Origin of the sequence: Tumidithrix helvetica PCC 7403 (assembly GCF_965232925.1) — a bacterium.
Lineage (GTDB): Bacteria > Cyanobacteriota > Cyanobacteriia > Pseudanabaenales > Pseudanabaenaceae > Tumidithrix > Tumidithrix helvetica.
The window spans coordinates 115,344-159,427 of the sequence record NZ_CBDDRA010000012.1 but is presented as its reverse complement, the minus strand read 5'-3'; the positions used below and the strand labels follow the sequence as shown (position 1 = coordinate 159,427).

Genomic DNA, 44,084 nt, shown 5'->3' with positions numbered 1-44,084 from the left:
CGAAGAAATGGAATTCTCGATATTGGATGGATTGGTACTGCCTAAATTAGTTCTTGATATATGTTCAAAAAAAGAGGTTTATTTTCCTTGTTGACTTCCGTCCACCTCAGGGACTATGTTACCGTCAGCCTTGGTGTTGCTAGCATGGTTCCGATTCTAGACGAAGCACCGACAATTCTAGTTACGATCGCCGATCAGGCACTCTATCAAGCTAAAAATGACGGACGCGATCGGATCTACACAATTGGATAAGGAATAAATCGCAGAATTTTGCCAAATTGAGAGAAAATAGCCGATCGTCATCGGTCAAAATGCTTGAATTGGTCGTACAACTCTCCACCCAGTTGGCAATCTCTATTCAACAGACAGAACTGTTTCAATTGCTCCAAGTTCTCAACAAATCTCTAACCAAGAAAGCCAAGGAACAGGCAAGAGCGCACAAGTTTAGTGAAAATCTCTTTCGTCCCATTTTTGATAAGACTGGGCAGGTCGAGTTCCTAATTCCCTAAGGACGGGATCTGACTGAGGCAAAACGGCTAGCACTGAGCCACAATTAATTTTTACCTCTTCCTCACGATCTCTTTATTTTTATAGAAGAGAATACATCGTACTACCGAGATATCTTGAAGGTACAAGGCTGGAGCAACTGACGTGAAGATTTTATTGGTAGAGGACGACCCCTATGCGGCTTCAGCGTTAGCAGTTGCTTTGACTGGGCATTACTACACGATCGATGCCGTGGATACGGCTAAGGCTGCCTGGGCGCAGATCGAATCCTATGCCTACGATCTGATCGTTTTAGATGTGATGCTCCCCGATGGCAATGGGATCGGTCTATGTGGCAAATTACGGGCTGCGGGTTACAAACTGCCAATATTGCTGTTGACGGCTAAAAACAGCACGAGCGATCGCGTCAGGGGTTTAGAGGCAGGTGCAGATGATTATGTGGTCAAACCCTACGAACTTCAAGAATTGATTGCCCGTATTCGCGCCCTCTTACGCCGCAGTCAAGCTAATCCCGATCTATCGCGATCGGAAATATTTACTTGGGAGCAACTTCATCTCGATCTGAGATCGGGAACGGCAAGCTATGACGACAAACCCTTACGCTTAACCCAAAAAGAATATGGACTGTTAGAGGTTTTGCTCAGACACCCCAAGCAACTGTTTAGCCGCAGTGCTTTGCTCGATCTGGTGTGGACAGCGGGTGAGTTTCCGGGCGAAGAGTCGGTCACGACGCACATTAAAGGATTGCGGCAAAAACTCAAATCTGTGGGAATGGCTCAGGATCCGATTGAGACGGTTTACGGTTTGGGATATCGATTGCGCGACCTCTCCGAAGGAACACCCGCAGCTTTAGAAACTGAATCTTTAGAAATAGAATCTTTAGAAAGTAAAGCTGCCGAGCCGATCGCGGCAGTGCCATCTGTCAGTGCAGCGGAGGCAAAGGTTCAAACCGCGATCGCCCAGATTCGCCAAAAAGTGCTGGCTAGCCTGCCAGAGCAGATCGATCTGTTCGATCGCGTGGCAACTGCACTAACAAATGAGAACCTAGACCCAGATTTACGAGATCGAGCATACCTGCAAGCCCATCGCCTGATTGGTTCGCTGGGTTCCTTGGGGTTTCCCACAGGCTCGGCGATCGCACGCCAGATCGAGCAACTTTTAAAAAGCGACGCGCCTCTCGCACCTTTAGATGCGGTGCCCCTAAAGCAACTGATCGCCGATTTACAGACGAGTACTGGCGATTCTCCTGCGATCGCGGTTTCGCCCTCAGTACCCAATTTCCAGCCCCATATGCCCAAAGCCCCTCTATTACTGATTGTGGACGATGACGATGTGGTTGTCCAAGATATTCAAGAAGAGGCAGAAACCGTAGGAATGCGCGTGCAAACGGCTTACGATCTGACAACTGCCAGAGTCAAGATTGCCCAAGAACCACCCGATGTAATTTTGCTGGATCTTGTCTTTCCCGAACCTACTGAAACAGGACTGACCTTTTTAAACGAGCTGGCACAAAGGGAGCTAAAAATTCCGACAGTGATGATGACATCTTCTAGTGGGCTGAGCGATCGCGTCATGGCAGCACGGGGCGGTGGATGCGCGTTTATCGAAAAGCCTGCCTTGGCAGAGGAAATTCTCAATACGATCGCGCAGGTACTGCACCAACATCATCGAGATCGCCGTAAGGTCATGGTGGTTGATGACGATCCCAATATTCTCCAGCTTATGCAAACCTTTCTAGAGCGTTGGGGGCTAGAGGTGACAACCTTGCAAGATCCGCATCAGTTTTGGCAAGTCCTCGAAGCCACCTCGCCCGATCTGCTGATTCTCGATCTGATCATGCCCGACTATAGCGGCATCGATCTGTGTCAGGCAGTACGCACGGCGAGTCTGTGGCACGATTTGCCGATCGTGTTTTTGTCTGCCCACTGCGATCGCGCCACGATTCGACAATTGTTTGCCGCAGGAGCCGACGACTATCTCAGCAAACCGATCGGCGAAGAAGATTTACATACGCGCATTCTCAGTCGGTTAGAACGCAGTCGCCTATCGCGACATACAGCCGATTTTGATGGACTCACGGGGGTATATACCCATCGTCGGGGCATCCAAAATCTCACACAGCTTTTGCGGCTGGCAACGCGCAACCATCAGACCCTCTGTCTGGCAATTTTAGATCTAGATTTGTTTAAACAGGTGAACGATCGCTATGGGCATAGCATGGGCGATACAGTGCTCAAGCAATTTGGCAGTCTTTTACAACAGCACTTTCGCAGTGAGGATGTGACGATGCGTTGGGGCGGTGAAGAGTTTGTCGTCGGACTCTATGGCGCCGATCGCCAGCAGAGCGTAGAACGCCTGACGAAATTACTGGAAACATGGCGACAGCAAAAATTTTTAACGGATGGGGCAGAAATCTTTTACGTTACATTTAGTGCAGGTGTGGCTGAATACCCCTCAGATGGTAATAATCTAGAGACTTTATATCGCAATATGGACGCTGCACTATATCGAGCCAAAGCGGCTGGCAGAAATCGGATTGTTGCAGTTAGAGAGGTTGAAAGAATATAGCCACAATCTTTGCCCCCTAAATCCCCCAATGCTGGGGGACTTTAAGAGATCTTGCTCCCCCAGCATTAGGGGCGGGGGGCTTATCTGAAGTACAGCGAAGTATAAGGGAATATCAGCCAAGATGGATCCAAGCTCTAATATCAGTTTCCCAGATTCAGGAAGTGCCAGCTTTCCCGATCGCCAGCCATCGTCAATGACTGTTTTGATCGTGGATGATTCTCATAGCGATCGCGCTACCTACATTCGCTATCTCCAGTCAGAGCCAGAGCGGTCTTATCGCATCATCGAAGCCGAGACGTTAGAGGAAAGTTTAGAAGCATGGCGATCGCAGCACCCAGACATTCTATTGGTGGATGTATATTTGCCCGATGGGAATGGTTTGGAATTGCTGGAAACCATCAGTGCAGACTACCCCGATGGCAAGTTACCTGCGATCGTCCTGACAGGATATGGAGACGAACGAATAGCCGTGCGATCGATGAAATTAGGAGCGGCAGACTACATCGTCAAGGGGGATATCACAGCGGTTTCCCTCGCGCTCTGTGTCAGTCAGGTGAGCGATCGCATCATGCTTACCCGTCAACTCCAGCGATCGCAGCGGCAGGAAAGTTTAATTGCCGAAATAGCGCTTCGCATTCGACAATCTCTGCATGTAGAAGAGGTTTTGAACGCCACTGTCAGAGAAGTTCGAGCGTTTTTACATGCCGATCGCACGGTCGTTTATCAGTTCAATCCCGATCTGAGTGGGGCGGTTGTTGCCGAGTCGGTCTTACCACCTTGGGAAGCCTGTTTTCACAGGCAACTGAGCGATGCTCACTTCCCTGAAACCATGGGAGGAGCATACAGAGAAGGAAGAATTTTTGCCGCATCGGATGTTTATACGGCAAATCTCAGCCCCTGCCATCTGGAGTTGCTAGAAAGCTTTCCCACAAGGGCAAGTCTAATCGTGCCAATTTTACGCCCAAACGACGAAACTAACCCACTATGGGGCTTGCTCTGTACCTATCAATGTTTTGTGCCGCGTCAATGGGAAGAAACCGATATTCGCTTGCTTCAGCAGTTATCAGTACAGTTGGCGATCGCGATTCAACAGGCAGAACTTTATGAAGCACTTCGGATCTCAAAGGAACGCTATCAATATCTCTTGAATTCTAGTCCCGCCACGACCTATAGCTGTAGATCTGCTGGCAACTACGAAGCGACCTTCATTAGTGAGAATGTTCGAGTCAGCCTAGGCTATAAGCCAGAGGAGTTTTTAGCAAACCTCAACTTTTGGGCAGACCACATTCACCCAGACGATGCTGCCAGAGTTTTTGCCGAATTATCCACCCTATTTGAACGGGGTATCCATCTCCTTGAATATCGATTTTTGCATCGGGAAGGTCGCTATATTTGGGTCAAGGATGAGATGTATCTCGTGCGCGACAGTCGCGGCAACCCCATCGAGATTATTGGCTATTTTGTCGATATTAGCGATCGCAAACAAGCAGAGATCGAACTTCAGCAAGCCAAAGCCGAACTCGAACTTCGCGTTGCCGAGCGTACCGCCGAGCTTTACAAACGCCAGCAGGAATTTATTGCCCTTGTCGAAAATTCGCCGAACGTAATCGCAAGAATCGATCGCCAAATGCGTTACCTCTATGCCAACCCTGCCTCCGAGAAAAGGTCGGGACTCCCCCCCACTGAGTTAATTGGCAAAACAGCTTGTTCGATGGGCTTCCCTCAAAACAATATCGAGCTGGCGCAAGCTGCTGTCAAAAAGCTGTTGGAAACAGGCGAAGAACAACAGTATGAAGTTTCACAAGTCTTACCCAAGGAAGGGGGAATGGGATATTACCGAGCGCATATCATTCCCGAATACGATCCGAATGGTGAGATTGAAACCATGCTCATGGTTTTCTACGATATTACATCCAACAAGCTGAACGAAATTGCTCTCACTGAAGCAAACCGTCGTTGGCAGTCTTTGCTCGATAACGTGCGTCTGATTGTCGTCGGTCTAAACCATGAAGGAAAGGTGGAATATATCAATCCATTTTTTCTCACTACCACAGGCTACGAACTAAATGAAGTTCTAGGCAAAGACTGGTTTTCTAACTTTCTACCCCAGCAGGAACAAGAGCAAGTCAACCGTGTTTTCTTGGACATTCTGCAAGAAGACTTCTATCCGCACTATCAAAACGCCATTTTGACCAAGACAGGTAAGGAAAGAGTCATCGCTTGGAATAACACATTATTACGCAACCAAGCGGGTGAGATTATTGGCGTAATTGGCATTGGCGAAGACATTACCGATAAATTAAAAATTGAGCGGGTAAAAAGCGAATTTATCTCGATCGTCAGTCACGAACTGCGAACGCCCTTAGCTTCTATTCGCGGGGCGCTGGGACTGCTTGCCTCTGGCGTGTTATCGCAAAAGCGTGACACCGCCCAGCATATGCTAGACATTGCCGTCTTTGATACAGAAAGGCTCGTGCGCCTCGTCAATGACATTCTCGACTTAGAGCGACTGGAGTCGCACAACGTCTCTCTAAATCGACAATGGTGCGATGCTGCCGAGTTATGCCAGCAGGCCCTAGAAACCATGCAGGCGATCGCTACCGAAAATCAGATTGAACTGTCCTTTGAGACGCAATCTATCCAAATCTGGGTAGATCGCGATCGCATCGTGCAAACCCTAGTCAACCTGCTCAGTAATGCCGTGAAATTCTCATCGCCCCAGAGCAAAGTGCAGCTTGCCGTAGCATCGCAAACCGATGGCGTTGTTTTTCATGTCAGCGATCGCGGTCGGGGCATTCCAGCCGATCTGTTAGAGAGCGTCTTTGAGCGATTCCATCAGGTCGATGCCTCTGACTCTCGCCAAAAAGGCGGAACGGGTTTGGGCTTAGCCATCTGCCGCAGCATCGTGCAACAGCATGGTGGCAAGATTTGGGTAGAAAGTGTATTGGAGCAAGGCAGTACCTTCTCATTTACAATTCCCCATCGGGTCAGTTAGCAAATGTTTTTATATATAGGAGGTTCCACTCGTGTCTGCTAAATCTATTCTACTGATTGATGATGAACCAAACCTCTCTGAGGTAATTGCGGTTTGCCTACAGAGCTTTAAAGGCTGGACTGTACGCTTGGCAAATTCTGGGCGAGAAGGATTTAGACTTTTGGAAACCGTGCAGCCAGATGCTATTCTGTTGGATGTGATGATGCCTGAGATGGATGGCATTACCGTTTATCGCAACCTACAAGAAAATCCAGACACCCAAAATATTCCCGTGATTCTCTTAACTGCAAAAGTACAAGCCAGCGATCGCGAAAGGTTTTCTCAATTAGGGGTAGTAGGGACGATCGCCAAGCCCTTCAATCCAGTCACCCTTGCCGACCAAGTTGCTCAATTGTTGGGCTGGTAGGTATTTCTCCTCAGATTGTTCTCATTTTTGTATTTTATATTGGGGCTAACCGAGATCGCGAATAATTTCTGACCGAAAGCATGAATACGACCAACACCGATAAAAAGCTTTTATTTATTGATGATGAAGAGAACATTCGCCAAATTGTGGGGGCTTGTCTAGAATATTTTAGCGATTGGAAACCCACGATTGCCGCCTCAGGGAAGGATGGATTAGAAGCGATCGCAGAATCTAAGCCCGATGCGATTTTGCTAGATGTCATGATGCCCGATATGGATGGATTTACCTTTCTAAAAGAACTGCAATCCGATCCAGCCCTTGCAAGTATTCCCGTCGTCTTGCTCACATCTCGCACCGATCTCACCGAACCCCACAAGTTCTCTCAACTCGGCGTTAAGGGAGCGATCGCCAAGCCCTTCAGTTCCGTTAAGCTGGTTTTGCAAATCGCCAAGATCTTAGGTTGGTAGTTGCGAATTCCCTAATTTTTGATTATAGGTTTTATCGGTGAAAAAAGAAACCTCCTCGTTATCCTTTTGTGGCGATAAACCTTCTAGATCTTCAGCCATATCTAATAATTTTTCGTAAAGTTCTTGAGTTCTTGTCTTTGAGCAATGAGATGGCGCATCTAGCGGAAATCGCTTTAAAACCTCATAGATTATCTTTGCTTTGCGATCGGGAGGAGCAACGAACAAAACCGCCATAAATCTTTGATACACATTTTTTCCTGTGTATTGAAAAAACAACGAATCGTCATCAACATCACAAGATTCCTGAAAAAACTCTTCGAGCGTGAGATCGGTAAAATCCCCCAGAGAGACATATTCATCCGAACCAATATATTCATCTATAAATCTTAGGAGACTTCCTATCTTAAAAACCACTATATCCCCTCGAATTATGTTTAATCGACGCTTGAAGTTTTAAGCACAGAGCATTTCAGGCGTTTAAATAACCCTTGCTACTTCATAGCGACTGAAGTTCCCAAGAATAAACATAATCGTAAAAAATGAGGAAATTCTGTGGTGACAGGCAACGCGGCAAAATTTTAGCCAAGACTAATTTAACGAGGTGATGAACCTTCTAATCTCTCAGCAATGCTCAATAGTTCATCGTAAAGCTCTTTGGTTCTCGTTTTTGGTTGAGATGGCGCATCTGGTGGAAATCTCTTTAAAACCCCACGAATTATCTTGGCTTTGCGAGCAGATGGGGAAATCAGCAAAATAGAAAAAAATCGTTCGTGTGAAGTTTTTCCGATCTCTTCAATCAACCAGGGATTCAGCGCGATATCGCATTCCTCTTGATAAAAGTTAGTAAGCATTTGATTGCTGAAGTTATTCAGAGAGCAACTTTCAAATACCCCAATATACTTGTCAAGTAATCCTAAGAGCCTCTCTATAATGAAACCCACAACTCCCCCCTGAAATTTAAGTCAATACAGTTTAAGCTTGCAGTAAAAAATGAGGAGATTCTGTGCCTTGGGTGACAAGCAAAGGGTAATTTTTTAGCTAAGACCCAATCTAAGGGGTCGATGAACCTTCTATTCTCTCAGCAATGCTCAATAAATCGGCGTAAAGCTCTTTGGTTCTCGTCTTTGGGCGAGATGGCGCATCTAGCGGAAATCTCTTTAAAACCCCACGAATTATCTTGGCTTTGCGATCGGCAGGTGACCTCAGCAAAATCGTAATGAACCTTCTATACACATTGTCTTCGATGTATAGGCTTCCCTTGTATCGATAGAAAAAATGCTCTAACTCAAAACCACAATATTCTGGATAAAACTCAATAAGCGTTTGAGGGGTAAAATCCCCAAGCGAAAAATCTTCAGATAAACCAATGTATTGATGAAGCAAGCTCAAGACTTCTTGTGCTTTCAAAGTAAATCAAACCCCCTTGTTATGCTAGTTGGAGTGATAAACATTCCAGATATTCAGCGACACCTAATAATTCTGCATAGAGATCTTGGGTTCTCGACTTTGGGCAATAAGATGGCGCATTTAGCGGAAACTTCTTTAAAACTCCACGGATGATGTCTGCCTGTTGATCGGGTGGTACAGAGAAAAAAATCGCAATAAATTTTTCATGCACATTTCTTCCGATGTATTGAAATACATGCGGATCTAACTCAAAACCACAATATTCTGGATAAAACTCAGCAAGGGTTTTGTCGTTGAAATTCCCAACAGAGAAACTTCCAAATCCTCCTATGTATTCATCCAGCAATTTCAGAATTTCTAATGTTTTCAAAACTATCACCCCTAGTTTAGTTAGTACAATTCAACCTAACGGCAAAAAATGAGGGAATTCTGTGGTGCGGGGAATTTTTTAGTTGGCGCGATATTTTTAGTAAACCTTCGCCTAAAACTAACGTCAGTTCGGGATAAGAAAACCTGAAACGCTATACATCCCAAGGATCCCCCCCAGCCCCCCTTGAAAAAAGGGGGGAGAACACACTTCCCTTTTGCAAGGGGGATGCCCTATCGGGCAGGGGGATCAAACCCCTTGGTTCCAGCAAGTCAGATTGCTTTGTTCCGAAATCCTTGACCCAAATTCACGTTAAATAGTTCGTTCCAATCAAGCGAAAAACAGTGTTAAGCAGGCGATCGCCAAGCTTTTCGAGCGAGCGATCGCACGTATTCCACAAATTCCCGAGATTTTTGACTTATTTATATCTTTTTTGCAAAAGTTTTTTGGCTTCCTCAGAATTTCCTCATTTTTTACTGTTAAAATTATTTGTTAGGAGCTATGAAATATATACGAAAAATAAAAAGATGGTTTTTACGGTTTAGTAGGTCATTTTTACGATCGTTACTTAGGAATAAGTATGTCTAGCTCCACAAAGATTCAATATTTAGAAAACGATCTCTGCGAAACAAACTCCTGCTTTTTGCGTTTGTTAGAAGGTGTACCCGTATGCATGTTCTTCACCAACCTACCAGGGCATAATATTTTCGTTAACGATCGCTATTTGGCAACTGCTGAGCTGACAGTAGAAGAGATGATTGGCAATGATTGGAGTCAAGTTATTCATCCCGAAGATCTCGATCGCGTGTTATCAGAATGGGAGCAAACTATTCATGTAGGCTTACCGTGGGAGTCCGAACATCGGCTTTTAGATAAAGATGGTCGAGTTACGTGGGTAAATTCCAAAGCAGTTCTCAATCGCAACACATCCGAACAACTTATAGGTGCTGTTGGCATGATGTTTGATATCAGCCAGCATAAAACTGCAGCAATAATTCAAAATCGACAAATCGAGCGAGAATCTGCATTTAGGAGAATTATTCAAAAGATTCACAAATCACTCGATTTAGAGAATATTCTCACCACGGCAGTTAACGAAATCCAGCATCTGGTAAATGCAGATCGGGTAATCATCTTGCGACCCAATGCTGAGGGTGACAGGTTAAATGTCATAGCCACAAATGCAGAAGATCCGCTCGTTGCCACAAGCCTTCGCAGCAATTTTTGTTTCTCTAGTGCATGCTATAACCAATATATGCATGGAGTCCGCGAGATTATTCCTAAGGATGCCTCAGACTGCGAACAGCATTGTCTGTACGATCTGCTGTATGCATTCAGGTCAAAATCATCAGTAATTGCACCCATTGTGCTTCCATTCAATGGTAGAGCTGCTAGTCTTTGGGGATTCGCTGTCGCCACTACCCATAACGAGCAGCATCGATGGAATCCCATAGAAGCCGAATTCTTGCAGGATCTTGGTATCCAATTGGCGATTGCGATCGAGAAAGCCGAACTCTATGAGAAAGTCCAGAAGGAACTCACAGCGCACAAGCAAACAGAAGAGCAATTACAACTTACCAATGCCGAACTCATCCATGCCACCCACCTCAAGGACGAATTTCTCGCCAACATGAGTCACGAACTTCGCACTCCTCTCAACGCCGTTTTAGGAATGACTGAAGGGCTACAGGACGGCATTTTTGGCGCGATCGAAGAGAGACAACTTAATGCGCTAAAAACTATCGAGCGCAGTGGCTACCATTTATTAGAGCTAATTACCGACATTCTCGACGTTGCCAAAATAGAATCAGGTAAGATGGAACTCGATTACGCCCCCGTCCCTGTAGTGCCTCTCTGCCAATCGAGTCTGGCATTTATCAAGCAACAAGCCTTCAAAAAAGGCATCCAGATTGCGACAAACTTCCCACCTGACCTGCCCGATCTATATGTGGATGAACGACGCATCCGCCAAGTCTTGATCAACCTGCTCAACAATGCTGTCAAATTTACGCCAGAGGGAGGACGTATCACCTTAGAAGTCACGCACAAACAGCAACAGAAAGAGAACTCCCCTCTCCTTGAGGCAGAGGGGATGGGGGAGAGGTCTTTCCTGCGAATTGCCATCGTTGATACAGGTATTGGTATTGCTCCAGAAGATATCAGTAAACTGTTTCGACCCTTCATTCAAATTGATAGCAACCTCAATCGTAAATATACTGGGACGGGTTTAGGTCTAGTTCTAGTGAAACAAATCGTCGAACTTCACGGAGGTCATGTGGGGTTAACCAGTGAGGTGGGGGTAGGCAGTTGTTTTGCGATCGATCTTCCCTGTACTGATTTTGTGCCATCTTCCACTAACAAAACTCAACCACAATCCAGTAAAGATACCAAGCAAGCTGAGAAAGCGTCATCTAACCTCATCTTGTTGGCAGAAAACAACGAAGCCAAAATCCTTACAGTTTCAAACTACCTTTCAGCTATAGGCTATAGCTTACTCTTAGCGAGAACCGGACAAATAGCCATTGATTTGGCTCGATCTGAACACCCCAATCTGATTTTGATGGATATTCAACTGCCAGGGGTGGATGGGTTTGAAGCAATCCGACAGATCCGCTACGATCCATACTTAGTCGATGTGCCGATCTTGGCACTTACTGCCCTAGACACGCCTGCCGAGCGCGATCGCTGTTTACAAGCAGGAGCCAATGATTACCTGACCAAACCCGTTAGGCTGCAACAATTGGCAGCTACGATTCAACAACTCCTAGCGACTTAGGAGATTTCTAACCATAAAAGACCAAAGTAGAAACTACTAACAACCTGAATTATCAATTTTTCCATCAGGCATTGTGGTATTACAGAGCGTTGCTGCAATTAGAATAGTTCCAAACAGGTTTGCTCCGATCAGGTTCGCTCCCGAAAGATTCGCTCCCGTGAGATTTGCTCCATCCAGATAAGCTCCAATGAAACTACTCCCTTTGAGGTTTACACCAACCAGATTGGCTCCTTCAAGGTAGGCTCCTGTGAGATTGGCAAAACTAAGGTTAGCCGCTTCGAGGTTGGCTCGACTGAGGTAAGCTTCTCTGAGTTTAGATTTGCAAAGATTCGCTTCAATCAAATTTGCTTCAACGAGATTCGCTTCAATCAAATTTGCACTTTCTAGGTTAGTTCCTGTGAGATTCGCAAAACTAAGGTTAGCCCCTTTAAGGTTAGCGCCACTCAGGTTGGCTTCTGTAAGGTTGGCTTCAAAGAGATTCGCAAAACCAAGGTTGGCATCACTAAGGTTAGCTCCAGCAAGATTGGCAAAACTAAAGTCAGCTCCTTTGAGGTTAGCGCCAAACAGATCCGATCCGCTGAGGTCAGCTTTACTCGCTTTAAACCTCTCGCCCTCTCCACCATCCGTTCTCAACCAGGCTTTATGCTGTTCTAGCTTTTCTTGAATGTTCATTAGTTAAGTACTTCACTTCGCACTAGATCTATTTTTTACCCTCCCTGTAAACGCGCTCAGTTTTTCATCACGAGCAACCTAAACAACAATTAAATATATACTCCGTATAAACTCTAGATAAATAATTGCACATTTTAAGCAGATAACTAAGATAAAAACAACGCACTCCCAACATAAACACGATCGTTTATCTTTTCATCGCTACAAAATGCGATCGCGGCAGGTTTCTTACAGATTATTCAAATTGAATTGGCTTGGCATTCACAAAATATTCTGTTTTGTAAATTCAAAACAAGTAAAGATAAACCTAAAGGTAACATGAGGATGTAGGAATGTTCTCAACAGCTTTTATAAGAGTTCTATCTAGCAGCGATCGCGAGAATAGACAGGAATAATGGAAAGGGCTCTAATTTGCAACTAGGATTTTTGGGGATTGGGAATATCCATAGGATGACCGAGAAAAATGACTGAGAAAAATGACTGAGAAAAATATCAACACATATTCGAATTGAATAGGTATTTTCCCTAACCTAGTAAAGCACAAGAGAGAAAAAGCTTCTCAATTGCAAAAGCAATCTGTCAGTAGGGATAATTTTGCTTTGTAAAAATTGTAAGATGTCTTTGAGTTTTAAATAACCATTTCTCTAGACTTAGCCTGATATGTCCAGAATCAACAATTGCTATGAATATTAAGACCATACCGACAACACCATTTACAGATCAAAAGCCCGGTACCTCTGGACTGCGTAAAAAAGTTACCGTCTTCCAGACCTCTCATTATCTAGAAAATTTTGTGCAATCGATCTTTGACAGCCTAGAAGGCTTTCAAGGTCAAACTTTGGTTGTAGGTGGAGATGGTCGCTATTACAACCGTCAGGCGATCCAAATCATTTTAAAAATGGCAGCCGCGAACGGGTTTGGTCGAGTCCTCGTCGGTGCTAGTGGAATTTTATCGACGCCTGCTGCCTCCTGTGTAATTCGGAAATACCAAGCATTTGGGGGCATTATTCTCTCTGCTAGCCATAACCCAGGTGGTATAGACGGCGACTTTGGCATTAAATACAATACGGGCAATGGCGGTCCTGCACCCGAAAAAGTTACGGATGCAATTTACGATCGCACCAAAACCATCAGCCAATACAAAATTTTAGAAGCAAGCGACATCGATCTCGATCGGCAGGGAGACTTTCAACTTGGCTCCATGGTTGTCAAAGTGATTGATGCCGTTGCGGACTATGCCGAGCTAATGGAATCTCTGTTTGATTTCGATCGCATTCAGTTACTGTTAACCAAACTGCCTTTCCGTTTGTGCGTGGACTCCATGCATGCAGTGACGGGACCTTACGCCCATGCTTTGATTGAAGGTCGTCTCGGTGCAAAAGCTGGCTCGGTAATCAACGGCATTCCGTTAGAAGATTTTGGTGGCGGACATCCCGATCCTAATTTAGTCTATGCTCACGAACTGGTAGAGATTCTATTTGGTGAGAATGCCCCTGACTTTGGTGCAGCTTCTGATGGCGATGGCGATCGCAACATGATTTTAGGGCGTAAGTTCTTTGTCACGCCAAGCGATAGCTTGGCGATTCTTGCTGCAAATGCCCATCTCGTACCTGCTTATAAGTCTGGCTTAGCAGGCATCGCCCGTTCGATGCCTACCAGTCAAGCCGCCGATCGCGTTGCCGCTCGCTTAGGCATAGAAGCCTATGAAACTCCTACAGGCTGGAAATTCTTTGGCAATTTGTTAGATGCTGGCAAAGCTACGCTCTGCGGTGAAGAGAGCTTTGGTACGGGGTCTAATCACGTTCGCGAAAAAGATGGCTTGTGGGCAGTTCTATTCTGGTTGAATGTCTTGGCAGCACGCCAGCAGTCTGTAGAGCAGATTGTCACTGAACACTGGCAGATGTACGGACGCAACTTCTATTCGCGCCACGATTATGAAGGTGTGAATGCCGATCGCGCCAATACCCTAGTGGATCTGCTGAGAGCTAAAGGTTCTAGCCTCAAAGGCAAGCAGTTTGGGCAATACGAAGTTCTATTTAGCGATGACTTCAGCTACACCGATCCTGTGGATGGAAGTACGAGCAACAAGCAGGGCATTCGCATTGGCTTTACAGATGGTTCTCGCATTGTCTTCCGTTTATCAGGCACAGGTACAGAAGGCGCTACATTAAGACTGTATGTAGAGTCCTACGAACCCAATGTGGCTAAGCACCATCAAGATCCGCAAGTCGCCTTAGCATCCTTAATCTCAGTTGCTGAGGAAGTCGCTCAGATTCGCGAATTTACGGGACGCGATCGCCCCACGGTGATTACTTAATAACTCCTTACCCCTAGCTCTCTGCTTTTTTGAAAGGAGTAGCAAGCTTCTCAAGGTGATATAGCAATATTCGATCCACAAGAGATTCTTTTCTTAACCTAGAATTATAGGGGTGAATATAAAGGCAATACCTTTATATTCACCCCTATATCTCAGTGGTTCTTCAATAAGTTGCAACCGTTTTACTAAATCACATGGAGTAAGGGTTTGGGCCAAAATTGCGATACTGCAACCTCAATGGTCATTTTTTCGGATCGATCTTAATCTCAATGGGACGAATGTTGGTAGGTGGAGCTGCATCTTCGCTCAATGTTGCCTTGAGAATGTAGTTGGTTTGGGTTACGTCTGGACTCGTCTTGATTTGAATCATATAAACTCCAGTCGTTGGTAGACTTCCTTCAAAGGAAGTCACTCCCGCAGCATTACTCAGTGGTGAATTATTGGCATCCATTACCGTCATCACCACACCTGCACCTGATAATGCAGCCTTGAGCTTTTGACCGGCTTTGACGCTGACGAGATAGCTGTTCGTCGAAGTTGCTTTGAGCGTACCGTTGGCGATCGCTTCTTTCCCAACCTCCAGATTTAATGCCTGACTGCTCGGGTCGGGATTGCCACTCACGGTCGTTGCCACGGGTGAGGGTTTTCCAGAGGGATCGGTCGTGCTAGGTGAAGGATTGGGGGTGGTTTCTACAACCACTGTAGGAACAGGCGTTGGCACTGTTGCAGGCTTTTGTTGCGATCGCATAAAAATTGGGATCGACATCCCTGTAATCGCTACCATTGCCAGTAACCCAACAACCAGAAATCCAGAACCAGAATTAGACTGCGAGTTAGATTTCGATACGGTTTTTGTGGAGGTTGATGCATGGGGACGTGCAGGAGTCTCGTTATAGTTCGTTAAACTGCTCGATGATTTTCCTGTCGTGGGTACAAGCGCTGTGGGTGTCTTGCTTACTGTGTCTTCAGAAATACTAAAAGCCGTCAGTCCTTGCAGCACTTCCTTTGCCGATTGATACCTCTGCGTATACTGGTAGCGAACCATCCGCGTTAGCACCATTGCCAAACCATTGTTTACTCTCGCTTGATTGCGCCAAACCAGTTCACCTGTGGCAGGATCGGTGGGCAGATCGGTGGGGCTTAAACCTGTCAGGGCTTTAATCGCTACCATTCCTAGCGCATAGAGATCGCTACTATAGTTCGGTCTACCCGCACATTGTTCGTTGGGCATATATCCTGGCGTACCGATGGTGACAGTAAATCGCGATTCACCATTACTCGTTTCTATTGGGCCCCCTTCCTGTAAGGCTTTGACTGCACCAAAATCAATCAGAACCATCTTTCCATCTTTTTTGCGACGAATTAAGTTGTCAGGCTTAATATCTCGATGGATCACGCCTTCGGAATGAACGAACGCTAAAATATCTAGGACATCTTTGAGAATGGCAACAACCTCTGACTCAGACAGCAGCTTGCTTCTGGGCGGTTCGTTGGATTCCAATATCCTAATCAGCGACTCAGGATCGTTATCATCATCAGATGCTTCTTCGGCAATTTTTGGGTTAATTTCATCGTAAAGGGACTTACCTTCAATAAACTCTTGCACCAAATAGAATTGCTGATCCTCTTCAAAATATGCCAAAAGCTGGGGAATTTGATCGTGCTTACCTAGCTTCTCAAGGGTTTCAGCCTCTGTATTAAACAATCGTCTAGCTTCTCGAATGAAGTTAGGGTCATCACTGGCAGGTTTGAGTTGTTTAACCACACAGGGAGGGGTGCCAGGGCGACGCATATCGCGGGCAATAAATGTTTGCCCAAATCCCCCTACTCCCAATGTTTTGATCAGTTTGTACCGTCCGTCAAGTACTTTTGCTGCCATGGCGATCGCACCCAGATAAGGTTAGGTTACTCTGATTGTAGAGAAAAATAGCGAAGAAAACTGCGATCTTTGCTATTCGTAAACCTATCTATACCCATTTTCTCAAATTTTCCGATCGCGATCCCTTAGAAATTCATGGTTCCCTGAGTCTAAAAGCCTGAGAGAGTTCCTTGGGAATTGATACTGGTTTGCGGCTAGATAAATTGATAAAACAACCGATCTGTTCTGCTGTGGCAACTAATTTCTCACCGACGTGAATCTCTGCACTGACTGTCCATCTCAAATATTTCATCTTACTCATCCACATGCGACCAATGGGAAGGTCAAACAGGACAACGGGTTGCTTGTACTGAATGGAGGTTTCTAAAAGAATAGGAGCAATATCCTGTTCCACCATGGTTGATAGAGAGAAACAAGCTGAAACCAGAGCAATACGAAGATCCTCAAGCCAGCGAATGTAGACGATATTGCTGACAACTCCTGCAAAGTCGATGTCATAGGGCTGTACGGGGAGTTTCAATTCCACGTTTATCAATTGTTTCGGTTCTACGAGTTGTATCATGATTCCATTATCTCCTATCCGATAAATCTTGGTAAATCACAGACCGATCGGTCTTTTCCCTCAAAAATTTTTTGACCCTTACAAGGCTAGTTTAAGCTGCTTTCCAGATATGCATCTAGATGTTTAATCGCTCTCTGCATATGAAGGGAATCCCCATATAGCTTGGTCATCATCACGGCTCCCTCTAGAGTGGAAATCATAATGGTGGCGATCGCATCGGCTTCAATGTTTTGAGGAATTTCGCCCTTCTTGATGCCTTTATCGATAATGCGGCAGATCAGCGATCGCCAAGTATCCATGGCTGCTTGGGCGCGGTGGCGTAAAACTGGGTGCGCGTCATCACTTTCGATCGCCGTATTGAGAATGGGACATCCACCCATTACTGGCGGCGATTCGGTAATTGTGGCAAATTCGGCGGCGATCGCTTTGAGTTGGTCTAGCGATTGGCGTTTGCCTCGAATGGCTGAAAGGAAGCGTTTCCCAAGACATGCCGCCGCATAATCAAAGGCAAGCAATGCCAATTCTTCTTTGCTTTTAAAGTGGTTGTAAATCCCTCCTTTTTGTAAGCCTGTAACCCTCATGATATCTGACATAGAGGAACCTGCATACCCATATTGGTTAAACAAGTCCGCTGCTTGCTTGAGAATTCTCTCTCTAGTTTCCTGAGCTTTATTCATGCGTATTTATAGGCAAAAGACCAATCGGTCTGTTTTAGATTAGCATAAAACTACGCTACATCAAAATCTAGAAACCTATGGCATACTCAGTTTTGGGCAATGTTTGTTGTCCGCCGCCTTACAATTTCTAATGTATTTTATGGTTACGCCAAAGCTACCTGCAAACTTGACGGATCTGCCTGAATATCAACTTAGAGTCAGCCCCAAGGCAAAGCACATGCGGTTATCTGTCTCTGTGGATAAAGGCTTGGAGGTCGTCGTGCCTGAAAACTTCGATCGTAGACGCATTCTAGAGTTTTTGGTGCAAAAGCGGACTTGGATCGACAAAGCCCTCCAACAGGTCAATCGAAAACGAGAATATCTGGCAGCTCAGTCTCCCGATCTCCTGCCTGAGACGATCTATCTCGGTGCGATCGCGGAAACATGGCAGGTGGAATATTCACCAGCTAGCTCAAAATTTATTACTGCCAAAGAACAGAAAGGGCAAAAACTAATTGTTACAGGCAATGTAGAGAATATTGAAGCGGGTAAAGCCTTACTTCGACAATGGCTCAACCGCAAAGCCCAAAAAGAACTGATCCCTTGGCTGCGCAAAGTCAGCGTTGCCGCACGGTTACCCTATCGCCAAACTTCGGTGCGGGGGCAAAAGACGCTTTGGGCAAGTTGTTCGAGTTCTAAAAATATTAGCCTCAACTTTAAACTCTTGTTTTTAGAGCCTGATGCCGTGAACTACGTGTTTATTCACGAGCTTTGTCACACAGTCCACATGAACCACTCTGCCAAGTTTTGGGCTTTGGTGAGCAAGTACGAACCCAATTACCTGAAGCTCGATCGCTCGCTCAATCAGGCATGGCAGGTAATTCCTGCTTGGGTCTAATCGAGTTTTCCACGCTGTTTCTGCTAGTTACAAGCTGAGCCATGGGGTGTAGGATCCTACATGTTACACAGGAATCAGAATTTAGCGCATGGCAGTTGACTACGATCTAGCTATCGTCGGGAATGGGGCAAATGCCTTGGAGTTGGCTCATCGAGCCGCAAAGCTTAAAGCAAGAGTAGCATTGGTGACTGAGCCAGATGCCTTAAGTCAGTCTCGCTTGCAGCAGATCGCCATCCAGATGCGTAAAAGTAGCGCAGGTTGGAAAAAAGATGTGATCGCAGGAGAGGTTTCATTTGCCGCATTTTTACGTCAAGTACTTGCCATTCTTGCGCCCCAATCAGAATTGGAAGCCCTACGGGCTTTGGGGGTCGATGCGATCGTTGGCAGTGGGCAGTTTGTGAATGCGCGTACTTACGCTGTGGGTAAAAGACAACTGCGATCGCGTACCTATGCGATCGTGACCGATCCCCCTGTGGCAACGCGCAAAATTATCGGGCTAGAACAGAGTAACTATTTAACCTACGAGACCCTGTTTCAATTGGATCGTCTACCTGAGTCGCTCGCGATCGTGGGTGGAGATCTATATAGCTGCACGATCGCCCAAATCTTAAGCCATCTGGGTGTCACGGTAACGCTACTCTGCGACAGCAGCCATATTTTGCCCGATGTCGATGTGGAGGCAGTCAGGTTGCTGCAAGCCAAACTAGAGGTGGACGGCATTGAAATTTACACTTCCACCCGTGTTACGGCGATTTCTCCCTTAGAAATGACGAGCGAACAAAACGGGCAGGGAACTTCTCGCCAGAGAGTCTGGGTAGGGGAACGCACTTTTGAATGCGATCGCGTTTTGATGCCTTTCTTCTCAGATCCTTTACGACTCAACCTTGAAGCCGCCAAGGTGAAATTGCAGGGAGAAGCGATCGCGGTCAACGCCAAAGCTCAAACCAGTAATTCCCGTATCTATGCCTGTTATACCAGTGCTGACATTGCCAAAATTCTCAGGCACAGCCTGTTCTGGACGCTTACGCCGACTGCCCAACCTGCATTCGCGCCGATTTTATCAAAAACGCTTCCACAGCTTGCCCATCTGGGTATGACCGAGGTGGATGCAAGGCTGCGGTATGGCAAAAATCTTTATGTGCTGCGGCATCACTATGACGATCTAGGCTTTTGTAAGTTGCTTTGCCGCCAGAATGGCGAGATTGTCGGAGCTAGCCTTGTCGGTGACTGTGCTGGAGAATTAATCGAAACCGTCGCGATCGCCATACACACCAAGCTCAAAATCCATCAACTTGCCCAACTAGCCGATATTTCCTCTGGGATCGTAAGCACCACCGCCGCCAAATTTGCAGAACAGAAATCTGCCAGCGATAAAGGGAAGCAATTCCTGTTAGCAAAATGGTTTACCTTTCGCCGTGACTTTAACCTCTGATCGCTCTCTAGCTAAAATAGTAGAGACGAATCAAAGGTAGCACTATGCCCCGATACACAGGAATTTCTAGCGAAGCATTTAGACATCCATTAGATCGTCAAGCAGAACAGGCATTACGCAGCGTGCCAGGGTTCGATCTACTTGCTAGTAAATTTGTAGAGTTTCTCTACGAACGTCCCCAACTGATTTACAACACAGGCAACTGTATCCAAGTTGGACCCCGTCAATATGCCACCATCCACCGTTTATTTAGAGAAAGCGTCAGCGACCTAGATGTTTATCCCGAACCAGCGCTATTTGTGTCGCAAAATCCCAGTGCTAACAGCTACGCCCTGGGAAAAGATAACCCTTACATCGTAGTCAACTCGGGATTATTAGACCTACTCAGCGAAGCTGAAATTCGCGCTGTGCTTGCCCATGAGTTGGGGCATATCAAATGCGGACATACAACGCTAATTCAAATGGCAATGTGGGCGATGAGTGTCGTCTCAGCCATTAGCGAAATGACCTTTGGCCTAGGGGGCATTGTGAGTTCTGGATTAATCTATGCTTTCTTTGAGTGGCGACGCAAAGCCGAACTCTCCTCAGATCGAGCGGCATTATTGGTTACAGATGATGTCGATACCGTACTTCAGACCATGATGAAATTGTCTGGCGGAAGTCATGCCTTTGCCCATGAGATGAGCTTGCCAGAGTTTATTCGTCAGTCCGAAGATTACCAGGAGTTGGATAAAGATAACCTCAACCAAATTTACAAATTTTTGCTCTATAACGGGTACGGCTCTGGCTCTATGCTCAGCCATCCCTTCCCCGTCGAACGCGTGCATTACATTCGCGACTGGGCTGGCTCTGAGGAATATCGCCAGATTCGACTGGGTAACTACAAGCGTTCTGGCGCAACGGGTGCGGTCGATGTCACGCCTGAGGAACCCAAGGGCAAGCAAGAACCTAAAGCCGATACCAAGCAAGACCCAAAAACAAAGGACGAAGCCGAGGCACTGCGTCGCCAAATTGAAGAACTCCAAGACCAAATCAATCGCCTCAAGCGACAATAGATCCTTAAAAAAGTTATCTTCTATACGGATTAACGCTGAAGTTCTGCAAGATTTCGTCAAGTTTGGATTTATGATGATGTCAGTTTAGCGACCATTGCGTTCAACTATTGAGCCATGACGACAAATCAAGTGTCTTACACGCAAACTCAAATCTCTGCTTGGCTGAGAGGCCTAATCAGCATTGCTATGGCTGATAATGATTACAGCGAGCAAGAGCGTAGTCTATTCGATGAGATCAGTCATAGTCCCGACTTAGGACTAACGACAGAGCAAGGCATTTTTGAACCCATTAGCCCCGAAGAATTAGCAACGGCTTTGGGCGAAGATGTTCAAATCGCACAAAATTTTCTACGCACCGCTGTAATGATGGCTCTTGCGGATGGGCATTATACGGATACAGAAGATGCAACCATTCAGCAATTTTGTGTAGCTCTCAAACAGGAGATTAAACCTCTGTTAGAACTAAGGGGGAAATTAGAAGCTTCGTCTCATCACGAAGAACAGCATCCAGACTTACTCGAACCGATTAAAGAGTGGCTCGATCGCATGGAAGTCCACGATAACAGTTTAGCGAGATTTATCTGTAAGGTTATTCCTGCTCAATGTCCTTTCGAGCGAGATGTGTCCCTATTTGGTCGTAAAATCATGCATATTCCCGCGATGTGCAAGATTAACCCGCTTTATGATCAACTGGTTGGACTGCGTTTTCGATCGCTTAGTTACCTTGCCGATAAAGGTGAAGATATCTCTAGTTTCTATTAACCCTTTATGACGAAAGATCTAAAAGGGTCAGTAGATAACGACTCGCCATCACCCAATGTTTTAAAAGTGATCCTTGCCTTTCGGACTTGGGGCTGGGTGGGCTTTTGGTCGCAGGTGGTTTTGGGCGTAATTGCCGCCATCGTCCTATTGGTATTTGTCGGTACGCGTGCCATTAGTGGTGCTGTCAACACCCCAGCCCCTACAAATGTTAACCCAGGTACGCTGCCGGGCTTGGGCTTTGCTTGGGTAGGGCTTGCCATTGTTGGCATCAGCATCTATTGGAATTTTCGTTACACGCAACTATCTAAAAAGTTGCGATCGCCCGATCGCCCCAATCGAGTCCAGACCATTCGCCTGCTCAAGATTGGGATCGTAATTAGCCTTGTGGGTATGCTGATCACCCTAATTGGGGCATTTACGATCGTGGGATGGCTCACAGCTAAATCACAGCAGCAACAGCCAGGTGTGGGTGTGTTGATGGTTGTTCCCGTGCAATCGATCGATCTGCTCGTAGTACAGGCAAATACGAATATTATCTTGGCGCACTTTGCGGGTTTGGTCACTTCGTTGTGGCTGCTCAATCGGGTTACGGGTAAATCGAGCCGCGAATAATACCATTTTCAAAAAATGATACGTTGCCTCACTTTTTGAAAAGATCGCGCTCTGCGTGGAAACCAAAACCCGCGTTGTCTCAAATTCAAGAGAAATTGGTATAAGGAGCTTTGTTGTGCGTCTGGGCAAACTGTTGGATGTATTTTTGCAGTCCAACTGCCCTCTATGCGGGCGTTCTTCCGCCTCGATTATTTGTGTTGATTGCGATCGCCAAATTACGGCCTGTCGCTTTAAAGATTCCCTGCAACTGCCTCCCGATCGCAATCTTTCTGTGCCGCTATTTAGTTGGGGCGTATATGATGGCGCATTAAAACGGGCGATCGCTGCTTGCAAATACGAGCATCATCCTGAAATTGCGGAAGTTTTGGGCGAAAAGATCGGGGAAGCGTGGCTAAAAAGCTCAAATACTCGGGGAACTAAGCCTACAGTGATCCCCATTCCCATGCATGCTGAAAAGTTGAAAACGAGAGGCTTTAATCAGGCGGAAATTTTAGCCCGTAGTTTTTGTCAAGTCACCAAACTGCCCTGTATGCCACAACTTCTGCAACGGGTGAAATCAACCAAGCCCCAGATCGAAACCAAAAGCAAACAAGAACGCTTAGAAAATTTAGCGAAAGCCTTTGCGGTTCCTGACTCGGTTCGACTCAAACAGGCTGTGATTTTGCTAGACGATATTTACACGTCGGGTACGACGATTCGAGAAGCGATCGCCACCCTAGCTAGAGCCAAGATCGAAGTGAATAGCGCGATCGTCCTAGCTAGACCAAAGTTATACCTAGGAAAAGATTAAGGAAAAAGATTAAGGCTTTTCCAGTTCAGCCTTCATGCGTTCAAGGGTCACGTTCATCTGATCGAACATTTGCTGGGGTGTAACACCAAAATTACCCAACTGGGTTTGTAGTTGTTTCATCGTCATCTGTGCCATAAAGTCATCAGATAACTCAAACCGCTTCATAAAAATACGGTAGCGATCCATCATCTCTTCCATTTTTTCAATGAAGAGTTTTTTCCCCTCGCGATCGAACTTGCCATAGTCACCTCCAAGTTCCATCAGAGACTGATAGTCTTGAAACAGGTTACGGGCTTCATGTTGCACTATTTCCGAGTCAAAAAATCCCATGTTTATTGCTTGGCTATCTTACTTGCATCATTTTACCGCCCCAATCAGGTAACTGCCTCTCTCTGATGAGTGGTGATATCCCTACTAAAGTTTTACTAAAGTTTTGCCCTAAGCTTTTCCCAAGATCGCTTTTTGAAAAGCGGGACGTTCAGATAGGCGTTGCACGTAAGCCGCTACCACAGGATAGTCGTTGAAGGTAATGTTTAGCATCATCGGTGCATAGGCAAGCACCGCACCCACCGCTATATCTGCTACGGTTAATGCATCGCCACCTAAAAAGGGTTTCTCCGCCAAGATTTGACTCAAGGCTCCTAGCAAGCGGGGCATTTCTTTTTCTCTTACGGCTTCAGTAAAGAGCCCCGTACTCAAGGTGGAGTTGGCAAACATCACCCACTGCGTCGCGATCGCCCGTTGCTCTAAGGAATCGGTAAGATGCCCGTATTTTTCTGCCAAGTAGAGCAAAATTGCGCCAGATTCCCATAAGTTAAAGCTTTCATCTGCGATCGCAGGAACTTTCCCCATGGGGTTAATTACCAAAAACTCTGGCTTAAGATGATCTCCAGCCTGCATATCTAGCATCTCGAAATCGTAGGGAACTTGAATTTCTTCTAAGTACCACTGCACAATCGAAGCACGGCTCCGCTTACCACCGAAGAGTTTTAGCATATTTTCCTCATGTAATCTAGAACTTGCGATCGTCAAACACAGCGATCAAGCACCTGTATGCTCTGAAGATGCTGTCTTGGCAGATTCTTTTGCCCCTGTAACCACGTCCATCAAATAAGTTAGTTGTACGTTTGGTGCCAATGTAATTGTGTCACCATCACAAAGTTCGTAAGACGAAACCTTTGTATGGTTATTAATAATCACACCATTCACACTAGGTTTACCAGACAAGTCTCCATCAACAATACGATAGAGATAGCGCCCGTGCTCAGTCCCAGGTACTCTCAGTAATATTGCATGCTGACGGGAAACAAACCGAGAGTACAACTGAATGTTGTTGTTAACATCCCGTCCAATCGTGTACTTTAACCCGTCTAGTAATAGCTTTCTGCTACCCCTAGCATCTGAAATTAACAGAGCATGACTAACGTTTGTCTCACTCATTAGACCATCGAGAAAAGATTGATTTTGACGAACAGGCTTCCATAATCAATCATGCCACTTTACCTTAACTATGGTGAGGTCAATTTAATCATGAATAGCAAACCAGACATCGCATTAGTTTTCATAGTGCAAATGTCTTAACTTAACAAAGGCAAAATATCAAGCCTATATTATCCCAACTAAAAGCAATTCTAATCAAACTGTTAGACATTACCTGTGGAATTTATCTTCATTAAGTCTCGCATTACTTTACCCTACAAACGCAACTTAACCCCATGTTTTACAACAAACTTCTAAATTTCTCTGCTTGAGTCAAGATATTTAAGCAATTTGTGTGAGTATGTCTGCGAATTTTCATGAAGGTAATGTCAGTCGAGCCTTTCTTTAATCCTAGAGACTAGAATCGATCGCAAAAGTTGCCAAAATATCTGAGATCGAGAACCCTTCCTTAGTGTAAGTTCTATAAGTAGAAGATCGGGAAAGTATAGGAATCTGTCAAATGGACATTACTGAAATAAAACGTCAACTGCAAATTTTGTCGCAACGCCTGGGTAAAGCCCAGGACTATCTTTGACCTGCCTGCTTTAACTGCCAAGATCGATGACCTAGAGCAAACAGCGGCTCAGCCTGAATTTTGGAACGATGCTGCCCATGCCCAAACCAAGATGCAGGAGCTTGACGCGCTCAAGTCAAATCTAGAGAAAATTCATAGCTGGAAAGCTACGGTCGAAAATTTAGCCGCGATCGCGGAATTGCTTGAACTAGAAACCGATCCCGCGCTCCTTACAGAAGCTAGCCAAGATATTGCAAAACTGACCGATGAACTGGATCGCTGGGATATCGAGCAACTTTTGTCAGGAACCTACGACCAAAAAGATGCCGTATTAACCATCAATGCTGGGGCAGGTGGTACTGATGCTCAAGACTGGACAGAGATGTTGCTGCGCATGTACACGCGTTTTTGTGAGTCTAGGGGTTACCAAGTCGAGATTTCTGACATATCAGAGGGTGAAGAAGCAGGGATAAAATCTGTAACCTTACTCGTCCACGGGCGATATGCGTATGGCTATCTGATCGCTGAAAAAGGCACGCATCGACTGGTAAGAATTTCGCCATTTAACGCGAATGATAAGCGTCAGACCAGTTTTGCAGGTGTGGAGGTAATGCCTTTACTCGATGAAGATGTCCAACTTGATATCGATCCCAAAGAGTTAGAAATTACGACGACGCGTTCGGGCGGTAAGGGCGGGCAAAATGTCAACAAGGTAGAAACAGCGGTGCGCATTACCCACCTGCCTACAGGGATTTCTGTGCGTTGTACTCAAGAGCGATCGCAGTTGCAAAACAAAGAAAAAGCGATGCAAATTCTGAAAGCGAAGTTGTCGATTATTGCGCAAGAGCAACACGCTCAAAAGATTGCGGATATTCGCGGGGATATGGTCGAGGCTGCTTGGGGCAATCAAATTCGTAACTATGTGTTTCATCCCTACCAAATGGTGAAGGATTTGCGCACGGGTGTAGAAACGACCAGCATTCAAGATGTGATGAATGGCGAACTCGATCCATTTATTCAATCTTACTTACGGCAACAAAATCAACCTGTTTAAAGTCTATAGGGAAGTTGTAGTACGTCCATTGTTTTGATATTCTCCGAAACCAAATTATGACTAACTGGCACTTACCCCAAGATTTAAACCATCAAGATTCGAACGATAAGCTCACCAATTTGGCTCGTCTCTCGCTAGGGCAAAATCGCCTAGCGTGTCTATTAGGCAGATCCATCTTGAGTTCTCTACTGATTTTAGGAATGGGTGTGATGGCAGAGTCGGTATTGCGCTTAGATCTCTCCTCAGCATTTGCTCAGGTAGAATCTCAAACTCTGCTAGCACAGACTCAATTTACCGAAGAGCAAATTAATCGATATTCGGAGGCGGTTAATAAGATCGAAAAGAAACGTGAAGAAATCCTACGCCGAGCTAAAAACTCTCCAGGGTGGTCAACGATCGCACAAACCGCTAATAGGAAAGGTGTAGACGTTTGTAGCCTCAACCAATCTGAGCAACCCGCAGACATTCAAAGCCTGTGTCAGGAGTTAATTGATTTTTCTGAACAAGAAATCCGTAGGCATGGATTTAGCAACAACCGCGAGTTTAATCAACTGACCGTGACCCAACAGCAAGATCCCTCCCTGCAAGGACGCATTCAGGCGCGAATATTGCAATTAAGGGGCTATCGGTAATATTTAATCCATAAAGAATTACAACGAAGAATTGCAAGGAATCGCTTGAAACTCTCACCTAAATCTCGGTGGTTAATTTATGATTGATTAGATAGATCGTTATCATCATGAGGTTTAACAATGTCCGATCAGTATGCCTATCTGCGTGGGGAGTTTGTATCCCTAGACGATGCCACCATTAATATCCGAACTCACGGTTTTTTGTATGGCACAGCAGTATTTGAGGGCATTAAAGCCTATTGGCTTCCTGAAACTGGTCAGATGTCAGTGTTTCGCATGGTGGAGCATTACAAGCGGTTATTGCAAAGCTGTCGAATTTTGCGGTTGCGATCGCCGATTGACGCTGAAACAATGGGCAATTTGACCATTGACTTAATTCGTCGTAACCAATGCCAAGGTCCAACCTATATTCGTCCAATTGTTTATAAAGCCGACCTGCGTATTGGGCCGATTCTCACCGTTGAAAATACGAAGGATGACTTTTGCTTGTTTTCCGTGCCGATGGATGGCTATCTAGACACCAGTAAAGGACTCAAGGTGGGGGTTTCTTCTTGGCGCAGACTGGATGATAATGCCATTCCTGCAAGAGCTAAGGTAAATGGGGCTTATGTCAATACAGCTCTGGCAAAGACGGATGGATACTTGTCAGGGTTTGACGATGTTGTTGTGCTCACCAACGAAGGTCATGTCGCTGAGGGCAGTGCCATGAATTTGTTTTTAGTGCGAGATAATCAACTAATTACTAGCTCAATTACCGAAAATATTCTCGAAGGCATTACTCGCGACACAATTATTCAGCTAGCCCAACAAGAACTTGGATTGTCAATTGTTTCGCGCCCGATCGATCGCACCGAGCTTTATGTTGCCGATGAGGCATTTTTTGTCGGAACCGCAACGGAACTTGCACCCATTACTAGCTTTGATAATCGACCTGTGGGCGATGGTGAGGTTGGCACAATTTCTACCAAACTGCGAGACCTTTATAGCAAGGCAATTCATGGACTGTTGCCCCAGTATAGTCATTGGTTGACCAAGGTATAAGAGATCTTGGGGGGACTAAATTGCGGAAGCACCAAGAGGTAGAATAGCTTTTAGTAAACAAAGCCAAACAGACATGGAAATCAATGCCTACGCCCCTGACTTTGAGTTACCTAGTACAACAGGCGACGTCGTTCATTTGGGGCGCTGTTTAGAAACCTATTCTGCGATCGTGGTTGTTTTCATGTGCAACCATTGTCCCTATGTCAAAGCTTATCTAGAGCGGCTAATTGCCGTGCAAAATGACTATCAAGCTAAGGGAGTTACGCTCATTGGCGTCAATGCCAACGACGAACAAAAATATCCCGAAGATAGTTTTGACAAAATGAAAATCTACGCTCAGGACTGGGGACTAAATTTCCCCTATCTACGCGATCGCACCCAAGATGTTGCCCAAGCCTTTGGTGCAATCTGTACGCCTGAACCCTTTGTGCTCGATCGGCAAGGTATTCTGCGCTATCGAGGACAAATCGATGATAATTATCGTGATGCCAGTGCTGTAACTCGGCAAGATTTACGAGAAGCGATCGACCTTGTACTTCAAAGCAAGCCTTACGCCAAAGAGATGGAGCCAGCTCTCGGTTGTTCCGTCAAGTGGATATCCTAAGGCAGTCAAGGCGATCGATAGCAGGGAATTCTAACTTGCGGAATGCTTGCTATACAACCGATAACAGATAACCGATAACTGATAACCTCATATGCCAATCAAGTCAACCACACGCCATATTCAAATCTACGCTGCCACCGTCGAAAACAATGAGTTAATCGACAGCGAAAATACCCTAACCCTAGACATTGACCCTGAAAATGAGTTGAACTGGACAGATGGGGCAATTAAAAAGGTAAATAGTAAGTTTGATGCCTTGGTTGAAAACTATAAAGGCGCAGATCTCACCGAATATAATCTGCGTCGCATTGGCTCCGATCTAGAGCATTTTGTCCGATCGCTTTTGCAAAATGGCGAACTTACCTATAACCTCAATCACCGCGCCCTCAATTACAGCATGGGCTTGCCGCAAATTATTTCCACCGAAGCAGAGGGATAATAACTTCCTCAGCATTCAGACTCGGAATTTAGAATTCGGAACTTGGAATATAGTTTAGCCACCTCAGCGGTAAACTCTTTACCTCAGTCTTCAACGCATCAATTCAAAACCCACAATCCCATCATTTTTTCTATGTCAGAAGAAGCTACCCCAAAAGTGCCAGCGCAGCCTCCTGCGAAAGCTCCTGCAAAAGCTAAGGTTGAAAAGGTCAAAGAGCCAACCGTTGAAGAATTGCCCTTCGAGCAGTTCATTAACGAGCACTATCTACCTGCCTTAGCCAAGTCCTTTCAGAAGGCAGGAATTGCGGATTTACAGCTCAAGTTTGAAAATTCGCAAGTGCAAGGACGGTGGAACCAAAACTATCGCCAATTTACGGTTTATTTTTCTAAGCAAGATATCAGCGCTCAAAAAGCTTTTTCCTGTGCCGATGGTGGCCTATCACCGAGCACGATTGAGCCATTTCTGATTGATGAGCGTAAGGCAACGCTAGATTTACTGGTCTTTGGTGTCATGCAAAGATTAAATGCCCAAAAGTGGCTAGCACCCAATTAGGAATATAGCCACTAGGAATGAAGAGTATAAGAGCGTAGGCTTCGACTCATTTCGACTTCGCTCCCCGATCTTCGCTCTCTGACCTCCGCTCAACCTACGGGTGCTGAGCGGAGCAGAACTCAAAAGCATGGATTTGTCATCAATTCCTAGATTGTGCAGGACGATGGGTCTGATACGAACAAGCGAGAATCAAAGCAGATGCCTCTGCCGAGTCTGGAGACACCTGCGTTACGAGCTTATTGGGTGGAAAAGAGCGATTAATAATTTCCTTGCGGTTGTAATCGTAAGCAACAACTCCTTGCGTGCTTACTTCGCCTGTTTCACAGTTTCCGACTAAATGGGCTTTCACCAAGGCTAGACCTTGAACTTCGTTGGTATTAAATCGGGTATAGACTGCATAGGTTGTGGTTTCCCCTTGGATTTTAATCGAGGCAACATCAACATACTGATCGATCCCTGCTTTGGTTTGCGTTACCAAAACTAGTTGGGGCACTGAGGTTGGTGACTGCTTATGGCTGGGATTAGGAGTCAACTCCTCAGCGATCGCTACCGATGGTACAACCAATCCCAACAGCACCATTCCAAAGCAATGCAATGCTTTCATTACTACCTCTCCTCGCAAAGAATTTGCAGGTAAATATGGCAGTGGATTGTAGCAGCAGAAAGTGATAAACCTGAAGACTTGTGAAAAGTTGCCCCAACTTAGATAACCTGAGTGTTATCATACGCTGAACGCTAGGAGTGTCTGGGTAATCACCAGGCTGAGAAAACATCCTTAGAACCTGATTCGGCTCACACCGGCGTAGGAAAGCAAACAATTAAGGAAATTCTAAATTTTATGACTGGATCAAGCAATCATTCTGCTCCAACTCGTCGTGGGGCATATCGTGGCACTCAAATGCACTGTGCTCGTCAAGGAGACATCACAGAAGAAATGTACTATGTGGCTTGGCGAGAAAATTTGCCCGTTGAACTGATACGTTCAGAGGTCGCCAGAGGTCGGGCGATTATTCCAGCCAATAAAAACCATACCAACTTAGAGCCGATGACGATCGGGATTGCTTCTAAGTGCAAAGTCAATGCCAATATCGGGGCATCGCCCAATGTCTCAGACTTAAGTGAAGAAGTCGCAAAGCTAAATCTAGCCGTGAAGTATGGTGCGGACACCGTGATGGACTTGTCCACAGGTGGCGGCAATCTTGACGAAATTCGTACTGCAATCATCAATGCTTCGCCCGTGCCCATCGGTACAGTACCCATCTACCAAGCTTTAGAAAGCGTCCACGGCAATATCGAGAATCTTGCTCCAGAGGATTTCTTGCACATCATTGAAAAGCAAGCACAGCAAGGGGTTGACTATCAGACTATCCATGCTGGCATTTTGATCGAGCATTTGCCTCTCGTCAGAAATCGGCTTACAGGCATTGTTTCCCGTGGTGGCGGTATTCTGGCGCGATGGATGTTGCATCACCACAAGCAAAATCCTCTCTACACCCACTTTGGTGACATTATCGAAATCTTTAAGCGCTATGATGTGTCGTTCAGCTTAGGAGATTCTCTGCGTCCTGGCTGCACGCACGATGCCTCGGATGAGGCGCAGTTAGCCGAACTCAAAACCCTCGGTAAGCTGACTCGTCGCGCGTGGGAACATGATATTCAAGTCATGGTTGAAGGTCCCGGTCACGTACCGATGGATCAGATTGAATTTAACGTGCGCAAGCAAATGGAAGAATGCTCTGAAGCTCCTTTTTACGTGCTAGGACCTCTGGTTACAGACATTGCTCCAGGCTACGATCACATCACCAGTGCGATCGGGGCAGCGATGGCAGGTTGGTATGGTACGGCAATGCTTTGCTACGTCACACCTAAAGAACATTTAGGACTTCCCAATGCTGAAGATGTGCGTAACGGCTTGATTGCTTATAAAATTGCCGCCCATGCTGCGGATATTGCCCGTCATCGCCCTGGCGCACGCGATCGCGATGACGAACTTTCCCGCGCTCGTTATAACTTTGACTGGAATCGTCAGTTTGAGCTATCTCTCGATCCAGAACGGGCGAAGGAATATCACGACGAATCCCTGCCTGCCGACATTTACAAAACCGCTGAGTTTTGTTCTATGTGTGGGCCTAAATTCTGTCCAATGCAGACCAAGGTAGATGCGGATGCTCTCACGGAGCTAGAGAAGTTCCTTGCTAGGGAACCTGTCGCGCAAGCATAATTCATTCTTTCCCGTTTGAGATCGGTCTATCGTCTTAATAAAGCCCCTCTTCTTACTTTGGAAGAGGGGCTTTATATTTGGGATAAAATTGATTCAGAGTTCGCTCAAAGTTCTGAATTAAGCCTATACATCTTTCCATGTTCTACAAGGATTAAGATTTGAAAAGTATTTGGACAAAGTATACAGTCATGACTATTCACACATTTACTGTTACACGATTTCAATCATAGGCATGTCATTCTCTAAAGTTACAAACACTTTGAGATTTTAGAAATCATCTCAAAACCACAAGAATGTTTGGATAACATTTACAGGGATAACCACTATGACTTTTCCAGACTTACTTTTGAGAAAAAGTTCTCTTGCTTCACGTCGTACTTTGATGAAGTGGGGACTTGTTAGTTTGGGCACAGCAATGCTGACAGGAGTTCCTCAAGCATTAATGGCTCAACCCGGAAGCAGTATGAAGATGCTGACTTTTAACGCGGATGATTTTGGCATTCTCAACTTTGCTCTGTTATTAGAGGAACTGGAGGCAGCATTTTATCCAGCCGTAATTAAGAGTAACCAAATCACTGATGCCAAAGAACTCGATTATTTGAGTGCATTGGGCAACCATGAAGCCGCCCATGTTAAGTTCCTACGCGGTGTCTTAGGAAATAATGCCACGTTTCAAACTAGCGATCTGAGTTTCAACCGTCAGGGACTAAGTATGCTACTCAGCGATCGCAACAAAATCTTAAATACAGCAGTTACGTTAGAAGACTTGGGCATCCATGCCTATAACGGTGCAGGACCAAGCTTGACCAACCCAACCTATATTCTGGCAGCAGGTTCTATTGTTTCTGTCGAAGCTCGTCATGCCGCAGGAATGAGAGCCCTTTTGGGACGACCCACTACCGAATCAGACAACGAACGTCCGATCAGAAATGCTGACCTGCAAACAAATCTGAATCCATTTAAAGGTCGTGCTTACGACGAGTTGTACACGCCGAAGCAGATCGTCTCTGTGGTTAGCTCATTCGGAATATTGAACAACTCGATTAACGGTTCGTTAGTCGCTTAACCAAGGAGATCTTGAACTATGAAACTCTTTTTTAACGCGATCGCGCAACCAACAGGAATAACTTTCTTGCCTTATCACCACTTCTTTAGCAATCTACTCAGCCGATTGAGCCAAACTTTTCACAGTATCCTAGCTTCTGCGAAATATGCCGTGTTAATTTTTCTGCTCTCCTTAGCCTTTGCTCCAACTGTTTCTGCCTACGCTCAAAGTACAACTCAGAGCGATATCCTCACACCCCAGCAGGTAGTGGAATATGCCCTGACCTTAGAAAAGCTGGAAGCTGATTTTTATCGTCACGCCATTACCGCGACGCAAAGTGGTTCTCTAACAGGAGTTCCTGATGTCGCAAAAGCATTGCTGGCTTCCTATGGTGAGGATGAAATGCAACATGTTACTGACCTCTCATCTGTGTTGCGCTCACTAGGAGGTAACCCTGATGAGATCGCCATTCCAGCCAATCCAAATTACAGTGCTATTTTAAATCGCGACCCCTTTGCCAATCCTGCTGACCTCCTGCTTGCAGGACAATATGTTGAGGATCTAGGAGTCGCTGCTTACAAAGGACAGGTACAAAATTTACTGATGGCAGGTGAATCAGGTAAAACGGTGCTGGCTGCAGCCTTAGAGATTCATTCGGTGGAAGCTCGCCATGCCGCAGGTATCCGCTTCTTGAGACAAACGTTACTGGGTAACGATGTGCGTCCTTGGATTAGAGATGCCAGTGAGGTAATTTACAACGAAAATCGTGGTGATTCCCCTATTCCCTTCAGTTCTGAGGCATTTGACGGATATGCAACCAAAGAGGAAGTCATGGCATTGGTTAATCCAATTTTAACCACGCAACCATCGTCAACGGTTCCCAGTCCATCGGAGACTCCAAGCGGTCAACCTGCACCTGTTCAGGGGCTATGGTAAATCCTGTTGGGATTCAATCAAGGGATGTGTTACAAAAAACGAAAGTAGCACATTCCTCTCCTAGGATACATTCGCACCAGTGCGAATGTATCCTAGACCCGAGCTAATTCATACTCCACAAAAAATTTGGATATACAAACCATGTCTGAACCAATTGGACAAAAAATCAATACCAACCTTGAACAGGCAAAGGGAAAGGGGAAACTGAGAGTTGACAACATTCGAGAAATTGTCAGAGATGCAGTTTCTCAAACGATCTCGGAATTAAAAGAAGGTACAGGGGAGATTGGTCTGATTGTCAAAGATGCAGTTTCTGCCATGATTGCCGATTTGAAAGGAAGAGGACAGCATGACACTGAAGAAATAACAGCCTCTATTCAAGGAGCGATCGAGGGAGGTATTCATCAAAGACAGCAAGAAATCGATCGGCAACGCGCAAAATTACAAGAAATTCAAGCTCAGATTGATGAGCAACAAAAACAATTGGATCGAGAAGTTGGGATTGTCCTGATTAATATCGATGCCAACGCACCTGAGGACTCGATGAAGTCGGCAGTTGGTCAAGCGGTTAGCACCGTGAGAGAAAACCATGATTCAGTCAAGTTTCAGCAACAATATCTCAAGCTCAAATCCCAATTGGAAAGCTTGGATGAGAAGCTACTAGCTCGTTATGGCGATCGCTACGGTGAAGTCAAACACCAATGGGAAAATGCCAAAACTTGGTATCAAAAGACCAAAACCGAAGCAGAAGCGAGTGAAACTTTACCCTTACAGCAAAAGCAATCAGAACTTGAGAGCGATCTGGGCGATCTGGGTACGGTAATTGCTCGCAAAGAGCACGAGGTGAAAGAGCAATTAAAAGCGACGCTTCAAGCCCTTTGGCAGGGTAGAAAAGCTAAGCGCTGATTAAGGTCACGGAAATTACTTAGGAAATTAACGATGAAAATACTTCAAATTATTTTGGGAATTGTTGTGCCTCCCGTGGGCGTTTTTCTGTCCTATGGGTTCAGTAGCGCCTTGTTAATCAACATTGGGCTGACCTTATTAGGTTGGGTACCTGGAAGCATCCATGCTGTGTGGGCGATTACTAAGCATCAAGAACAAACGACAAATAACTAACTACGAAATTTATTAGGAGAAAAATATGCTCGGATACTTTTTTACCATTTTGGCAACTGCCTTAAGTCTACTTGTGGTTGACATTATTGTGCCAGGCGTAGACATTGCCAACTTTCCCTCAGCGATGTTGGCAGCGATCGTGATTGGACTAGTTAACTCTTCGATTAGACCCGTGCTTTCGGTTTTGTCGCTTCCTCTCACTTTTTTAACTTTGGGTGCTTTCTCTTTAGTGATCAATGGATTTTGTCTGTGGCTAGCTTCAATTCTCGTGCCTGGGTTCAGTATGAATGGGCTTTTGGCATTCATCCTTGCTCCCGTTATCCTATCTTTTGCCAGTACTTTCTTAAACAAATACTTTGCCGAAAGAGGAACAGAAAAATCTAATTCTACTAAATCTTAGGAATGAACAATGAACTTCCCTCAAAATGCTCGTAAGCTCTTCTCTGCATTCGCTCTAGCTTTTATCCTAATTTTTACGACTGCCTGTGGAGCGAGTACAACTCAATCCGTTCGTTCGATCGCCACAAATCAACCTGCAGAGTATGAACAGTTAGCTAGGGGCAACTCTGCCCAAGGACAGAACTTTGGCGATTGGGTAATTAAAACTAGCCAAGGCTTAATTAAAGATGTCTATGTGCGTGACAACAACAAATTGGGAGTTGTGATTTCACCTAAGGTTTTACCCAGCGATGTAAAGACTCTGGCAAAATCCTTAACTCAGGGCTTTCGCCATAACTTTCCCGATCGCGACTTTACGGTTTTAGTCTATGCACCAGATAAACAGTTGATTCTCACCGCTCATTACGATACCCAGTCAAAGCAAATTGAATATCAGCAGCCTAGCTGAGAGATTGACTATTAGAAAAACCAAGAGAGAATATGCCGAATACTAGTGATGAGTACAAACGCCAAGTGATGAAGGATTTGGCAGGGGGCGATAAAGAGCCCCTATCAGATGATGGCGAACAGTATCAGAGCTTTGATGACTTTGCCCAAAGATCTTCACGCGAAGAACGGCGAAGCCTCTTCAGCAACTTCTTCAACCACGATCGCATTCCAACCGCACAAATGGAACCTGAGTTGCAAAAAGCGATCGCTCAAATCAAGCCCAACGAACAGAAAAATGTTGCAAAGGAGTTTTTAAACAACCTGAAGAAGAGGGGGCTAAGCGATCGGGATCTAGAAAAACAATTGGATCTGACTACCCACGATCCCAATCGGATGAAAGCTGAAGATGTGAGCAAGTTAGCTAGTTTTGCCTATCACGCTCACCCTGACATTTTTCATGATGTACTGGCGGATCGACCTGCTCTAGTTATGTTTCTTAGCAATCCTATCGTTGGTGCTGCTTTGGGAGCGATCGCGGCAAAGTGGATCGGTAAGAAATAACTTATCTTACAGTCCCTTCCATCTCATACCAAACACTTTAGAGGAAAATCAAGATGAATAGTAATCAAGATATGGTTGAAGTTGAAGCCGATCGGAATGATGCAAATCGCGATCCCATTTCTGGTGAACCGGGAGCCCATCCCCTAGGGACGGGAGTGGGAGCCGCAGGAGCGGGCACGATCGCAACCGTAGTCGGTGGCGTAGTCGGTGGACCGGTCGGAGCAGTCGTGGGAGCCTTGGTAGGTTCGGTGATTGGGGGATTGGCAGGTAAAGAGACGGCTGAAGGGGTGAATCCTACATTTGAAGATAATCATTGGCGCGAAAATTACGCCACTCGTCCCTATGCTGACCCAACTTTGCAATATGAAGACTACCAACCTGGCTATCGCATTGGTTATGAAGGTTACGCTCACTATGCTCATACGGGTCGAAGCTACAACGATCTCGAACCCGAACTAAGGCGCGATTATGAGAACACTCACGGCGATACGCGCATACATTGGGAAAAAGCCAAACATGCGGTGCGAGATGCTTGGGAACAAGCTGCTACATCAGCAAAGAAGTAGCGATATATTTCGTTCCTAAATTACAGATCGGAGATTCTTTTTTTGCCCAGAATCGTAGGGATAATCATGAACTGCCGCTACTGAACAAATAACATTAGGCTCACATGCGTCCCTTTATCCTTCGGATTATGAATTCGCTCAGAGGTTCCCGTAATACGTTTCCTTATGAATATGTCGATGACGATATCAGCAATCGGCGGGTTGAAGCTCTTATTGACGGGGCTTTTGCGATCGTGTTAACGCTGTTAGCACTAGAGATCAAATCCCCCCATGCCGATTCCGATCTGAAACTGACCGAGGCGTTAATTGCGCTTAGTCCTAAGATCTTTGCTTATTTTTTGAGCTTTATTATTTTAGGATTGCTGTGGTTTGGGCATCAAATGATGGCGCATTATGTCAAACGATCCGATCGCAACCATATTCTGCTTAATCTTCTATTTTTGATGTTTGTTGCCTTGATTCCTTTTTCTACAGCGCTCTTGGGAGAAAATCTGCAATATCATTCTGCCACGATCGTCTATGGGGTAAATTTATTCATTACAGGCTTAATTCAGTACTTGCACTGGGAATATATGTCTAGCCAAAATCGCCTCATCGATTCCGAACTAGATCGCAGGATCGTGCGGTCAGTTCAAAAAACTTTCCTAGCGATTCCTCTGGTCTGCGGTCTTGGCATTGGTGTTTCTTTTGTGAGCATTCCTGCGGGATTGTTGCTATATGGCTTAAGCACAGCATTTGGCGCGAGTAGAATGACCGCAATTTTCCATCGTTCTCACTATCCCCATGCCTAGGGAACCATCAGTTTGGGAGATGAAAACCTGAAATGCCATACCTTCCAACCATCCCCACCCTACCCTTCGAGAAGTCATACCAATTTCTCTTGAATTTGCGCTAGAAAAAAGGTGCGAGAATTCGTCTGTTGTCTATCTTGTCTCCTTCACAAATAATAGCGGGATAAGTGCGATCGCGCGGGCGATCGCAGACAGAAAGAATACACCCCACAAGCCTTCGTAGTGCGCGAACTGAGCGAGGAAACTACCAGCGGTTGTGCCTAAAGCGCCGCTAACTCCTGCGCTCGCTGCGGCAATTGCAAAAAAAGTCGCCCGATACTGCATCGGTGCAATATCGATCTGGATATTATTGCTACAGAGATCGATCGCGCTCCAAGTTCCTCCCCAAACGATATGGAACAAAGCCAGATAGATAAATAAATGTGCCTGCAAGGGCGCAGTATTGGTGAGCAGCCAGAATAGAGGTGTGGCAGCGATCGCAATTCCCGCACATAGCAATAGGGGACGGTTGCCTAAGCGATCGCTCAGTCGTCCCCAGACCAATAGCATCACCATATTTGCGCCAATGTAGAGGGTATTAAACAAAGTGACCCAAGTTACCTCTAAGCCCAAATCATCCAGCATATAAAGATTAAAAAACGGAGCGCTGAGATTGAGGGCAAATCCCCATAGGGCAGCGTAAAGCAGAAAGATCGCGAGGTTGCGATCGCCAAAAAGAGCGGATAGATCCTTGTATAGGGAAGGGTTCTCCTGTTGGCATTCCTGCGGATTGATATCCACCATAAATTGCTGGCAGCCCAAGCTCACTATCCCTGCCACAATGCCAACACCCAAGACAATGCCATAGCCTGCAATCTCTCCTTCTTTCCATTCCGACACTACCAAACTTGCGATCGGTAAGCAGAGTAGACTAGCCAAATTACTCACAAGATAGCGAACGCTATAGTAGCGCCCCCGTAATTGCGCGGGTACTAGGGCAGCAAGCCAAGTCATCCATGATGCACTGCCTAACGCCCCAAGAATATTGGAGCTAAATATTAACGCTAGGGTCAAGTACACCAGTTGCCTAGGGCGATCGGCGTCAAAAATAATGCCTAAAAGCAGCAACAGCCACAATAATCGTGCAGGTAGAAATATCCACAGCCCATAGAAACAACGGCTATGGGTGCGATTGGATAGCAGGGCTCCTAGGGGTTGCAAAAGATTTGCCAGCATCGGCACGGAAGACAACATACCAATTTCCACTGGATTAGCGCCAAGGTCTAGTAGAAATTTGTTGAGTAAAACGCCACCAGTCACGCTGTTAAAGACTGCCGCCAGACCTCCATCGATCGTGGAAGATCGAAGGCTATTGCGCATGGAGACTCTTGGTTTGATGCTTTCAACTAAAGAGGTGCTTAGGGCAGAGTTGTCAAAAGATTCCTCAATCATCGGTTCGCCATTGACAGTTGCCAACAAGCTAGGGATAGAAGCCCTAAACTAATCGCCCAAAGGAAAATCATCCACAACGCGATCGCTGCTCCATTAACACCGATTCCAGAATCATCCAATGCAGTATAGGTCAAAGGATTAGAATTTCCTGGAGATAAATTCATAGGTAATTTTCATAATTAGAATCTCACAAACTCGTATAAACCGCCGCGCTGAAGCGCCTGTTGATATGCTGGACGTTGATGAATGCGATCCAGAAAAGACATCAGCCTAGGACGACTCGTATTTAGTCCACCCCTCGCCGCTGCCGCCTCTAGCGGGAAACTCATCTGGATATCAGCGGCAGTAAATTCGTTACCCGCAAACCATTCAGTTTTTCCCATCTCTGCCTCTAGGAAATCTAGGTGTAGTGTAATTTGAGGTTCAATAAACGAGCTTTTGACACGACCAGCGATCGCTCTGGCAATCGGACGTATAAAAAAAGGCATTGACTGCTTCTCAATTTGGTCGAAAACAAGTTTGAGTAGTAACGGTGGCATTGCTGAGCCTTCGGCGTAATGGAGCCAGTAGGTGTAACGCAACCGTTCTGGGGTACGTGGCGCAGGAATAAGCTGTCCGTTGCCGTAGCGTTCAACGAGGTATTCGATAATTGCTCCAGATTCTGCCAAGGTTAGTCCGTCGTCAGTAATCACTGGCGACTTACCAAGCGGATGCACTTGACGCAGTGATGCTGGTGCTAGCATAGTTTTGGGGTCGCGCTCGTAGCACTTGATTTCGTATTCTAATTTGAGTTCTTCTAGAAGCCAAAGCACGCGCTGAGAACGGGAATTGTTTAAGTGGTGGACGATTATCATTAGGTTCCTTCCTTATAAGTTTTTGCCCACAGATGTAAACTGGCATTAGAGAAGTGAATCTTCCTCAAATCTCAAGCTTGGCAGAATTTTATTGTGTAACAAATCTCGAATCTCGTTGTCTCTAAGCATCAATGCCTGCGCTAATTCAATTAGCATAACTTGAATCTGCGATCGATTCATCTTTTGAATAGAATCTTCCACTATTTCCATTTGGAATTCTTGTTCCAGAGTCAAACTCAATCTTAAGTTTGGCAGAATTTCATTATTTAGCAAATCCTGAATCGCGTTGTCTTTAATCATCACGATTCGCGCTAGTTCGACGATCAGATCTCCCATTTGCGATCGATTCATCTGCTGAACGGAATCTTCCACTAATCTCATTTGGAATTCTTGTTCTAGAGTCAGGCTAAGTGAGTCAATATTCATGGTAAACCTCTCAATAAGTAAGCCGAGAATAGCAAGACAAATTTATGAGTTTTCCCATTAGCAACGAAATAAGGATTTGCTCCTGATTAAGCTTGCGGAATGCTTGCATGAGTCGAATTATTCTGCAATCATCCTGACAGGTTGTCGGGTTATTTCATGCATGAATTGACTCAATTGATTGATAGCGACACAAAACTTAGGAATATCAGGGACTTAAGTCCATATTGGTTGCAAATTTACTTAAAATTGGGATAAAACTGGGAAAGAAGGAATGCAATAGCTCCCTCAACTATAGCGATTCTTAATTGTTTGCGAACGCGGTATGGGCTTCCAGTTCGTGCAGGCAAGATGCCTGCGCTACAAATTAATGACAACTCATTTAGGATTGCTATGGTGGTTTTGCGTTTGGATAACTTTAGGTATAGCTATATTTCTTGATGAACCAAGTTTTGACAAATTGAGTTAAGACGCAATAGCAGGTAAGGATTAAAGCCAGCCAGAGAAAATAAACGGCTGGTAAGGGAACAAACCCTAAACTGGTGGCAAGGGGAGAAAAGGGTAAATACATACCTACACCCATTACAGTAGCGGTAATCATGAGCATGGGTAAAGAAGCCCGACTTTGGAAAAAAGGAACTTTAGCCGTGCGAATGACATGGACTATCAGCGTTTGAGTCATCAGGCTTTCCACAAACCACCCCGTTTGGAACAAGGCTTGATGCTCTTTAGAATTCGCTCCAAATACAAACCACATCAGGGCATAGGTGGCATAGTCAAAGATGGAGCTAATCGGGCCGATGAATATCATAAATCGCTGAATATTATCAATTTTCCACTTTGGCGGCTTCACCAATTCTTCTCGATCCACATCATCAAAGGGGATGCCCGTTTGCGAAAAGTCGTAGAGCAGATTATTGATCAATATCTGCACGGGCTGCATTGGTAAAAATGGTAGGATCGCACTCGCGCCCAAGACACTAAACATATTGCCAAAGTTAGAGCTAGTACCCATTCTGATGTATTTGATGATATTCGCAAAGGTCTTGCGACCTTCAACCACTCCAGAGCTTAGGACTAACAGATTTTTTTCTAATAAAATGATATCTGCCGACTCCTTAGCAATATCGACTGCCGTATCCACGGAAATACCCACATCCGCTTCCCTTAAAGCCGCCGCATCATTGATCCCATCTCCCATATATCCCACAATCGTGCCTTTCTTTCGCAGCACCTGAATCACTTTGGCTTTTTGGGTGGGAGAGAACTTCGCAAAAATCGTTGTGGTGGCTGCGACTTCGGCTAACCGATCGTCGGATAAAGATTCAATCTCACTGCCTAATAAAACATGATGGACGGGCAAGCCCACATCTTTAGAGATTTTTCGAGTAATCACTTCATTGTCGCCTGTTAAAATTTTGACATCGACGCCAGAGCGCTTCAGGGCTTTAATCGCCTCTGCCGCAGAATCTTTGGGCGGATCGAGAAAGGCAATGTTCCCTAATAGAACCAGATCGCTTTCGTCAGCGATCGCATAATGGGATTGATCCTTTGGCATCACCTTGTAGGCAACGGCAATTACCCGCAATCCATCGGCGTTGAGTGCTTGTTGTAAGTCAGCTACCTTTTTACGGGCTGATTCATCCATCGCTACAACCTCGTCATTGACTTTGAGTTGGGTGCAAACTTTTAGGATTTCTTCCACTGCACCTTTGCAAATTAGCACATGCTGTTTCCCCATTTCTTCGATCACGACAGACATGCGACGGCGCACAAAGTCAAAGGGAATTTCGTCAAATTTCTGGTAGTTTTTCTCAATTTCTAAAGATTCGAGTTCGCGATCGTGTTCGAGAACGGCGATATCCAACAAGTTTTTTAAACCCGTCTGATAAAAGCTATTGAGATAGGCATATTTGAGCACATCGGTACTCTCTTGACCGTAGGGGTCTAAGTGCCGTTGCAAGACGATTCTATCTTGGGTCAGCGTCCCTGTTTTGTCCGTACAGAGAATATTCATGGAGCCAAAATCTTGAATCGCATCAATATTTTTGACAATCACCTTTTTATCAGACATCGAGATCGCTCCCTTCGCCAAATTAGCCGTGACAATCACAGGTAACATTTCAGGAGCCAGTCCCACCGCCACAGATAAAGAGAAGGTGAAGGCTTCGACCCAATTGCCTTTAACGATTCCATTGATTAAAAAGACGAGGGGAGCCATGATCAGCATGAAGCGCAACAGCAGCATGGTGACGCCATTCACCCCTTTATCAAAGCTGGTGCGGGGTTTGCGCCGACTGACAGTTTTAGCCAAGGATGCCAAATAGGTATGCCTGCCAGTTTCGGCGACAACGGCGGTTCCCGAACCACTCACGACTGCCGTACCCATAAAACAGAGATTCGCTAGTTCTAAGGGATTTTTCTCCTTGTCATCGGGGAGTTCTACGTGCTTTTCGGCGGGCAGAGACTCTCCAGTGAGGGTAGATTGGCTGAGAAATAAATCCTTTGCCGCAATCAGCCTGACATCGGCTGGGATCATATCTCCTGCCGACAGAAAAATAACATCCCCAGGCACAAGCAACTTCACTGCAATTTCTTTGCCTGCGTTTGCCCCCTTTACTTCTTTCGTTTCAGATTTTGGAGCCGTATTTTGTATGGCATCTTGGCGACTCACCGTAGCAGTTGAACTCACCATTTCTCGCAGCTTTTCGGCAGCTTTGTTCGATTGAAATTCTTGGGAGAAGCGCAGCAATCCCCCAAAAATCACCATGATGAAAATGATTGCGGCGGCAGTCGTACTCCCTGTCAACAGTGAAATCACCGCGAGAACGATGAGTAACAGCGACAGGGGATTTGTTACCGTTTTCAGCAGTTGGATATGCCATGCGATCGGTTTTTCGCGAGCGATTTCATTCAGCCCATATTTCTCTAGCCGTTGCTTGGCTTCACGATCGCTCAGCCCCTTTAGCGAAGTATCGAATAAGTGTAAAACTCCATCCACATCACAGTTCGCCATTTCGATCAGCGCTTTGGATGACTCCACATCTGAGCTAGATCTTGTTTTAGGCTTTTTGGGTGCATCGGTAGCTTTGCCTAATCGCGTCATAAAATCATTTCCTTTGGTTGGTCAAATCAACTGATAACCTTGCTATTTCGCGTACTCTAAGCGATCGCTGTTTGATTTACTGAATGAATTGATTGATTACGATATAGAACCTATATGATGACATCTTACTTCTAAGGTTTGAAATGATTTCAATACAACTCATTCAATTCCAACACTCCTTGCAACATGATTTCAAACATCCCTATGTCATAGTATTTGAGATCGAAGAGATAATTAAACGCTCGCTTTAATCGCAGCAATCTATAGGACACCTCTATTAATTGACTTATTCTCAATAACAAGAGTCTGAAACCTTGAGGCTTCGTTTAAATTCTCAATTATTTTGAATTTCTTGAGGTGCCCTATAGCTAACCAATATAGGGATTCAATAGATGAAATGGCTTGTAACGATCGCTGCTTTGATTTTGATTGGCATTGGACTTGCCATTGTTTATGGTAAATATCGATGGCAGCTAGATACTGCTAATCTACGGGCTAAGTTTGCCAATGAACGCCAGATCGTTAAGCCCAAATTTTATCGCGAAGAAGAGCTTGAAGGTCTGCCGACACCTGTGCAACGATTCTTTCGGAAAGTGTTGAAAAACGGACAGCCTATGATTGCTGCGGTGAAGGTCATGCATCGAGGTCAGTTCAACATGAGCGAAACAGAAGTGAAGTGGAATCCTTTTACCTCAACACAAGTTGCGATCGCTCAGCCTCTTGGCTTTGATTGGGATGGGCATATCCAAATGGCTCCAGG

General features: G+C 45.5%; 48 protein-coding genes and 1 riboswitch (1 of these 49 only partly in view). Of the genes, 31 read left to right on the top strand and 17 right to left on the bottom strand.

Annotated features, from left to right (window positions below):
• The first annotated feature begins 87 nt into the window (after nucleotides 1-87).
• The 6 genes from ACP2WE_RS13140 (at nucleotide 88) to ACP2WE_RS13115 (ending at nucleotide 6,943) form a co-directional block, all read left to right on the top strand.
• The gene (locus ACP2WE_RS13140; RefSeq protein ID WP_425216008.1) at nucleotides 88-252 is read left to right on the top strand and encodes a diguanylate cyclase domain-containing protein; all 165 of its coding nucleotides are present in this window, start codon (nucleotides 88-90) and stop codon (nucleotides 250-252) included.
• Nucleotides 253-311: 59 nt separating this feature from the next.
• The gene (locus ACP2WE_RS13135; protein WP_425216007.1) at nucleotides 312-509 is read left to right on the top strand and encodes a hypothetical protein; all 198 of its coding nucleotides are present in this window, start codon (nucleotides 312-314) and stop codon (nucleotides 507-509) included.
• Nucleotides 510-651: 142 nt separating this feature from the next.
• Nucleotides 652-3,075: a response regulator gene (locus ACP2WE_RS13130; protein WP_425216006.1), complete on the top strand. Its 2,424-nt coding sequence runs from the start codon at nucleotides 652-654 to the stop codon at nucleotides 3,073-3,075.
• 121 nt (nucleotides 3,076-3,196) lie between these two features.
• A complete protein-coding gene (locus ACP2WE_RS13125) occupies nucleotides 3,197-6,070 on the top strand; it encodes a PAS domain S-box protein (protein WP_425216005.1) in 2,874 nt (957 codons plus the stop codon).
• Nucleotides 6,071-6,101: 31 nt separating this feature from the next.
• Entirely contained in the window at nucleotides 6,102-6,476 is a 375-nt protein-coding gene (locus ACP2WE_RS13120) for a response regulator (protein WP_425216004.1), read from the top strand.
• 80 nt (nucleotides 6,477-6,556) lie between these two features.
• Nucleotides 6,557-6,943 (top strand): response regulator, encoded by a 387-nt coding sequence (locus tag ACP2WE_RS13115; protein ID WP_425216003.1) that lies wholly within the window; start codon nucleotides 6,557-6,559, stop codon nucleotides 6,941-6,943.
• Here the strand turns inward: ACP2WE_RS13115 and ACP2WE_RS13110 are convergent.
• From ACP2WE_RS13110 to ACP2WE_RS13095, 4 genes are all read right to left on the bottom strand, one after another.
• On the bottom strand, nucleotides 6,932-7,357 hold the full coding sequence (locus ACP2WE_RS13110) for a hypothetical protein (protein ID WP_425216002.1): 426 nt from the start codon (nucleotides 7,355-7,357) through the stop codon (nucleotides 6,932-6,934). The genes ACP2WE_RS13115 and ACP2WE_RS13110 overlap by 12 nt on opposite strands.
• A gap of 179 nt (nucleotides 7,358-7,536) precedes the next feature.
• Nucleotides 7,537-7,794: a hypothetical protein gene (locus ACP2WE_RS13105; RefSeq protein WP_425216001.1), complete on the bottom strand. Its 258-nt coding sequence runs from the start codon at nucleotides 7,792-7,794 to the stop codon at nucleotides 7,537-7,539.
• 199 nt (nucleotides 7,795-7,993) lie between these two features.
• Entirely contained in the window at nucleotides 7,994-8,350 is a 357-nt protein-coding gene (locus ACP2WE_RS13100; protein WP_425216000.1) for a hypothetical protein, read from the bottom strand.
• 19 nt (nucleotides 8,351-8,369) lie between these two features.
• Nucleotides 8,370-8,720 carry a hypothetical protein gene (locus ACP2WE_RS13095; RefSeq protein WP_425215999.1) on the bottom strand — a complete coding sequence of 117 codons (351 nt, stop codon included), beginning with the start codon at nucleotides 8,718-8,720 and terminating at the stop codon, nucleotides 8,370-8,372.
• A gap of 577 nt (nucleotides 8,721-9,297) precedes the next feature.
• Here ACP2WE_RS13095 and ACP2WE_RS13090 point away from each other — a divergent pair.
• Nucleotides 9,298-11,493, top strand: a complete 2,196-nt coding sequence (locus tag ACP2WE_RS13090; RefSeq protein WP_425215998.1) for a hybrid sensor histidine kinase/response regulator — start codon at nucleotides 9,298-9,300, stop codon at nucleotides 11,491-11,493.
• A 36-nt stretch (nucleotides 11,494-11,529) separates the two neighbouring features.
• Here the strand turns inward: ACP2WE_RS13090 and ACP2WE_RS13085 are convergent, their stop codons facing one another.
• Nucleotides 11,530-12,165 carry a pentapeptide repeat-containing protein gene (locus tag ACP2WE_RS13085; RefSeq protein WP_425215997.1) on the bottom strand — a complete coding sequence of 212 codons (636 nt, stop codon included), beginning with the start codon at nucleotides 12,163-12,165 and terminating at the stop codon, nucleotides 11,530-11,532.
• Nucleotides 12,166-12,847: 682 nt separating this feature from the next.
• Here ACP2WE_RS13085 and ACP2WE_RS13080 point away from each other — a divergent pair.
• Entirely contained in the window at nucleotides 12,848-14,482 is a 1,635-nt protein-coding gene (locus ACP2WE_RS13080) for an alpha-D-glucose phosphate-specific phosphoglucomutase (protein WP_425215996.1), read from the top strand.
• 241 nt (nucleotides 14,483-14,723) lie between these two features.
• Here the strand turns inward: ACP2WE_RS13080 and ACP2WE_RS13075 are convergent, their stop codons facing one another.
• The 3 genes from ACP2WE_RS13075 to ACP2WE_RS13065 all read right to left on the bottom strand — a co-directional run bounded on the left by ACP2WE_RS13075 (nucleotide 14,724) and on the right by ACP2WE_RS13065 (nucleotide 17,600).
• The gene (locus ACP2WE_RS13075; RefSeq protein ID WP_425215995.1) at nucleotides 14,724-16,361 is read right to left on the bottom strand and encodes a protein kinase domain-containing protein; all 1,638 of its coding nucleotides are present in this window, start codon (nucleotides 16,359-16,361) and stop codon (nucleotides 14,724-14,726) included.
• A 133-nt stretch (nucleotides 16,362-16,494) separates the two neighbouring features.
• Nucleotides 16,495-16,923 carry an acyl-CoA thioesterase gene (locus ACP2WE_RS13070; RefSeq protein ID WP_425215994.1) on the bottom strand — a complete coding sequence of 143 codons (429 nt, stop codon included), beginning with the start codon at nucleotides 16,921-16,923 and terminating at the stop codon, nucleotides 16,495-16,497.
• Nucleotides 16,924-17,009: 86 nt separating this feature from the next.
• A complete protein-coding gene (locus tag ACP2WE_RS13065) occupies nucleotides 17,010-17,600 on the bottom strand; it encodes a TetR/AcrR family transcriptional regulator (RefSeq protein WP_425215993.1) in 591 nt (196 codons plus the stop codon).
• Between the two features lie 139 nt (nucleotides 17,601-17,739).
• Here ACP2WE_RS13065 and ACP2WE_RS13060 point away from each other — a divergent pair, with 139 nt between their 5' ends.
• The 6 genes from ACP2WE_RS13060 (at nucleotide 17,740) to ACP2WE_RS13035 (ending at nucleotide 23,128) form a co-directional block, all read left to right on the top strand.
• Nucleotides 17,740-18,477 (top strand): M48 family metallopeptidase, encoded by a 738-nt coding sequence (locus ACP2WE_RS13060; RefSeq protein ID WP_425215992.1) that lies wholly within the window; start codon nucleotides 17,740-17,742, stop codon nucleotides 18,475-18,477.
• 88 nt (nucleotides 18,478-18,565) lie between these two features.
• The gene (locus ACP2WE_RS13055; RefSeq protein WP_425215991.1) at nucleotides 18,566-19,909 is read left to right on the top strand and encodes an FAD-dependent oxidoreductase; all 1,344 of its coding nucleotides are present in this window, start codon (nucleotides 18,566-18,568) and stop codon (nucleotides 19,907-19,909) included.
• Between the two features lie 44 nt (nucleotides 19,910-19,953).
• Nucleotides 19,954-20,964 carry a M48 family metallopeptidase gene (locus ACP2WE_RS13050; protein ID WP_425215990.1) on the top strand — a complete coding sequence of 337 codons (1,011 nt, stop codon included), beginning with the start codon at nucleotides 19,954-19,956 and terminating at the stop codon, nucleotides 20,962-20,964.
• Nucleotides 20,965-21,078: 114 nt separating this feature from the next.
• Nucleotides 21,079-21,726, top strand: a complete 648-nt coding sequence (locus tag ACP2WE_RS13045) for a Mo-dependent nitrogenase C-terminal domain-containing protein (RefSeq protein WP_425215989.1) — start codon at nucleotides 21,079-21,081, stop codon at nucleotides 21,724-21,726.
• A gap of 6 nt (nucleotides 21,727-21,732) precedes the next feature.
• On the top strand, nucleotides 21,733-22,338 hold the full coding sequence (locus tag ACP2WE_RS13040) for a DUF3611 family protein (RefSeq protein ID WP_425215988.1): 606 nt from the start codon (nucleotides 21,733-21,735) through the stop codon (nucleotides 22,336-22,338).
• Nucleotides 22,339-22,393: 55 nt separating this feature from the next.
• On the top strand, nucleotides 22,394-23,128 hold the full coding sequence (locus tag ACP2WE_RS13035; RefSeq protein WP_425215987.1) for a ComF family protein: 735 nt from the start codon (nucleotides 22,394-22,396) through the stop codon (nucleotides 23,126-23,128).
• 9 nt (nucleotides 23,129-23,137) lie between these two features.
• On the opposite strand, the gene ACP2WE_RS13030 is transcribed toward ACP2WE_RS13035, so the two are convergent.
• From ACP2WE_RS13030 to ACP2WE_RS13020, 3 genes are all read right to left on the bottom strand, one after another.
• Complete coding sequence (locus ACP2WE_RS13030; RefSeq protein ID WP_330482998.1) at nucleotides 23,138-23,458, bottom strand: DUF1825 family protein; 321 nt, start codon at nucleotides 23,456-23,458, stop codon at nucleotides 23,138-23,140.
• Between the two features lie 108 nt (nucleotides 23,459-23,566).
• The gene (locus tag ACP2WE_RS13025) at nucleotides 23,567-24,124 is read right to left on the bottom strand and encodes a glutathione S-transferase family protein (protein ID WP_425215986.1); all 558 of its coding nucleotides are present in this window, start codon (nucleotides 24,122-24,124) and stop codon (nucleotides 23,567-23,569) included.
• A gap of 45 nt (nucleotides 24,125-24,169) precedes the next feature.
• Nucleotides 24,170-24,568 (bottom strand): FHA domain-containing protein, encoded by a 399-nt coding sequence (locus ACP2WE_RS13020; protein ID WP_425215985.1) that lies wholly within the window; start codon nucleotides 24,566-24,568, stop codon nucleotides 24,170-24,172.
• A 499-nt stretch (nucleotides 24,569-25,067) separates the two neighbouring features.
• On the opposite strand from ACP2WE_RS13020, the gene prfB reads away from it, so the two are divergent.
• The 6 genes from prfB to ACP2WE_RS12990 all read left to right on the top strand — a co-directional run bounded on the left by prfB (nucleotide 25,068) and on the right by ACP2WE_RS12990 (nucleotide 29,443).
• A protein-coding gene (gene prfB / locus ACP2WE_RS13015) for a peptide chain release factor 2 (protein WP_425215984.1) occupies nucleotides 25,068-26,175 on the top strand; the annotation gives its coding sequence in 2 pieces (ribosomal slippage) (nucleotides 25,068-25,139 and nucleotides 25,141-26,175; 1,107 coding nt in all).
• 56 nt (nucleotides 26,176-26,231) lie between these two features.
• Nucleotides 26,232-26,807: a DUF4168 domain-containing protein gene (locus tag ACP2WE_RS13010; protein WP_425215983.1), complete on the top strand. Its 576-nt coding sequence runs from the start codon at nucleotides 26,232-26,234 to the stop codon at nucleotides 26,805-26,807.
• Between the two features lie 120 nt (nucleotides 26,808-26,927).
• Nucleotides 26,928-27,848, top strand: a complete 921-nt coding sequence (locus ACP2WE_RS13005) for a branched-chain amino acid transaminase (protein WP_425215982.1) — start codon at nucleotides 26,928-26,930, stop codon at nucleotides 27,846-27,848.
• A gap of 73 nt (nucleotides 27,849-27,921) precedes the next feature.
• Entirely contained in the window at nucleotides 27,922-28,452 is a 531-nt protein-coding gene (locus ACP2WE_RS13000; protein WP_425215981.1) for a thioredoxin family protein, read from the top strand.
• A gap of 91 nt (nucleotides 28,453-28,543) precedes the next feature.
• Nucleotides 28,544-28,891, top strand: a complete 348-nt coding sequence (locus ACP2WE_RS12995; protein WP_425215980.1) for an NAD(P)H-quinone oxidoreductase subunit M — start codon at nucleotides 28,544-28,546, stop codon at nucleotides 28,889-28,891.
• A 132-nt stretch (nucleotides 28,892-29,023) separates the two neighbouring features.
• The gene (locus ACP2WE_RS12990) at nucleotides 29,024-29,443 is read left to right on the top strand and encodes a DUF2996 domain-containing protein (protein ID WP_425215979.1); all 420 of its coding nucleotides are present in this window, start codon (nucleotides 29,024-29,026) and stop codon (nucleotides 29,441-29,443) included.
• Between the two features lie 139 nt (nucleotides 29,444-29,582).
• On the opposite strand, the gene ACP2WE_RS12985 is transcribed toward ACP2WE_RS12990, so the two are convergent.
• A complete protein-coding gene (locus ACP2WE_RS12985) occupies nucleotides 29,583-30,047 on the bottom strand; it encodes a surface-adhesin E family protein (RefSeq protein ID WP_425215978.1) in 465 nt (154 codons plus the stop codon).
• A gap of 123 nt (nucleotides 30,048-30,170) precedes the next feature.
• Nucleotides 30,171-30,269, top strand: a riboswitch (TPP riboswitch).
• Nucleotides 30,270-30,281: 12 nt separating this feature from the next.
• Here ACP2WE_RS12985 and thiC point away from each other — a divergent pair.
• From thiC to ACP2WE_RS12935, 10 genes are all read left to right on the top strand, one after another.
• Nucleotides 30,282-31,664, top strand: a complete 1,383-nt coding sequence (gene thiC, locus ACP2WE_RS12980) for a phosphomethylpyrimidine synthase ThiC (RefSeq protein WP_425215977.1) — start codon at nucleotides 30,282-30,284, stop codon at nucleotides 31,662-31,664.
• Between the two features lie 325 nt (nucleotides 31,665-31,989).
• Nucleotides 31,990-32,730, top strand: coding sequence for a ferritin-like domain-containing protein (locus ACP2WE_RS12975; RefSeq protein WP_425215976.1), 741 nt, complete (start codon nucleotides 31,990-31,992; stop codon nucleotides 32,728-32,730).
• An 18-nt stretch (nucleotides 32,731-32,748) separates the two neighbouring features.
• Nucleotides 32,749-33,645 carry a ferritin-like domain-containing protein gene (locus ACP2WE_RS12970; RefSeq protein ID WP_425215975.1) on the top strand — a complete coding sequence of 299 codons (897 nt, stop codon included), beginning with the start codon at nucleotides 32,749-32,751 and terminating at the stop codon, nucleotides 33,643-33,645.
• Nucleotides 33,646-33,786: 141 nt separating this feature from the next.
• Nucleotides 33,787-34,551 carry a histidine kinase gene (locus ACP2WE_RS12965; RefSeq protein WP_425215974.1) on the top strand — a complete coding sequence of 255 codons (765 nt, stop codon included), beginning with the start codon at nucleotides 33,787-33,789 and terminating at the stop codon, nucleotides 34,549-34,551.
• Between the two features lie 33 nt (nucleotides 34,552-34,584).
• Nucleotides 34,585-34,764 carry a YqaE/Pmp3 family membrane protein gene (locus ACP2WE_RS12960; protein WP_330485721.1) on the top strand — a complete coding sequence of 60 codons (180 nt, stop codon included), beginning with the start codon at nucleotides 34,585-34,587 and terminating at the stop codon, nucleotides 34,762-34,764.
• 25 nt (nucleotides 34,765-34,789) lie between these two features.
• Nucleotides 34,790-35,164: a phage holin family protein gene (locus ACP2WE_RS12955; protein WP_425215973.1), complete on the top strand. Its 375-nt coding sequence runs from the start codon at nucleotides 34,790-34,792 to the stop codon at nucleotides 35,162-35,164.
• 9 nt (nucleotides 35,165-35,173) lie between these two features.
• On the top strand, nucleotides 35,174-35,611 hold the full coding sequence (locus tag ACP2WE_RS12950; protein WP_425215972.1) for a hypothetical protein: 438 nt from the start codon (nucleotides 35,174-35,176) through the stop codon (nucleotides 35,609-35,611).
• 32 nt (nucleotides 35,612-35,643) lie between these two features.
• Entirely contained in the window at nucleotides 35,644-36,153 is a 510-nt protein-coding gene (locus tag ACP2WE_RS12945) for a hypothetical protein (RefSeq protein ID WP_425215971.1), read from the top strand.
• Between the two features lie 53 nt (nucleotides 36,154-36,206).
• Nucleotides 36,207-36,719, top strand: coding sequence for a hypothetical protein (locus tag ACP2WE_RS12940; protein WP_425215970.1), 513 nt, complete (start codon nucleotides 36,207-36,209; stop codon nucleotides 36,717-36,719).
• Nucleotides 36,720-36,823: 104 nt separating this feature from the next.
• The gene (locus ACP2WE_RS12935) at nucleotides 36,824-37,510 is read left to right on the top strand and encodes a TMEM175 family protein (protein WP_425215969.1); all 687 of its coding nucleotides are present in this window, start codon (nucleotides 36,824-36,826) and stop codon (nucleotides 37,508-37,510) included.
• A gap of 132 nt (nucleotides 37,511-37,642) precedes the next feature.
• Here ACP2WE_RS12935 and ACP2WE_RS12930 read toward each other — a convergent pair whose 3' ends face one another.
• From ACP2WE_RS12930 to mgtA, 5 genes are all read right to left on the bottom strand, one after another.
• Entirely contained in the window at nucleotides 37,643-38,869 is a 1,227-nt protein-coding gene (locus tag ACP2WE_RS12930; protein WP_425215968.1) for an MFS transporter, read from the bottom strand.
• Between the two features lie 68 nt (nucleotides 38,870-38,937).
• On the bottom strand, nucleotides 38,938-39,105 hold the full coding sequence (locus tag ACP2WE_RS12925; protein ID WP_425215967.1) for a hypothetical protein: 168 nt from the start codon (nucleotides 39,103-39,105) through the stop codon (nucleotides 38,938-38,940).
• A gap of 15 nt (nucleotides 39,106-39,120) precedes the next feature.
• The gene (locus ACP2WE_RS12920) at nucleotides 39,121-39,795 is read right to left on the bottom strand and encodes a glutathione S-transferase (protein WP_425215966.1); all 675 of its coding nucleotides are present in this window, start codon (nucleotides 39,793-39,795) and stop codon (nucleotides 39,121-39,123) included.
• A gap of 45 nt (nucleotides 39,796-39,840) precedes the next feature.
• Nucleotides 39,841-40,221 (bottom strand): NblA/ycf18 family protein, encoded by a 381-nt coding sequence (locus ACP2WE_RS12915; protein WP_425215965.1) that lies wholly within the window; start codon nucleotides 40,219-40,221, stop codon nucleotides 39,841-39,843.
• Nucleotides 40,222-40,636: 415 nt separating this feature from the next.
• Nucleotides 40,637-43,324 (bottom strand): magnesium-translocating P-type ATPase, encoded by a 2,688-nt coding sequence (mgtA, locus tag ACP2WE_RS12910; protein WP_425215964.1) that lies wholly within the window; start codon nucleotides 43,322-43,324, stop codon nucleotides 40,637-40,639.
• Nucleotides 43,325-43,716: 392 nt separating this feature from the next.
• Here mgtA and ACP2WE_RS12905 point away from each other — a divergent pair, with 392 nt between their 5' ends.
• On the top strand, nucleotides 43,717-44,084 hold the beginning of the coding sequence (locus tag ACP2WE_RS12905; RefSeq protein ID WP_425215963.1) for a DUF6920 family protein. 484 nt of this gene lie beyond the right edge of the window; 368 of the gene's 852 nt are visible here — the first part of the coding sequence; its start codon is at nucleotides 43,717-43,719; the stop codon falls past the right edge of the window.

What these genes read in the sequence shown, in the direction of transcription:
- ACP2WE_RS12965 (WP_425215974.1), top strand. Translation starts at nt 33,787, where the DNA reads ATGTCTGAACCAATTGGACAAAAAATCAATACCAACCTTGAACAGGCA.
- ACP2WE_RS12985 (WP_425215978.1), bottom strand. Translation starts at nt 30,047, where the DNA reads ATGAAAGCATTGCATTGCTTTGGAATGGTGCTGTTGGGATTGGTTGTA.
- mgtA (WP_425215964.1), bottom strand. Translation starts at nt 43,324, where the DNA reads ATGACGCGATTAGGCAAAGCTACCGATGCACCCAAAAAGCCTAAAACA.
- ACP2WE_RS13010 (WP_425215983.1), top strand. Translation starts at nt 26,232, where the DNA reads ATGACTAACTGGCACTTACCCCAAGATTTAAACCATCAAGATTCGAAC.
- ACP2WE_RS13020 (WP_425215985.1), bottom strand. Translation starts at nt 24,568, where the DNA reads ATGAGTGAGACAAACGTTAGTCATGCTCTGTTAATTTCAGATGCTAGG.
- ACP2WE_RS12990 (WP_425215979.1), top strand. Translation starts at nt 29,024, where the DNA reads ATGTCAGAAGAAGCTACCCCAAAAGTGCCAGCGCAGCCTCCTGCGAAA.
- ACP2WE_RS12995 (WP_425215980.1), top strand. Translation starts at nt 28,544, where the DNA reads ATGCCAATCAAGTCAACCACACGCCATATTCAAATCTACGCTGCCACC.
- ACP2WE_RS12970 (WP_425215975.1), top strand. Translation starts at nt 32,749, where the DNA reads ATGAAACTCTTTTTTAACGCGATCGCGCAACCAACAGGAATAACTTTC.
- ACP2WE_RS13025 (WP_425215986.1), bottom strand. Translation starts at nt 24,124, where the DNA reads ATGCTAAAACTCTTCGGTGGTAAGCGGAGCCGTGCTTCGATTGTGCAG.
- ACP2WE_RS13050 (WP_425215990.1), top strand. Translation starts at nt 19,954, where the DNA reads ATGCCCCGATACACAGGAATTTCTAGCGAAGCATTTAGACATCCATTA.
- ACP2WE_RS12945 (WP_425215971.1), top strand. Translation starts at nt 35,644, where the DNA reads ATGCCGAATACTAGTGATGAGTACAAACGCCAAGTGATGAAGGATTTG.
- ACP2WE_RS13080 (WP_425215996.1), top strand. Translation starts at nt 12,848, where the DNA reads ATGAATATTAAGACCATACCGACAACACCATTTACAGATCAAAAGCCC.
- ACP2WE_RS12940 (WP_425215970.1), top strand. Translation starts at nt 36,207, where the DNA reads ATGAATAGTAATCAAGATATGGTTGAAGTTGAAGCCGATCGGAATGAT.
- ACP2WE_RS12925 (WP_425215967.1), bottom strand. Translation starts at nt 39,105, where the DNA reads ATGAATTTATCTCCAGGAAATTCTAATCCTTTGACCTATACTGCATTG.
- ACP2WE_RS12955 (WP_425215973.1), top strand. Translation starts at nt 34,790, where the DNA reads ATGCTCGGATACTTTTTTACCATTTTGGCAACTGCCTTAAGTCTACTT.
- ACP2WE_RS13135 (WP_425216007.1), top strand. Translation starts at nt 312, where the DNA reads ATGCTTGAATTGGTCGTACAACTCTCCACCCAGTTGGCAATCTCTATT.
- ACP2WE_RS12935 (WP_425215969.1), top strand. Translation starts at nt 36,824, where the DNA reads ATGCGTCCCTTTATCCTTCGGATTATGAATTCGCTCAGAGGTTCCCGT.
- ACP2WE_RS13005 (WP_425215982.1), top strand. Translation starts at nt 26,928, where the DNA reads ATGTCCGATCAGTATGCCTATCTGCGTGGGGAGTTTGTATCCCTAGAC.
- ACP2WE_RS13055 (WP_425215991.1), top strand. Translation starts at nt 18,566, where the DNA reads ATGGCAGTTGACTACGATCTAGCTATCGTCGGGAATGGGGCAAATGCC.
- ACP2WE_RS12930 (WP_425215968.1), bottom strand. Translation starts at nt 38,869, where the DNA reads ATGCGCAATAGCCTTCGATCTTCCACGATCGATGGAGGTCTGGCGGCA.
- ACP2WE_RS13075 (WP_425215995.1), bottom strand. Translation starts at nt 16,361, where the DNA reads ATGGCAGCAAAAGTACTTGACGGACGGTACAAACTGATCAAAACATTG.
- ACP2WE_RS13030 (WP_330482998.1), bottom strand. Translation starts at nt 23,458, where the DNA reads ATGGGATTTTTTGACTCGGAAATAGTGCAACATGAAGCCCGTAACCTG.
- ACP2WE_RS12960 (WP_330485721.1), top strand. Translation starts at nt 34,585, where the DNA reads ATGAAAATACTTCAAATTATTTTGGGAATTGTTGTGCCTCCCGTGGGC.
- ACP2WE_RS13060 (WP_425215992.1), top strand. Translation starts at nt 17,740, where the DNA reads ATGGTTACGCCAAAGCTACCTGCAAACTTGACGGATCTGCCTGAATAT.
- ACP2WE_RS13045 (WP_425215989.1), top strand. Translation starts at nt 21,079, where the DNA reads ATGACGACAAATCAAGTGTCTTACACGCAAACTCAAATCTCTGCTTGG.
- thiC (WP_425215977.1), top strand. Translation starts at nt 30,282, where the DNA reads ATGACTGGATCAAGCAATCATTCTGCTCCAACTCGTCGTGGGGCATAT.
- ACP2WE_RS13125 (WP_425216005.1), top strand. Translation starts at nt 3,197, where the DNA reads ATGGATCCAAGCTCTAATATCAGTTTCCCAGATTCAGGAAGTGCCAGC.
- ACP2WE_RS13040 (WP_425215988.1), top strand. Translation starts at nt 21,733, where the DNA reads ATGACGAAAGATCTAAAAGGGTCAGTAGATAACGACTCGCCATCACCC.
- ACP2WE_RS13105 (WP_425216001.1), bottom strand. Translation starts at nt 7,794, where the DNA reads ATGCTTACTAACTTTTATCAAGAGGAATGCGATATCGCGCTGAATCCC.
- ACP2WE_RS13085 (WP_425215997.1), bottom strand. Translation starts at nt 12,165, where the DNA reads ATGAACATTCAAGAAAAGCTAGAACAGCATAAAGCCTGGTTGAGAACG.
- ACP2WE_RS13090 (WP_425215998.1), top strand. Translation starts at nt 9,298, where the DNA reads ATGTCTAGCTCCACAAAGATTCAATATTTAGAAAACGATCTCTGCGAA.
- ACP2WE_RS13000 (WP_425215981.1), top strand. Translation starts at nt 27,922, where the DNA reads ATGGAAATCAATGCCTACGCCCCTGACTTTGAGTTACCTAGTACAACA.
- ACP2WE_RS12915 (WP_425215965.1), bottom strand. Translation starts at nt 40,221, where the DNA reads ATGAATATTGACTCACTTAGCCTGACTCTAGAACAAGAATTCCAAATG.
- ACP2WE_RS13115 (WP_425216003.1), top strand. Translation starts at nt 6,557, where the DNA reads ATGAATACGACCAACACCGATAAAAAGCTTTTATTTATTGATGATGAA.
- ACP2WE_RS12950 (WP_425215972.1), top strand. Translation starts at nt 35,174, where the DNA reads ATGAACTTCCCTCAAAATGCTCGTAAGCTCTTCTCTGCATTCGCTCTA.
- ACP2WE_RS13070 (WP_425215994.1), bottom strand. Translation starts at nt 16,923, where the DNA reads ATGATACAACTCGTAGAACCGAAACAATTGATAAACGTGGAATTGAAA.
- ACP2WE_RS13065 (WP_425215993.1), bottom strand. Translation starts at nt 17,600, where the DNA reads ATGAATAAAGCTCAGGAAACTAGAGAGAGAATTCTCAAGCAAGCAGCG.
- ACP2WE_RS12975 (WP_425215976.1), top strand. Translation starts at nt 31,990, where the DNA reads ATGACTTTTCCAGACTTACTTTTGAGAAAAAGTTCTCTTGCTTCACGT.
- ACP2WE_RS12920 (WP_425215966.1), bottom strand. Translation starts at nt 39,795, where the DNA reads ATGATAATCGTCCACCACTTAAACAATTCCCGTTCTCAGCGCGTGCTT.